Here is a 57671-nt window from a genome sequence, read left to right as displayed (position 1 = left end):
TGATAGACCGTAAAAGGCGATCGCTTTAGCGCCGCTTTCGTTCGTTCCAGATCCGGCATACTTACCGCCGGGTTCGTCGCCGCAATCCAAAGAAACTCTACCTCTCCCGTCTCTAGTCCGGTGATAATTTCCCAAGCGCTGCGACCGGGAACCGACGAAATCTTTCCGGCGGGAAGCTTCCAAAACTGCTCGACTTCAGTTCGCTGCTGGTCATTCTTCACCAAACGATATCCGGGCAACAAATGAGCCAAACCCCCGACTTCCCGCCCCCCCATCGCGTTTGGTTGACCTGTCAGGGAAAAAGGGCCGCTTCCGGGTTTGCCAATTTGACCCGTGATCAGGTGCAAGTTGATCAAGCTGGAGACTTTGGCAGTCCCTTCGGAAGATTGGTTCAAACCCATCGTCCACATGGAGAGGACTCGCTTAGAATCAGCCCACATTTTGGCCACAGTTATCAAGTCATCCACAGAAATGCCGCAGCGTTCGGCGACCACTTCCGGTGGATAGTGTTGAATCACCTCAGCGTAGGTAGAAAAGCCTGCGGTGCAATCCTCAATGAAATCCACATTCATCTTGCCCCATCGTAGAAGCAAATGAGCGATGCCATTGAGTAAATCGATATCCGTACCGGGTCGAATGGCTAGATGCAAATCGGCGGCTTCGGCGGTGGTGGTGCGACGCGGATCGACCACAATCATTTTGACGTGATGGTTCTGTTTATGGTGTTTCCGCAGCCGATTGAAGATAATTGGGTGACACTCTGCGGTGTTGCTACCGATGATAAACGCACAGTCGGTGAGTTCTAAATCTTCGTAGCAACAAGGCGGACCATCCGAACCCAGGCTGTAAAAATACGCCGCCGTGGCGGAAGACATACACAGGCGCGAGTTAGTATCAAAGTTATTCGTGCCTAAGATTCCTTTAAAAAGCTTTTGGGCAAGGTAGTAGTCTTCCGTGAGGAACTGACCCGAACCATAGAGACATAGGGCATCTGGGCCAGTGGAGTTCAGGATGGAACCCATGCGACTGACAATTGCATCTAAGGCTTCTTCCCAGGAAGCGCGACGGAAGGGTTCATCCAGAGAGTCGCGCATCATCGGGTAGAGGAGACGGTTTTGATCGATCGATTCTGTAACCGTCGCTCCTTTGACACATACCATACCTTGACTGGAGGGATGAGAGCGATCGCCCCGCACTTTCCAGATCGGATTTCCTTGACTATCTCGATTGGTCTCCCGATTTGCAGCCGCAGGCGGCGAAACTTCTAAGCCACAGCCAACGCCACAGTAGGGGCACAGTGTTTTTGTTGAGTCACTCATGGCATTTGTCATGGGTCATGGGTCATGGGTCATGGTCTTAGTCATTCGTAATTAGCAAATGACTAAGGACTAACGGCAACTTTCTCTGCGTCAAGCTTTTCTTGTGGCTGCTTGGGGATTGCCCCAAAGTGTTCGATCAGCAAGTCTCGCACCACTGACTTGAGATCCTCACAAGGAACCTTTTTCATAATCTCTTTGCCTAGGTGTGCATCTTTCCCGACCTTGCCACCCATCCAAATATCGACCGCTTCTACGGTTTGACCATCTTTGCGTGTCTTCGTACCGATGAAGCCAATATCTGCAACTTGCGGTTGACCGCAGGAATTTGGGCAACCTGTCCAATGAATGCGAACCGGATGCGGTTGAATTAACTCTTCCTTCAGTTCCTGAATCAAGGCAAGCGCCCGGTTTTTCGTTTCAATCAGCGCAAAGCCGCAGAACTCGCTACCCGTACAAGAAACCAGCCCCCGGTTCAAGATTTCTGGATCGATAGACAACCGTTCTTGAAGTAGTGGTTCTTCTAAGAAGGGGCTTAAGCGCGTGTCGGGGATATTGGGGATAATCAAATTTTGTTCAACAGTCAGCCGAATCTCCCCGCTGCCATAAACTTCCGCCATTCGGGCAAGTTCAAACATTTCATGGGCATACAAGCGACCCACAGGGACGTGCAAACCGACGTAGTTGAGTCCCGGTTGCTTTTGGGGATAAACGCCAATATGGTCGCGCTTGTCCCAGTCAATTTCATCTTTTTGGGCTGCCGATTCCAGCGAATGCCCCAGTTGTTTTTCGACTTCCGCCCGAAACTTTTCAACGCCCCAACCCTCAATCAGGTACATAATCCGGGATTTTAGGCGATTCTCACGGGGGCCGTTATCCCGGAAAACCTCCAGCATTGCCTTACTCAAAGGCACAGCTTCTTCAGGAGGAATCCAAACATCAAGGGGAATGGCTTCGACATACTGATTCGGCGCAAAGTAGCCGCCGACGATGACATTAAAACCAATGGTGTGATTTTTGTAAGCTGGGATAAAAGCCAGGTCGTTGATTTCGGCATGAACAGAGTTGTCTCGACCTCCAGCAACGGCAATGTTAAATTTTCGAGGTAAGTTGCTGAGTTCGAGATTGCCTTCACCGTTATTGGTAATCATGTCCTGAAGGTTGCGGACAATCCCCCGTGTATCAATCAATTCAGCCGCATCAATACCTGCAACTGGCGAACCCGTGATATTGCGAACGTTGTCCATTCCCGATTGAATGCAAGTCAGGCCGACTTTTAACAAACGGTTGAATATCTCTGGAATATCCTCAATCCGAATTCCCCGCAATTGGAAATTTTGCCGGGTGGTAATGTCGGCGTTTCCCTGGCTTTGAAATCCCGAACCCGTGCAGTAGCGTTGCACGATTTCAGCCAATACTCGCATCTGAGTGCTGGTCAAAATGCCGTTGGGAATCCGCATTCGCATCATAAACTTGCCGGGTGTCACCGTGCGATGGAAAAAACCCAACCACTTCAGCCCTTGGTTCCGTTCAAACTCGTCCATCGCCTCCCAGCCAATTTGGGCAAAATGCTCCAGTTCTTGCTTCAGCAAGAGGGGATGTTTTGCAGCTTTGGCTTTTTCAATCTTGTTTAGTTTGTCTGTAGGCTTGGTTGCCTTGATTGCTTCTGTAGGGGTGGTTACGTTAGTCACGGCTTTTCCTCCTTGCGTACCTGTATCTGGCGCAATTGCACGTGTAACTGCACAGCTATTGCTCTGGCTGTTAAATACTGCTTTTTCTGCTAAGTTAGGCGCTTTTTAAAATTGAAACGGTAGATTTTGTTACAGAAGTTGCTTATAGCTAATGAAACCTTTCTTTTGAAATATTTTTAAGTTTAAAGGTCTATCTTTATGGTTACTTGCCAAACCGGGTTTTAGGAAAGCGCTGACGATTAACTTATTAACTGGGACTTGCTTATAACTTATATTTTCCAGGCAGTCGTTTTCTTGATCAATATTTTTAGGAATCGCTGTAAACTTTAGTAGGTAAGACTTATAAAGGGATTAATCTGAAAATAAATCCGTTGAAATGCTGATTATTTGGAATTTTGTCCCCAGCGTCTCTCCACCTGTTCCAAAAGGGTGCTTGAGACAGGTAAAGTTTTCCTAGATACTAGGTAATTAAGCAGGATTTATATGAGTAGATTATCCACAGCTTTGTTTAAAAAACTGGTGTATTTGATACAATTTAAAAATTTTTAATCAGTAGTGCTGCCTTATCAGGTCAAAATTCTCAGAATTGTCGATATAGGGCAGGTATTAAGAATTTTTAGTCGTTCCTGGGGATATTGAGTGGTTCTCTTTAATTTGGAAGAAAGCGAACCGCCAAGGACGCAGAGAGCGCAGAGAGAAAGAAGAGGGTATTTTAGGGGAGAAGAGAGTGAGATAGAGCTACACTGCATCAAGTTCGTAAATCGCTACTAGCTCTTCCTTGCCTTTTACCCGAACAAACTTATCGACTAGGCGCAGGGGGAAAGTGTCGGGGTGGCGCAGTGCCTCAACGATTGGCTTGGTGACGAGGATGGTGCTGTCGTAGTTTTTGGTGAGGCTTTCGACACGAGCGGCTACGTTTACGGCATCCCCAACGACGGTAGACTCGATACGGGAGCTAAATCCAACGGTACCCATGACGACTTCGCCTCGATGAATGCCAATACCGATATCGATGATTGGCAAACCTTGGCGCGATCGCTCTTCATTCAATAGTTTAAGTCGCTGTCGCATTGCTAACGCTGCGTGCAGAGCGTTGTCTGTGGCTTCATCATCGAAGAGCGCCATAATCGCGTCACCGATATACTTGTCAATGAAGCCGCCGGACTTGTCAATCACTTGTCCCATACAGGCGAGGTAGTCATTTAAAAATGAAAAGGTTTCTAAAGGCGTCATTTGTTCTGACATTGCCGTGTAGCCCCGAATATCAGCAAACAGGATCGTAATCGTGCGCGTCGAGGCAAAGCCGACTTGGATGTTCTCGATGCCGTCGGGTGCAATTACAAGGAGAAATTTCTCCGGGACGAATCGATGAAAGGACTCGATAGTTTTTTGTAGTCGGCTAAATAAACCTTGTAGCGCCGCCGACATGTCATTGAAAGCGATCGCTAAAGCGCCGATTTCATCTTTGCGGTAAATTTCAGCCCGATGATGTAAATCGCCAGCAGCAATTTTGGCAGCACTCACTTGCAACCGCCGCACCGGACTACTGAGTTCTGTTGCCAACAGGTAGGCACCGAAAAGACCCAAGGAGAGGGCAAAAACACCCACAAACAGCGCTTTTTCGACAGCGTTTGCGACGGCTTGATTCACCTGCCGCAGTGACATTCCAATCCGCAACGTCCCGATTTTTTGCCCCGAAGAGTTGCGAATCCCGGCGGCAACTTCGATGGCAGTTTCACCCTGACGTGCCCGCACCTCGCGGTTAAAGGTAATGTCGCGGAGGAGGAATGTCTCAACAACGCGGGTATCGTCATATACTGCCAGCGCCGAGTCCGTCACCGTTACAGGCACAATATCGGGAACATACTGTTCCTGAAGCTCGCTTTCGCTGGCGGCGACGATTTGATTTGACAAGCGCACATCGGAGATTAGAATATAAACAAAATCAGGGTTGCGCTTCAGTAGCAGATTGAAACCAAGCCGAATCTGACCCCAATTTTGATCTTCAAGTTCGTTCGTCCAAGTATTGGATAAAGCGATCGCTAGCTGCTGGACTTCACGCCGCTTCTGTTCGCGGTAAAGTTGTCTCTCGTTCTTCGCCCACAGCCACACTACAGAACCAACAATCGCCACAATCAAGAGTGTTGTGGCGGTCATGATTCGTGTGTGAATTGAGCGGAACGGGGCAACTTTCATAAGGGCTAATTGGTAATGGTTACTTGTAATTGCCAAAAAGTTTTAAATTATAAGTTTTGAATGAAAGAATTTTCTGGTAGCTCAAAACTCAAAACTCAAAATTTCAAACTCTCATTAGCCATTCGCCATTATTTGCTAACCTCAAGTTGTTCCACAAAAGTAAGCCAGCGTTGATTCTCGGATCTCGCTTGACAATTGCTGGGGAAAGCAAGCGTCACCGGACCACCCATTTTGGCAGGAATCGGATTGCGTTCGTTCCCCCAGTGTGTGGCAAACAAAATATCGCAGTCTCGCACCTCGTTGGCTGCCAAACGAATTGGGTTCAGGGCATTGCGAGAGACGGGCGCTTTCCCCCGAACGATCGCCGTCGCATTTTCAGGCAGGGTGACACCGGCAGCTGCCAGAACGTCCCGCACGCGCACGCCCGTGAGCTTGACTTTGCCAATCGGCCACCCAATTGGGTAGCCCACAGCTTCTTCGATGGTGACTTGTGGCAGTTGGCTGATGGTTTTGGCATCAAGCGGGATTTCGTCAACGCGCAGTTGCACTGGCTCTGTACCGACAATCAGGTTGGTCACGTAAAATGCCCAAAAACGGTCGGGATACTTTTGCTCAAGCTGCGGGTACTCGGTGTAAGGAAATACCAGGGAAAGCGGGCCGCCTTCGCTGCGGGAAATGGGCATTCCATCGCGCTCTAAAGCAATGATAATCGGGTACGCACGCAAGTCTGCAATGCTGACGGTAGCACGGTAGGAATCGAAAGCGACAAGCGTCACTTCTTTACTATTAGTGATGCCAAACTTGTCGAGCAGTTTAGAGATAGCAACACCCCGGAAGTCAAAAATCCGATCGGGGTTGTTGCTTGTATTATGGGGCGATCGCGTCCGTATATGGGTGGTTGCGATCGCATCTAGTTCTTGCATGGTCAACCGCACGGATTTTCCCGCCGTCGTTTTCCCCTGAATTTCTAGATTCCACTGTTGCCGCTGTCGATTGTTCTTATGAGCGGCAACCATTGCGGCGTTTTTTTGCATCGCCTCATTTCTCCACGCCTCCATCTGAGCTTTCGTTGGTTTCTGATTTTGACATCCGCTCATGAAGGCAAGCAGGAAGAGGCAGCCGGAAAGAGGGAGCAGAGGAACGGGGAAGCCGGGGAAGCGGCAAGATTTCATTTCTATCTTTAATAACCTTCAAGCTTGATTCTGCACCCTTCCACAACTCCCTGTTGCTGCGATTAATGAGGAAAATACGTCGGTTCATTCCCCGGCTTCCACTTAATGTTGCAGCCGATGCTAGGCTTCTGGTCAGACGGGATTGATTGACCGGCTAACACTGCATCAATCGCGGCTCGTAAATCCTTGCCGTTGACGGGTCGATCGTTACCAGGGCGACTGTCATCTAATTGACCGCGATAAACCAAATTTTGGTTGGCATCAAAGAGGAAAAAGTCTGGCGTACAAGCAGCAGTATAAGCTTTGGCAGTTTCTTGAGTTTCGTCGTAGCACAAAGGAAAGGTGAATCCCAGCTCATTCGCCATTGCTTTGAGTGAGTCGGGGGCATCATCGGGATAATTGCTGGCATCGTTGGAGCTAATTGCCACAATTCCAATTTCTTCTCCGACGTAATCTTTGCCAAGCTGCGCCAGTTCTCCCTGGATGTGTTTTACAAAGGGGCAATGCTTGCAGATGAACATGACCAGCAATGCCTGCTTATCGGCAAAGGTGGCAAGGGAAACGGTTTGACCAGATACCACATCCGGCAATTGGAAATCTGGGGCTGTAGTGCCCAGCGCCAACATGGTTGAGGCGGTTCGCACCATTGTATGCACTCCTTAGGTTTTAGTAGACTGCGCTCCCACTTATATTGCTCTACCACTGAAAAAAAAACCAGAGTAAGTAGCGATCGCCCTCTATATAGTACAATTGTACTAATTGCGTTCCGCATCCCAGTCGTTAGGTAGCCATCCAGCCATCGACATGACAAAACTGCAAGCCAGCCTCAAAGTAGTCCAGACAAAACGTGGCGAAGACCGCCAACCCGTAAAAGGTGATGCGAAACACCAGCGCGTTCCATCGCCAGCGATCGCGAATACTGATTTGCGACCTCGAAAGACAACCAATTCCGGAAGGTTAATTCCGTCACTACGGGTGAAAACCTACCAGGAACTGTTACAGGAACATCTGAATGAAAAATTAAAACACCTAGAGGCGCAAGCAACCCAAGTTAATCGGCTTTCAGCGGAGCTAGAGGCAGCAATACAGGAACTCAAGGCAATCTCAGCTCAAGTCAATACAGACTTGAAATCCCTTCGGGGTAAGGCTGACATTTGCGAGTATAAAGCAACCAGTCTCCCCTATGTGGGACAAAAGCTTGATGGATCGTTAGTGCTGACGGCTCGCTCCATCGACCTCTACAAAGCCGAACGGGAAGCCTCGTCGCTGGCACAGAAACTGCGGCGAAGAACCCGAAAAAAACCCCGTTGAGAGCTTCAGTAGTCTACCAAAGCAAATATACGCCCCAGGCTCTCATCCTGGGGCTACTATCAACGGCTTATTGCATTTGCTTGCGATCGCTAACTTTTCCCAAAAGACGGACGAGCGATTGCGTGAGTTGATGGTGATCGCTCGTAACTGAAATTTAGGAATAAAATTGAGGTTACTACAAATTATCAGGCTTGGTGCTATTATCTAAGTAATCAAAATATGGTTCAAATACATATTTAATGATAGTTCTTCTTTGTCGAATTCATATTATCATAAAAACTTGAGTAAAGTATAGGTTTTAAAATAAAAAGTTTCTTCTTATCCTTAAAGAAAGAACTTCGTTTATATTCTACTAATAAGCACTTAAGTAAAAATCAACAAAGGCACAAGTAGAAGAGCAGTCGTCGGCAATGGGTAATAGTAACTCAAAAGACACGCCGTTACACGCAATGAATCCACTAAGCCGATTTTCCAATCGAGCAAAGGATTACGCCAAGTACCGACCGAACTATCCAGACGCCGCTATTGATATTATTCTGAAGGGATTGGGAAATCCGTCGCAACTGGTCGCCGCAGATATCGGTGCAGGGACGGGAATTTCCTCGCGTTTGTTAGCTCAACGGGGAGTGAATGCGATCGCTATCGAGCCAAACGCCGCAATGAGAGAAGCTGCATCACCCCATTCGTTGGTAGAGTTTCGTGACGGAACAGCAGAAGCAACGAATTTACCTAACGCATCTGTTGATTTAGTGACTTGCTTCCAATCTTTTCATTGGTTTAATCCCGAACCAACATTGCTAGAATTTCGTCGCATTCTCAAGCCCAGCGGACGACTAGCGGTAGTGTGGAACGATCGTAATCAAAATGATGAATTCACAGCAAATTACAGCCGCTTAGTTGAGATTGCATCAAATAATCATCCCGCAGAGAAGCGGATGGTTTCAGTCGATCCTCTGCTAACGAGTCCCCATTTTCCAGATGTCCGGTGCCATACATTTGAGTACCAGCAGCAGCTAGATTTAGCGGGACTAATTGGCAGGGTAAATAGTGTATCTTACATCCCCAAAGAAGGAGAGGCATACCAGCAACTTGTGGCAGATTTGCAAGAACTGTATGCCAGCGCTTGTAATGAGCGCGGCTATGTGTATTTAGCCTATCGCACGAATGTTTACCTTGCAGATAATGGGTAATCGGAAAGAGTGACTGTAGAGATGCGAAATTTCATATCTTTACAAGAAATACCCATTACCCATTACCCATTACCCATTACCCATTATTATCCTTTTGCCCAAGGTCCCCAAATAGCAAAGGTAATGCCAGGAGTTTGAATATTCACAAACATGGTATTACCATCGGGTGAAAAACAGGCACCAGCGAACTCCCTATCATTGATAGCATTCCGAGCAAACTGGTAGAGTTCACCCTTTTGAGTCACCCCGACTACAAATTGCTCGTCGTCGCCATCTTCACAGATGATTAAATCGCCAAAAGGAGCCACAACAATGTTATCAGGGCTATCTAATACATTTACATTGTTGGGTTCAACAAATAGTTCGAGAGTGCCGCCTTCTTGTGCATTTGTACCAGGAACGTAGCGCCAAACTTGACCCAATCCTTTTTCTCCACCATCCGTGCAGCAAAAGTAAAATTCACCATTGCCATACCAGATTCCTTCCCCGCGTGTAAATTGGGCTGCCCCCTTACTAAAGCCTTCGACGCGGACAGTATCCGTATCCGGGTCGGGATTGTCGATGCGAACCCATTCAACCTGCATCGGTTGACGCACCGGGAAATTGGTTTTAGTAATTGCTTGGGGCATTCCTTTAATTTTCAGAGCTTCCAAAACACCGCCTTCCACAAGCCTGCCTGGTTGATTTGGAATGAAACGATAGAAGAGACCATTTCCTCTATCTTCAGTTTCATAAACAATTCCAGTTTTTGGATCGATTGCAACCGCTTCGTGGTTAAAACGCCCCATTGCTTTCAAAGGCACAGGAGTCACGGTTCTTTTTGCATTTGCCGGAACTTCAAAGTTATAACCGTGACGTTGCTCGACATTGCCCGTTGTATTAATTGGATCGTTTGTAGCGGGAGTTGAGGTGTTTTCCTCAGAACTAATCCACGAACCCCAAGGAGTCGTGCCCCCTGCACAGTTGCGGTAGGTTCCTGCTAGGGAAGCAAAATGACTTTGCAGTTGGCGATTCGCCCCTACGATCAGGGTTGTTGTGCCACCTTTACAGAGATTATCGTATTTGAGTCCGGCAACTTGCGTAGTGGAATTCGGGCTTAATTCGTGATTGCGAACTAAGATAGTTGTGTTATTAGGGCCGGGAAAAGCACCCATCCCATCGTGACCACCTGGCACTGGATTGCCATCGTTCATCATGTCTCCAGTCCGAGAGATAGCGCGATATTGAAATCCCCGTGGTAAATCTAATAAACCGTTGGGATCTGGAATCAGCGGGCCATAACCTCCCCCACTCACAAATTGACCTTTGGCTGCTCTGGTATAGAGAGCTTCTAGAGGGGACATTAATACAGCACCCGCAGCACTTGCGCCTGCCAGGGTGAAGAATTGCCGCCGTGATAAAGACATGGTGTTCTCCGCGTTTATGCGTAGAACAGCTTAATTGGCGTTCATCAACCTTCGGCAAAGCTTTGATTAACGCTTGATTAATTTTTCATTCAGGAAATATTATTAGTTGCCCAGTTTATTAAAGTTTCTCCAAAAAAACGATTAACGTAAGACCACGCCAATAATTCTTTGCGTACCTTTGCGCTCACCTTCGCGTACCTTTGCGTTAAAATACTCATTCATCTTCCGGATTAATTGCAGAAAATAGCGCCGAATAATCCTCATCTGCTAAGCCCATATCCTGTGACATTTCTAAAATTTGGCGGATGCCTTCCAGACTGCTGACATTCAAGCCATTTAACTTAGCTTCATTGAGAAACAAGTTAGTATCCTTAAGCAAATGTTTAGTTGGGAAATTGGGATTTTCATAGTTTCTATCTAACATTCGCTGCAATTTCTTATCAAAGGTGGGAGCAAAAAGAGCGCTTTGTCGTAAGATTTGCATGAACATCTCAACGTCAGCACCTTGGCGTTGAACAAAACCTAAACTAAGGGCAAAAGCACTCGTGAGGGAAGCGATTAATTGATTTAAGGCTAATTTGACAGCAGCGGCAGCCCCGACTGAGCCAATATGTAGAGGTTCAGCGCTAAAATGTTTTAAAAAATCTGACCACTTTTGAAATTGCTCGTCGGAAGCCCCCACCATGACGATTAGTTTACCGGCTTCTGCTTCCGGAATACTGCCCAACACGGGTGCTTCAATATACTCTGCACCCGCCGCAACAACTTGAGACGCGATCGCTTGACTTTCTCTAGGCGAAATCGTCCCCATTTGAATGACTGTGCGACCTTTTAACTCTTGTCGGGAAGCCTCAGATAGCAAAATCTCATCAATTGCTGTAGCGTTTGTCAGCATCAAAATCACGCACTCAGATTCGCGAATTGCCTCTTGTGGAGAGTCGGCAATTTTAGCGCCAGCATCCTGCAAAGGTGCTAATTTCGACTGAGTACGATTGTATGCAACCACTGGAATTTCAGCGTCTAACAGCCTTTTAGCCATCGGCTGTCCCATCAACCCAGTTCCAAAAAATCCTACTTTCACGATTGCTTTGACCTCTTCTAATTCTTGTTGCTCAAGAACCTCACCCCGCCTGCAACACCGCTCTGAGCAAAGAGCGGAAGGGAATGAGGTTCAGGAAGGATGACGGCTATTCAGGCGGATTTAAGCGGGATCAACCCATGCTCGTTCGGCACTCCAATGGCGATCGCTCGATCGCTCAACTGTAACACCCTCTAAACCAGCTTGTTGCACTAAGTCTTGCACTTCATCCAAGGTAAACGCAGCGTGGAGAGAGTCGCGGAATAACCTCTTTTGGTGTTTGTCGTACTCTTTACCGATACTTTCCACCAGAGAATTCATAATTTCCTCGCTAGGAGGACGAATTAAATCGCGGATGAAAATAGCACCCTGTGGCTTTAACACTCGTTTCAGTTCTTGCAAGAATGGCAATGGATTTGGTAGATGGTGAAACAGGCTATTAGAAATTACCATATCAAATTGTCCATCTTGATAAGGTAAATTCTTGGCATCAACAAATTCCAAAGTTATTTGTTTTTCTAAACCACCTTCTTCCACATTTTCCCTGCCAATTTGCAGCATTGATTCTGCCATATCGATACCAATGATTTGCCATTGAGGGCATTTCCGACCAATTAAAATGGGAATTCGAGCGGTTCCAGTTCCAGCATCCAGCACAGTTGCATTTGTTGTTCCTAACTCAATTGCCCGCTGAGCAAACGCTGCGTTTATCTCTGTAAAGTCCATTGCGTCATATTCAACAGCTTCTTCCCAACTGTCCATGACTTCGGGTTCTAATACTCTTTGCATGGCTAATCGCTAAGTAGATGGATCTGATTATTATTGGATGGGTAGAGCCTCAGTGAAATCCATTAAACTTTTGTCAATCTTGGTTTTTTTCCTCAATTAAATCTATATCCGATGTTTAGTTTAATGATGTCTACCCGTTTAATTACTAATCGCGATCGCGCTTTCGTTTGCGTTCTTTTTCTTTCTTCTTCGCCTCGTCTAGAATTTTCTTCACTTTTGCCTTAATTTCGTTGTGTCGTGCTACTCCTTCATAGGCATAGCGGTTGTAGCCGTTACTCTGAATTAAACTTTCTAAATACCGAGTCCGCTCATCAGTGATCGGGTGCGTGGAAAGCCAAGTGAAGATCGGGCGATCGCGATCTTGCTTGCTTAGCGTCACCATCAGATTCCGCATCCCATCCGCCGCATAGCCGGTAGCACTGAGAATGCGAGTTCCGAGAATATCCGCCTGACGTTCCATGTCGCGGCTGTAGTCAAAAACAATCAGATTGGTGACGGTATTCCCAGCATAAGGAATAAATCCGGTCACGCTAGCCGTAAGATTTCCCTGCGTTACTAATTGAAACCCATGAGAGAGAACGGCATGAGATAATTCATGAGCTAATAAACCGGCTAATTCTGCCTCAGAATGGGTGCGAGCGATCGCCCCCGCATTCACAAAAACCTTGCCTCCTGGTAGCGCAAAAGCGTTGAGATCGTCATCTAAAACCACAAAAAATTCATACTCAAAATCTTGGCGTCCGGCTACCGTTGCTAATTTATTTCCAATTTCTCGAACGTAATTCAACACCTCTTCATCTTCAACCAGTGGCAGTTCGCGTTTTGCTTGTTTTGCCACCGATCGACCAATCGCGGATTCTCCCCGCAGCATCAGTGCAGCGCTTTCAACGGCAGTTAGAGGGCCAAACAAACTGCCCGTGAAGGCATAGCTTAAAGCCCCCGTAATCGCATTAGCGATCGCATTCCCTCTCAACTCGGCGCGTAAATGCGATTGATAACGTTTCAGATTCTCTTCCGCTAACGTTGCAAACTCTGCCGCCTCTGGATGATTCGGGTTAAGCAACGCAAATTGACGTGCTGATAGCGAAGCTTCTAACCATTTTTTATTTTGACCGTATGCTGCAATTTTTGCTTTGAGCAACATCGGTTCGGCAGGATAAACAGTGCTTGCCCGTTCCAAAACCTGTAAAGATTTTTCTACCTGATTGTAATCCCGCAGCGCTTTTGCATACTCTACCTGACCGGGAATAAATTCAGGATACTGCTCTACTAAAAATTGCAGCGGAACAAAAATTTTGCTCTCCAGTTTTTGTTGTATACCCGCTTGAGCCTCGCGCCAATATACCCTCCCCGCTGGTGCTAACTTATCCGTGTCAGTAATGGCTTCTTTTCGCTCAGTTTTCTCAGTTGCATTAGCAAAAGTTCCTTTTGCCTCCCGATAAAGCTTTTCAGCCGCAGCAAATTGTCCCCCCAGATAAAGCTTATCCGCCTCAATTATTTTCTCTTGTTGAGCAATTTCTTCTGGAGTCGGTTTCTCCTCCTCCTCAGCTTTTTCGTCTGTATCGGATTCTGGTTTGGTATCCGGCTTTTCACTTGCTTCCGAACTGGGTTCTGGTTTTGTTTCCTCAGCAGAGGGTTGGACTTCGGGGGTGCTGGTTTCTTCCGCTTTCGGGGTTGTCGGAACTGGAGTGACGATTACCGTCGGAGGTGAATCCTTTTGCGTGCTGGTATCCTCTGGTTGAGAGGTTGGGGTTTCAGTTTTCTTGGGAACTGGAGTCACGATCACCGTAGGAGGCGATGTCGGTTCCGCTAGCACTGCTACGGGGGAAGCGGACAATAGCACAAGCGCAAAAGCCCAGGAATTCCAGACAGGTTTCATGGCAGAAGAAAATGGAAACTCTAGTTTTCTATATTATGTTTAGAGTTTACCTGACCTATCTCGCTGGGACTACACGAACGCAGAGGCGGGGTTGTGCCAATTGACGCAGACTTATTTTAGAGACGCGATCGCTCTTATCTAATCACCACAAAAAAGACGCGATTATTCTACACAAACATAAAGAGATCGCATTCTCTGGAGCAAATTTGCGTCTCAAATGCGAGCGCGTCTTTATTGTTGCTTTTATCGGTGAGTCGAATCACGCTCAGCAGAGCTGAGTATAACCTACTCAGTTAAGGCTTCGGCATTTCTTTATTTTTAATAATCATCTCCTCGAAGTTTAATACCTAGGCGTTTTCTCTGCTCTTGCGCTACTTTCTGCGCTGCTGCTTCACGTATTGATTGAGAGTCTATTTCTGAGGGTTTCACAGTGCTTTCATTTTCATTCTTTAACATTCCTATCTGACGTGTAAGAAATTGCTTGTTACGGATTTGTGCTTCATTTCCACCCGTTTGGAGAAACTGTTGATACGTTAAGCTGATTTCGTCCTGAGCGTACTTGTTTTCGTATTCTCCCAAACCGAGCGCGTCTGTTAATAAGAGGTCTTCCCCTTTACCTCCTAATTCAACTCTAGCTGGCGTGTTTTTTGCATGACCCGCTTCGTCCTTGCTATCATCGATTAACTTCGCACCTAACCCTCCCTCTTCCTTTGAAGTGGCGAGGTCTTTGACAAATTCATAGGTATCTTCCGCCTCTGGCTTATAGTGACCGCTACGGTCCGAAATCGCGGTTATTCGTCCATCATGTGCCGTTTCAACCTCACCAGCTCCTTGGACATTTTGCCCTTCTACCAATCCCGCGTGAGGAACTCTACCTGCGTCTGGTTTTCGATATTCTTTTCCTTCATCCGCTGCATACATTTTTTTTGTTCCGTGTTCCCGTGCAAAAATGTATCGCTTTTCCTTGCTACCTGGGAAAGCGATTTCTCTCTCTTCTGCTGCTTGGGTATTTAGAGGAACTTGTTCGCCTGCTTCATTGGTAGTAGTCAATAAGCCTTGTTCGTTAATTTTTACCTCATGACTGGCTTTTTCTTCGTCATGGAAGTATTTTTCGTTGCCAGCTTCTTCCTCTCCTACCCATTCTTCTCCCAGCGCCCTTCCGTGTTGCTGTTTATCCTCTATTTCAGCTTGTGGTTTAGCTTTCAAAATACTTAGGTATTTCTGGTTCTCTTCGTCTTGAAAAATTTCGCTTTTGCTGTTGAGTAGTGCTAGATTTATAACGCGCTTAGCGGTGTCTTTAGGATTCTTATTCTCCTCATCCTCCTTATAACCACCTCCCATGCTTGCTAATTCGGCTTCGCGTTCGGCTTTTTGTTTGTCTAAAAATTTGCCGGTCATTATTTCTTCCTTGGAGGGAGCTATCGATTCCGGCACTAATGCTTGCTCTTGGAAATCTGAAGGTATCGGTTCATCGAGTAGAGATTCTTCACGCCGCTGGATTAGCGATTTTGTCTCAACTTGACTGCTAGCCTGCGCTGGGGTATTTTCTGAGAGACTCCGCATCAAGGGATGATTGGCAATCCCGTCTGCTGGTAGTGGCGTGTAGCTTGGCATCTCCTGCTCTTCTTGAGGCGACCCAGAAACTGATTTAGTTTGGATAGCCATTGGCAGTGCAGCCAAAAAAGCGTTTTTCTTCTGAATTTCAGGGTTCCAAGAGGAGGATTTGTGTAGTTTTGTATACGTCATAGATTGCCTTTAGAGTGCTAGGAGTAAAATTTTTCGCGCACTTAAACACTAAAAATTACATTTTTTTACAATGATTCCCGGAAAATTACTGAGGAGCGGGAAGAAATAAAGATAGCAAATTTACTGTTGCGCTGTGACCAGATAAGCGAATATTGGGAGAACGCGATCGCTCTTCTAGGATGCCTCTAGAACCCACTTTTCTTTTATCCCAAGTCAATCTTACTCACCATAAGATTTTGCTTTTCACCCCAGTAATAACTTAATGATTTTTTAACTAAAAGCCGTGATTTACCTATTGTAATTTGTCACTAAATATATTTAAGTAACAAGAAAAAAACTTAAAAATGTTTTAATACCAGAAAAATAAATCCGTAATTTCCTCATGGCGGTTTGAAGCAGGAAAACTAATGAACATTACAACCACTGACGGCTGGTATCAAGCCAATTCTCACTACCTGATGACCGCAGTGGCAACGGTGCATCGGGCATTAGAGCATTATATTGCCCGTAAAAAGGATCGAGCGATCGCACCAGTCCCCAACGACCAATCAATAGAAGCGATCGCCTCCTCAATGCCAACCCCTCCAGCATTAGAGCAGCTCTGCACCACCTTCAACCTGTCCTCCTTCGAGCGCGATATCCTACTGTTGTGCGCTGGTATGGCAATCTTTCCTGACTTCCCCGCACTCTGCGCTAACGCCCAAGAAAACCGGGAAATCACTTATCCCACCTTCGGCTTAGCTTTAGAAGTTTTCCCGAAAGCGCATTGGAGCGCCTTCACTCCCCAAGCACCCTTGCGTCACTGGAAATTATTGCAAATTGGAACGGGTCAAGTCCTTACCTCGTGTCCCTTGCAGATTGACGAAAGCGTTCTGCACTATCTTTTTGGGGAGCCGTATCAAGACCAGCAGCTATTGAGCGTAATTAAGCCGATGCCAGTAGAAGCATCCGGTATTCCGCTACAACCCTCGCACCAGCAGATAGTAGAACGGCTAGCAGCCTTGTTGCATAGAGGAGAAGAGACGGAGAGCAGAGGACAAATCCCCATTGTGCAATTGTGCGGTATGGATGCAACCGACAAGCGGGCGATCGCATCTGCTGCTGGCGCTATTGCACAGCGTCCCTTAAAAATTATGTCCGTTTATCGCTTACCAACTGATTTGGAAGATAGCGATCGCTTACTGCGGCGGTGGGAAAGGGAAGTCGCATTGACAGGTAGCGTTCTATTATTGGATTGCGATCGCTTAAATACAGGCGATACAGTACGAGAAAATGCTATTTTGCAGCTGATCGAAGAAACTAGCATCCCCCTCATCATTACTACGGAAGAACGACTGCATTCCCCGCAACGTTCTATCATCACCTTCGACATTCCTAAACTTACCCGCAGCGAACAGCTAGCGATTTGGCAGTCTAACTTAGGCGCGATCGCTGCTGAACTGAACGGACACGTAGAAACGCTAGTCTCTCAATTCAACCTCAACACTCCTGCCATTCAAGCCGCGTGTAGCCAATTAAAAATTAAACATGAACAATTAAATATAAAAGTGGAAGATTCTTCCAGCCCAAATCAATTATGGGACTTCTGCCGCGTACAAGCACGTCCGCGCCTAGACGATCTAGCTCAACGCATCGATTCAACTGCTACTTGGGATGACTTGGTTTTACCAGAAACACAACGCCAAATCTTGCGCGATATTGCGGCTCATCTTTGCCAACGAGCTAAAGTTTACCAAAAATGGGGATTTGCTGGCAAAAGCAGTCGTGGTTTAGGGATTAGCGCTCTCTTTTCTGGAGCTTCTGGTACTGGTAAGACAATGGCAGCAGAAGTGCTAGCAAAAGAATTGCGACTTGACCTATATCGGATTGATTTAAGTGCAGTAGTTAGTAAATATATTGGCGAAACAGAAAAGAATCTGCGGAGAATCTTTGATGCGGCAGAAGCGGGAGGTGTGGTTTTATTATTTGATGAAGCCGATGCTTTGTTTGGTAAGCGTACCGAAGTGAAAGACAGCCACGATCGCCATGCCAATGTTGAAGTTAGCTATTTATTACAACGAATGGAAGCGTATCAAGGTTTGGCAGTTTTGACGACTAATTTAAAAGGTTCGTTAGACCAAGCTTTTCTGCGTCGCATTCGCTTTGTTGTTCAGTTTCCGTTTCCAGATGCCACCCAACGTGCGGAAATTTGGCAGCGTATCTTTCCCACAACCACGCCAACTGAAGAGTTGGATGTGCAGAAACTAGCAAAATTAAATGTAGCTGGGGGAAATATTCGCAGTATTGCGATGAATGCTGCTTTTTTGGCAGCGGATACTGGAGAATCTGTGATGATGAAACATATTTTGCAAGCGACTAGAAGCGAATATGTGAAATTAGAGCGATCGCTCACGGATGTAGAAATTAAAGGTTGGATTTAAACTGTTTAATTTTCGGGGTTCATTCCTTGCATTATGCAATGCGAAAAAACACTTGAGCCTGTTAATGACTCAACCAAGCGATCGCGCCTCGAATCCAATCTTCCGCATTCGTGCTTTTCGCCAACAGAGAATCCTGTTTGACGACAGCGATCGCCTGCAATACTTCACTATTGCTATATCCCAAGGCAAGTAGCGTCATCTCCACATCTTCTAAAATGGCGGCGGAAGGGCCAGTCGCGGTGCTAGTGACCCCTGCCGAGTGTCGCCATTCTGCCAGTTTAGTTTTGAGTTCCAGCGCCAGACGTTCGGCGGTTTTGCTACCAATGCCAGGAGTTTTCGCTAAGGTGCGAGTGTTGCCAGTAACGATTGCCTGGACTAAATCTGATAGCCCTAAGGTGTCTAGAAGGGCGATTGCGCCTCTGGCACCAATGCCGCTGACACTAACGAGGGCACGAAATAAATCCCGCTCAGCGGCGGAGCCAAAGCCATACAGGAGGACTTGATCTTCTCGAACTTGTTGGTGTGTAAAAACTTGCACCATTTCTCCCGCCGCCGGTAGCTCAGTCTCCAGCCGTGGCGGGATATGCAGTTCGTAACCAATCTGATTGACTTCCAGAATCAGGATGACGCGATTGGCGGTGCTTTTCTGGATGCCAGCTACCGTCCCTTTGAGATAGCTGATCATGCAAAAATGTTGAGGATGGAGGACAAGTTCATTCTAAAAAGCCGAAATGCTTCAAACCTTCTAGGATACCTCCAGCGCAATCAGCTTTTGCCAAATAGCGATTAATAGAAGGATTGGCGTAATGCCACTTTAGCAGTTCTGGCTGGGCATTCCCGACAATAATTCCTCGCTCCTCGCCGGACTGAAAGAATGCCACATCGTTGCCAGAGTCACCGCAAACAACGGTTTGTTCTGGAGGCATCTGAAATTGCTGTCGCAGAAATGCAGTTGCAGTTCCTTTATTGCCGCCGCGAGGTAGGATGTCCAAGTCTTTGCCACTGCTATATACCAACTTGACATCTAGCTGGCGTTCTTCCAACAAATCTTCTAGCTGAGGGAGAACTTCGACTGCGGCTTCCCCGGAGAGGAAGTAGCTAACTTTAAAAGGGCGTTGTTCTGAGGGCGGTTGGGGAACGAGGTCAGAAAAATGAGCGGTTGTAGCGACGATCAACTCGCGATCCCACTTGTGAGAAAGTTGTTCTACCCAAGCCGGATCTGGAGTCTGGCTGCCATCTCGGTAAATTTCCGTCCCAACAGACACCACTAGGACATCTGGCTCTAATAGATGTTGTTCGGTCTTCAGTTCTTGGTAGAGGATGGGGGAACGACCTGTCACATAAACAATCTTTGTCCCGTATTGTTCCCGATGCTGGCTCAGGTGGCGATTGAGTTCTTCTAGAGCCTCGTCATCGCCTACTAAGGTATTGTCTAAATCGGTCAAGAAGAGAAATGGCTTCACGTTGCTCATTGCTGGGGATTTGGCTACTGGATTATTTTCCTATATGGAAGTTCATTCGTCGTAAAGGAGAGCGATCGCTCTCCTTTACCACTTAACGGCATTTGAAAATAAAAAAACCTGGGAGCGTTTTGATAACTCCCAGGCGGATTACTTGAGGTGACATGATGCCGAAAATGCGAGGGAATTAATTCTAGATCAGACCCCAGAAGTGCAGGAAGCCTTGACCTGAGAAGATTTCAATCAGCGCCGCAGCTAAAAAGCCAATCATCGCTAGACGCCCGTTCCAAATTTCAGCTTGAGGAGTGAAGCCGTATCTCCAAGCGTTACGATCGTCCATGACGGGAGGGGTTACTTTCTGTGTCTCTTGCATGGTGGGAACTCCGGGTTTATCGCTACGTTTGTTAAGCAATGTTTAGCTTATGTAACTAAATGTAACGATAAGAAGCTGGGGTGTTCTCTATCTGAGGTTAGAGCTATGAGCGATCGCACCTAAAGCTTGAACCTAAAGCTTGAGAAGAATAGGGCGATGGTGTCCTGAACCTTTGGTATCTTTAGCACTTGAGAGAAACCGATTTTGCTCAATGTAAGCAATTCCCCTATTTAAGTGGATACGTGACCAGTCCGTTCGCTAGCAGAATTGCTTTGATAGCACACCACTAATTTCCATCTCTCCCGCATGACTTTCCGCAAACCCACGCTTTCCTGGTTGCCTCAGCTCAATTCTCAAGTTTGGATTCTGGCCGCTGGTCGATTTTTATCCGGGATTGGTACTGGCTTTACTTTGTTTTACGCCCCGATCTTTTTTGTGAATCAAGTGGGACTATCCGCCACTCAAGTTGGGATTGGCTTAGGCAGCGCCTCTATTTCTGGGGTAATTGGGCGCATTTTGGGCGGTTCGTTTGCAGATTCAAAGTTTTGGGGACGCAGGCGCACGCTGTTGCTCTCAGCCGCGGTTTCGGCAGTTGCTTCCCTGGTATTGGCAATGAGCAACAATTTTCACATTTTTGTGGTTGGTAACTTGCTCATGGGCATGGGCATCGGTTTATACTGGCCTGCCACAGAAGCAGTGGTAGCAGATTTGACGCAGGGAGAGCAGCGAAATGAAGCCTATGCGATAACGCGACTGGCAGACAATTTGGGGATGGGCATCGGAATTGTATTGGGAGGCGTATTAATTGGGGCGACGGGGGCTTATCGAGAGCTGTTTGTGTTGGATGCGATTTCGTTTGTGGTGTTCTTTGGGGTTGTGTATGTAGCGATCGCAGAAACGTACAAACCAGGAGAACGCGAACAACAAGCCTTCAGCAGTTGGGCAACGGCATTGCGCGATCGCAGTTTGTTGATTTTCTGCTTAGTGAACATTATCTTCACCACCTATATCTCGCAAACCCAAAGTACAATGCCGCTGTACTTTAGCAATTTCTTGCGTGTAGAAGCATCAGGAAAAGGATTCTCACCGACAACAATTAGCGCCTTATTTACCTGGCACCTTGTCTTAGCCATTCTCTTGCAGATGCCAGTTGTGAAAATATTTAAACGCTTGAGCCATCCCTATGCTTTGTGCATTTCCGCCTTATTTTGGGGGTTAGGATTTAGCTTGATTTGGTTTACAGGAGTCGCGGCATCAAGTCAGCTAGTATGGGCAATTTTAGCAATGGGAGTCTTTGCGATCGCCCTCGTCTCCTACACTCCCTCAGCATCTTCTCTGATTACAGTCTTAGCCCCCGAATCTCAGCGTGGCGTCTATTTTTCAATCAATTCTCTTTGCTGGGCAATCGGCTATTTCATTGGCCCTACGGTGGGTGGCTGGGCATTAGATCAACCGCCCGTCGTGGCGCATGGTTTGTGGCTGGGTTTCGCGTTAAGCGTAGCCATCACCATAGGGATTCTGCAATATCTCAACCAGATTTTAAACGCAAAGAACGCAGAGGGGAACGCAAAGTAACACCAAGACTCTGCGTACCGAGAGCGTTTAAAATGCTTTATCGCCGTCTTTCTTGCAACTTGCGATAAACGTCTCTGACATCGACGTGATGGTGAGCTAAAGCAACCAGGGTGTGATAAAACAAGTCAGCAACCTCACCCGCGATCGCGTCCTTGTCGTCATCCTTACAAGCCATCACTACTTCAGCAGATTCTTCGCCAACTTTTTTCAAAATCTTGTTATCCCCACCGGCAAATAGCTTGCTGGTGTAAGAAATTTCGCTGGGGTTGTCACGGCGATCGCAAATTGTCGCAAACAAATCCGACAAAGTATCTGCTGGAGGTGGCACTTTTTCCCCATCGACTTGATGAAAACAGCTGCGTTCTCCGGTGTGACAGGCAATCTCTCCCACCTGTTCCACCGTAACCAGCAGCGCATCGCTATCGCAGTCATAGCGAAGACTTCGCACATTTTGTAAATGCCCCGAAGTCGCACCTTTATGCCATAACTCTCCACGAGAACGGCTCCAATACCAAGCTTGTCCCGTTTCCAGAGTTTTTTGTAGCGACTCCCGATTCATCCAAGCCATCATCAAGACTGTGCCATCCAGATAATCTTGCGCGATCGCTGGCACCAGTCCCTGCTCGTTGTAGCGGATTCGATCGATGGGGATGGATTGGCTTAAAGCAGAGGGTTCAGCAGCTGGCATTTTCGGTACAAATGACTCACTTGTACAAGATATCACTCCTCTACCGCCAACGGCTTAGCACCCCTTCAGATGCCTTAGATATTCTTCCGGGTTGTTCGCTAAAGTGAATTAAGAGGTCGCAAGAAGCGGTTCCAGGCATTTGCCAAAGATACTATTCAGGCTGGCTGATTGACTTCTGACGGCGCGGAGGGCAACCTCGTGAGCCTTAGATTCCTCTGGGTACCATTGAACCGCAGAGTTGAATGCTGCCCGGTATAATTCCTGTGCTGCCTCCGAGAGGCGATCGCGAACACTCACAGGTAAATCCTGATTCGTCTGGTAGGGCATGATTGGCATTGCCCTCAGTAAGATAATTGAACAGCGTAATCTCTGCGATCGCAGCTTTCGCCTATCTTGAGGCAGAGATTTTATCATCAAAACGAGGAGATAACATTGATTACTTCTACAAATTTGAAAACCACCAAGTCAGAAGAAATATTTGCCGCTGCTCAAAATTTGATGCCAGGAGGCGTCAGTTCCCCAGTCCGGGCGTTTAAATCGGTGGGAGGACAACCCATCGTCTTTGACCACGTCAAAGGTGCCTATATCTGGGATGTCGATGGCAACCAATATATCGACTATGTTGGCACCTGGGGACCCGCGATTTGCGGTCATGCCCATCCAGAAGTGATTAGTGCCCTGCACGAAGCCCTGGAAAAAGGCACCAGCTTTGGTGCCCCCTCCGTGCTAGAAAATGTGCTGGCAGAGATGGTGATTGACGCTGTACCCAGCATTGAAATGGTGCGCTTCGTTAACTCTGGAACCGAGGCGTGCATGGCAGTTCTGCGCCTGATGCGAGCTTTCACTGGACGCGACAAGTTAATTAAATTTGAAGGCTGCTATCACGGTCACGCCGATATGTTCCTGGTGAAAGCCGGTTCCGGCGTTGCTACCCTCGGCTTGCCGGATTCTCCAGGCGTTCCCAAGACGACAACCAGCAACACGCTCACTGCTCCCTACAATGACCTGGAAGCCGTCAAAGCTTTATTTGACGCAAATCCCGACCAAATTGCTGGGGTGATTTTAGAGCCAGTGGTGGGCAATGCTGGCTTTATTACGCCTGACGCGGGTTTCCTGGAAGGCTTGCGAATGATTACGCAAGAAAATGGCGCGTTACTCGTATTTGACGAAGTAATGACTGGCTTCCGGATTGCCTACGGTGGGGCACAGGAGAGATTTGGCATTACGCCTGACTTGACAACGCTGGGCAAAGTCATTGGTGGTGGCTTGCCGGTGGGTGCTTACGGTGGACGTCGCGATATTATGTCGATGATTGCTCCCGCGGGGCCAGTGTATCAAGCCGGGACGCTTTCGGGGAATCCTCTAGCGATGACTGCCGGAATCAAAACGCTGGAATTGCTGCAAAAACCAGGCAGCTACGAACAGTTAGACAAGATGACCAAAAAGCTCAGTGATGGGTTGCTGCAAATTGCCAAGGAAACAGGTCATGCGGCTTGTGGCGGTAGCATCAGCGCGATGTTTGGCTTGTTCTTCACTCAAGGGCCAGTCCATAACTACGAAGATGCTAAAAAGTCTGACTCGAACAAGTTTAGCCGCTTCCATCGCGGAATGTTAGAGCGGGGCGTATATCTGGCACCTTCTCAGTTTGAGGCTGGATTTACTTCTCTGGCGCACACAGATGAAGATATTGACCGCACTTTGGCAGCAGCGAGAGAAGTAATGTCTGGGCTGTAAGTTAGTCTCGCTCGCTTTTATCCCGCCAGGAACTTAAGTTCCTGGCTAATCACTCCAGTCCGTTAAAACGGACTGGAAAAACTGAATTTGAGTCGGATTAATCGGAATTAGGCTATTAGTCAGCAAGGAAATTTTCTGGCGGGTTGGATTAGGGTGGAGTTATCTATAGCAGTCCTATTTGATTCAAGAGATTTTTTTAACAAACCGCAGAGGACGCCTTAGCGGAGCCATGCGCGTTAGCGCTATAGGAAGCAGAGGAAAGAGAAGAAGAGAGAAGATGCATTCGCAAATCACATAGGATTGCTATTGGTTAGCGAGAACGAGAAATTACTGATTACCAAGTTCTAGTTGATCTAAATTTAGATAAAATACGAGATTTCCGTCAGGTGCGTGGATAATTTTTTCAATAGCGGCGGGTAAAGCTTCGTGTTGATAGAAAGCTGGAATTTTATCAAATTTGTCTTCTAATACTTCTAAGATTTTAGGCATTTCAGAGACGGGAATCCCTAATTTTTCTTTTTGGTTGAGGGTGCAAACAATTAGATAGTGGTAGTCTGTTTCATGGGATTTTAGAAATAGCGCTGATAAATCAATGAGAGCGATCGCTTCCTGTTCATACTCCATTAACCGGCGACCATTGGTTAGGGCAGTGTGGGGTGTAAATGCTTTGAGAACGCGCTGAACTCGGTCAATCGCGATCGCGTACTGTTCGCTTCCCATCTGAAACGAAACCAGTTTTCGCTTGGCAATCCGAGTTGAGATGAGAGGTTTAGCCCGAAATCGGCGATTCATAATTTCTTTAATGTTTAATTAATTTAGCGATCGCTTCTAATAACTGAACCTCGTTGTAAGGTTTAGTAAAGTATTGAATCGCTCCTAACTCTAATGCCATCTGGCGATGTTTGAACCCACTCCGGGAAGTCAACATAGCAACGGGAATCGAGGAAAATTGCGGCTGAGATTTCAGATTTCGCAGCAGTTCAAATCCGTCCATCCGGGGCATTTCAATATCGGCAATGATTAAATCGCAGTTTAACCCTTCCTCTAATTTAGATAAAGCGTCTTGACCATCTTTGGCTTGTGCGACTCGGTAACGGGCACGAATTAGTGTCAGCGACAGTAACTGCCGGATAGTGTAAGAATCATCAACGACCAAAATTTGCGGTTGAGAAATTCCTTTCGGGGCAAGGAGTGGCGTGCTATTTCGCATCCCCAATTCTGATTTATTATCCACTGAAATTGTGGTGCCGCTTTGAGTATAAAATTGCCCGATGAGATCGTCTACATCTAAAATTGTTACCACCTGACCATCTCCCATAATCGTGCAGCCAACAATCCCGCGAGGCTTTGAGAGAGGCAGGGGTAGGGCTTTTACCACCACTTCTTGTTGACCGATGAGACGTTCCACGACTACAGCGAGAACACCTTCACTGGCAGCTAAAACCATTACCGGGATATAGTCCTGGGCAATTGGGTCGGGCGAGGGGCCGTCGGGATGGGGAACACTATAGTGGAGTAATTCTTGCAAACGCACCAGGCGGATAAATTCTTCTCGCCACCACAACATGGTCTGCGTCCCAGCCATTTGAATCTGATGCGCTTGAATGTGGAGAATCTCCTCTACAGCGTCTAGAGGGATTGCCACAGTATTGCGATCTGCCTTGACCATTAAGGCGTCGCTGATCGATAACATGAGTGGTAGCTTCAGGATAAAGCTAGTGCCTTTGCCCGGTCGTGAATCAACTTTGACAGTCCCCCGTACCTGCCGCAGATTGGTGCGAACCACATCCAGACCGACGCCTCGACCAGAGAGTTCTGTGACCTCTCTAGTGGTGCTGAAACCAGGCCAGAAGAGGAATTCGTAGAGGTCGGCAATGGATAGTTCGTCAGCTTGTTCGGCTGCCACAAAGCCGCCTGCCACGACTTTTGCGCGGATGGCTTCTGGGTCAATTCCCCGTCCATCATCAGTAATGGTAATAATGGTTTGTCCGCCTTGGTGAAAGGCTTCAATTTCGATTTGACCGCTGGGGGGTTTGCCAAGGGCTAGGCGGGCTTGGGGCGCTTCGATGCCGTGATCGAAGGCATTTCGCACCAGATGCACTAGGGGGTCGCGCAAGGCGTCTAGCAGGCTTTCATCAATGGTGGTGTCTCGTCCGAGGAGGAGGAGATTGACTTCTTTATTGTGGAGGCGACACAGATCCCGCAAAGCGCGGGGTAGGTGATCGACTGCCCGACTGAAGGGGACGACCCGTAGTTGCATGACACGCGATCGCAACTGGTCGGTGATGCGGCGGAGTTGATCGGTGCTGCGTTCAAATTTCACCGCGATTTCGTCAATCTTCGTTCCCGATAGCGCGATCGCTTCGGTCGTTTCAATCACAGATTGAGCGGTGGAGTGAAATTCTGTATATTGATCTAATTCCAATAAGTCGAAAGTCGAAGGCAAAGATTTAGTAAAAGCATTTGTGGTTTTTACGCGATCGCTTTTACTATTTTCAGTGCTAAGGCGGTCATACTCTTCTCGGAGCTGAGTTCCAAATTGATTTAAAGCTACAATACTCTTCCGAATGCGCTTCGCTTCAGTGCGTAGTTGAGCTTCTTGTACTTCCAAATTTGTCCGGTTAATCACTAATTCGCCTACCAAATTCACCAATTCACTGAGGCGTTCTAGGTCTACGCGAATTGTCGGGCGTTGCCAACCTGTAGGGGGAGAAACAGGTGAGGATTGAGGACTAAGTGAGGGCTGAGGGCTGAGGGCTGAAGACTCAGTGAGGGCTGAAGACTCAGTGAGGGCTGAAGACTCAGTGAGGGCTGAGGATTGAGGGCTGAGGACTGAGTGAGGACTGAGGGCTGAGGCTGGTGTAGAGGAATCCTCAACTGCTAATTCTGGAGTGGAGAGTGCTACTGCTGGTTCCTCAGTCCTGAGTCCTTTCACCTCAGTCCTATTATTGAAGGGTGTAGAGGAATCCTCAACTGGGGCTTCTGGAGTGGAGAATACTGGTTCCTCAGTCGTGAGTCCTTTCACCTCAATCCCATTCAAGGGCTGTATAGTAATGGCTTCTCCCTGCAATAGCTGAGTGCGGGCAGATTGCAAGTTTTGAGCAATTTCCCATCCCTGTTTTTGAAGAAGTTCGACACTCAGATGGGGGGTATCAATCAAAGTTCTCAAATCCTCAGCAATTTGCCCAAATTCTGCCAGTTGCAGCATCCCGGCTACCCCTGAAAGTTGGTAATATATTTGGTTGAGAGTTGCAATTGTTTGATCTAGAGTTTCTAATTTAACTTGAGAAAGTTCCGCTTCCAAATGGTTAAAGACCGGAAGTAAATCTTGCTCAAAAATCTTTTTAATGGTTTGCAGGTTTGCCCGACTGTTAAGGCTAGAGCCATTACTGGGAGCAGCGGGCTGGGTATACTGAGCTTCTAATTGGGCGAGAATTTGGGCGATCGCTTCCACTTCAGCTACAGAGGTTGCCTGCATTGTTGCTCCATTATCTTTGCCTTCCGGCTGACAGACTTGGTTGGCAATGGTTCTCAGGAGATCGACCCCTTGCAGCAAAGCGGTAATCGTCGTTGGATTGATTTGGGATAAATCAGCGCGATCGCGCAGAATTGCAAAGCCATCTTCTAAGCAATGAGCCGCTGTCGATAAGGTTTCAAACCCAAACATCAAAGCCGAGCCTTTTATCGAGTGAGCAGCTCGAAATAGGTTTTGAACCGCTTGCGAGCGGGCTTCAACTTCACCACTGCTTTCTATTGCTAAGAGATTTGTCTCTAAGACTTGGAGAAAATCTTGAGTTTCGGTTATAAAAATACCGATTAGTTCATTAAAGTCATCTGAGTTCATATTTTTATTTTTGAAAACAACCAGTCTATAAAACCAACTCCCAGGATTTATTCAATATAAAGGCTGTATCTAATCAAAAAACTAGCTATTAACTTCAATCATTTTTTTGATTGAACTGACATTTTCCTCTTCCCCTTCGGCACGCCTAACCATTTTTCAGTGAGACGTGCAGAAATGAGATACTAAAGCCTTAAATACTCATTGCGAGCGGAAGTTTGTCACTGAACTTTGGAGCTTATTCACAACAACCGCTAACCCGCCAAGCGAATTCGTTACATCTTCCGCTTTTTGGGCAGTGTTTGTAGAAATTACATTCACCTGCTTCACACTTCCTGCAATTTCTTCTGCTGAAATTGTCTGCTTTTGAGCAGCACGAGTAATATTTTGCACCAAAGCATTAATTTCGCGGCTGACTTCAATAATCGCAATCAGATTCGTCTTGGCGTCTGCGGCAATGTGCGTTCCTTCAACAACTTGTTGAGTACCCGATTCCATTGCCCTCATCACCCGACTAATCTCATCTTGAATTGTTTTCACAATCTCTGATATTTCTTCGGTTGCTGAGGCAGAACGTTCTGCTAGCTTGCGAACTTCTTCCGCTACAACTGCGAATCCTTGCCCTTGTTCTCCAGCGCGTGCTGCTTCAATTGTGGCATTTAATGCCAGCAAGTTTGTTTGAGAAGCAATTTGAGAAATAGATGTTACAATTTTGCCAATTTGTTGCGACCCTTCGCCTAAACGTTTCATCATTTTTGAAGTTTCGGCAATGGTTTGGCGGAGTTCGTTAATTCCATCAACCGTGCGGTCTACCGCTTGTCCTCCCAGTTCCGCTGTGGTAGCGGCTTGCTGTGCCACTTGTTCGGCTCGTTTTGCAGCATCGGAGACATCTTTAATCGAGTTGAGCATCCGCTCAATTTGTTTTAAGGTGGACTCAATTTGCAAGGCTTGGGTACGAGCTTGCTGTGCGAGTTCGTTAGTATTACCAATCGATGCAGTTGTGGCTTGATTGGCTTGTGCCGCTGCATCTTGGATATTAACGACCACTTTCCGCAAAGAGGTGACAAGGTAATTGAAAGAGTCGGCTAATGCTCCTAAGATGTCGTTGGTAACTTGAGCTTTAACCGTTAAATCTCCCTTGGCTGCACCCTTAATTTCACCCAAAAGCTTGACGACTTGTTGAGTTAGAGAATCTGCCTCGATTTTTCGCTCTTCTGCTAATTTGATAAGTCGATCAGCCGCTTCTTTTTGCTGGGTAATGTCGAAGCGAATCCCGATATATTTGACAATGTTGCCGGTGGTGTCAAAAATGGGTGAAACTGTAGTGTCAACCCAATAGAAAGAACCATCTTTGCGCTTATTTTTGATTTCTCCTTTCCACACACCGCCCCGATAAACCGTAGCCCAGAAGTCTTGGAAAAAGGATTTGGGGTGGTAGCCAGAGTTAACGATGCGATGGTTTTGTCCGATTAGTTCTTCCTGGGTGTATCCAGAGATTTGGCAAAACCGCTCGTTAGCATAGATGATGGTTCCTTTTAAATCGGTTTCGCTGACAATCGCCGATTCATCAAGGGCATTTTGCCGGTTTTTCAGTTCTTGCAGCAGGCGTTCCTGCTCCTTCGCGAGTTGTTGTAGACGTTCTTGGGCTTGCTTGTCGCTGGTGATGTTGCGACAAACAATCGCCCCGCCTTTGAGGACGCCGTTGTCGTCTTTCAGGGGTCTACCGTTAATTTTTGCCCACAAACCTTCTGGTATACCAGCATGACGGGTAAACATCTCTACGTCGTCAACGGCTTCGCCTCGGATCGCTTTTGTCATCGGTAAATCTGCGGTTGGGTAAACGGTCACGGTATCGGGCAAAAACAAGCCATACTGCGTTGACCATCGATCGGGGGGGGCATCTGCTGAACCCAATCCGAACATTTTCTCCGCAGCGGGGTTGAACAGTAAAAACTTTCCGGTTTCATCGGCGACGATGACCGCCTCACCCATGCTGTTGAGGACTAATTGCAAGATACTGGTTTGCTGCCGAAGTTCAGCTGAGGAACGCGCCAAATCTGCTGCGGTTCGCTGTAATTCTGCTTCTGCTTGTTTGCGATCGCTAATGTCGGTGCAGACGCCAATCCACTCGCGGATGCTGCCATCTTCTGCCAAGACGGGAATCCCGCGAACCCAGAAGTATCCATAGCTGCCATCTGCGGCTCGAATACGATACTCAACCTGGTAGAGACTTTTCGTTTCAAGGGCTTTAGACCAAATCTGGGCAGTGCGATCGCGATCGTCTGGATGCACCGCGTCTAACCATCCCCAGCCTTTCACTTGTTCCTGGCTTTGACCTGTAAAAGCTCTCCAAGCGGGCATATCAACAACTTGTCCTTGGGTGTCTGTCGCCCAGACTATCTGGGAGGTGGCGAGAATCAATGAGCGATACCTTTCCTCACTCTGAAGGATGGCTTCCTCAGTAGCTTTGCGCTCAGTAATGTTATTGTTGATTTCTAGGATCGCTTTAGGCTGACCTGATTCCTCCCGTTGCAATGTCCAGCGACTCGCGACAACGATCTGTGTCCCATCGCGCTTAGTGTGGATGAGTTCTCCTTCCCAACGTCCATCACGCAGGCACGTGGCTTTGATTTCCTCGACGGGTTGGGGAAAGATGGTTTTTAAAAATGTGTGGATGTATTGTCCTACGGTTTCTTCCTTTGTCCAGCCGTACAGTCTTTCTGCACCTTGATTCCAATAGGAGATTCGATCGTCGAGATCCCGAAGCATAATGGTGTCATTGGCTAAATCCAGCATCTCCACCTGTTGCTGCAATGCTTCTTCTGTCTGCTTGCGATCGCTAATGTCTGTAGAAATCCCGCAGAGGGCGTAGGCCGCGCCAGTAGAATTCTTTAAGAGAAACTTCGTGGAAAGGTAGGCGTGGAGTCCATCGTCTTGACCCACAATCTCTTCCATTTCTAAAGAGATTCCGGTTTCAATTACCTTGCGATCGTTAGCACGGAAGGCATCAGCCATCTCTTTCGGGAAGAAATCATAGTCAGTCTTGCCGACAACCTGCTCTTTAGTTTTGTGGAACAGGATTTCATACTGGCGGTTGACCAGAATGTAACGACCTTCCAAATCTTTGAGATAGATGACAGCAGTGTAATTGTCGATGATTGCCTCTAGGCGTTCTTGACTTTCCCTAAGTTCGGCTTCCGCCTGCTTGCTGGAGGTGATGTCACGGGCAATGCAGTACATGACTTGATTATCAGTCGCCGCGTTCGCAGTCCATGCCAACCATCGGTAGGAGCCATCCTTACACCTATAGCGATTTTCAAAATACAGTACCTGCGAACCAATAGTCAGTTTTTCGGCTTCAGCTAAGCTCTTTTCTCGGTCATCTGGATGGATAAACTCAATAAACGGTTGAGCCAAAAGTTCTTCGACCGCGAAGCCCAGGATTTTTGTCCATGAAGGGTTGAGGCGCTTGAAAGTGCCATCAAATCCGATGAGACACAGCAGGTCAAGAGAGATAGTAAAGAAGCGATCGCGTTCTTGATTCGCTTCTGTTAATTCTGCCGTGCGCTCATCAATGCGTTGTTCGAGTTCTTGATTCAGGGTGCGAAGTTCTACTTCTGCCCGCTGGCGTTTGATATCAATGCCATTCAGGTTGCGAGAATTCCACCAAATCAGAACGGCAAACACAATCACATTCAACATACCCAGAATCGAGATGGCGATCTCAGTCTCCAAAGACTTCGCCCGATACCCGGCTAAGATTAACCAACCTAAAAGTGGCGGAATCCCAAGTACAGCCGGTGACATCTGCCGAGCCATCATCCCCCCCGCATTCGGGCTGGTAACAACTGCCATCACCCCTCGATCTGGACGAGCAAACAGAATGCCGGTGCTAAGAAGCGCAAATCCTACTGCTGCGTGCAATGCCATTTGGGTGTAGGAGCTAATCCCGTAAAGGGATTTCACACCATAAATGTAGCCCAGCACCCCCAGCAAGGCGACTGAGAATGCCGCTAAGCTAAGAATTTGAGCGGCTTGGTAGTGAATAGAAGAGCCGAGAAACAACAGGAGCGCCACACCCAGCATCAAAAAATTTAAGGCGGTATTGGGAGCCATTCGACCTGGAGAGGAGGTGCCAAAGGTGTCCGACGCCTTGAACAGAAGTTGGTCAATGCCAAAATCCCACCCCAACACATACTGCATCAGTGTGAGCAACCCGACGATCGCAACGATCCCGGCAAACCATTGTCCCCAGCGGCGCTTTGACTCGTCAGCGGGATAACGGTGCCACAGCCACAACGATGTACCGCTGAGGATAAAACACACTGCTGCGTTCGCTTTCATCGTCACCAGTCCCGGCAAGACAGTTTTCAGGATGGGAATGTTGAACATCCAACCCAGTAGCACTGCACAGCCGATTGCAATGACTCCTATAGTGGCTTTTTTAGAAAAGGATTGAAGTGTCCCGATGAGGTTGGAAGACTGAGGCACCTCTATCGGCTGATATGAAGTTTCCATTTATATGGCTCCGGCAATCTATGATTTACCAGCGATCCGAATGCGCGATCGCTTCTACATCCACAATCATCAGTAAGCGTCCCTGACAGTCATATAAGCCTCGCAAAAAAGGAGCCAGTTCCTCACTCACCTCTGCTGCTGAGACAATTTGATCGGGATCGAGAGATAGCACACCTTCGACATGAGAAACTGCTAATCCCATCCGCATCGACGGGAGATTGATATCGCGAGGGTCGGGCGCTTCTACGACTAAAATCCGACTCCGAGCTTCGTGACTTTCCACCGGGTCGGCACCCATGAACCGACCAAAATCTGCCACTGCCAGAATTTCCCCTCGCAGATTGGTTAAACCCAATAAAAAGGGAAGCGTATTCGGAACGGCGGTAATGGTTTGATCGCCCAAAACCAGCACTTCTCTGACTGCCGTTAGTTCGACTGCAAATAGGCTCTTGTCTTGACCAAAGAGAACGAATTGGCGAGTCATAATCAATTAAAAATTAAAAATGTAAAATTATAATTGATTAATTTTTAAGTTTTAATTTTTAGAGGAGGCGGCGCACTAGGTTAATAAACTGTTTCGCCTCAAGTGGCTTGCTTACATAAGCATCGGCTCCCAGCTCGATTCCCCAAGCTTTGTCAATCTCTGTATTTTTTTGAGTACAAAACACGACAGGTAAGTGTTTGGTTTCTTCGTTCTCTCGTAACTCCCGGACCACTTCAAATCCGTTCATCCGTGGCATGACCACATCTAATATCACGAGATCGGGTGGCTTCTCCTGGATGCGAGCGATCGCTTCCTCTCCATCACTCGCTCTTACTACTTCCATCCCCGCCTCTTGTAAAATTCGGCAAATCATCTCTAGTTCAGTCGGCACATCATCAACGACTAATACTCTCGACATCGCAATCCTCACAAGTATTTATTATCAACTCGATTCTATCTGAGTTCATTCCTGCTCAAAAAGCCTCAGTATTTTTACTGAAACATCTTCTATGATTCCTCTCATAGGCTGGAAAATATACCTTAACAAAGTTCATTTCCGCCCCCAAGAATTTAGCTTTCTTGTTAATAATTTGTTGCTTTAACTCACCTGTTGTACCAGAGCCAGAGTGGATAGAATTGGCGGCGATGCCAACCAAGTCCACTTAGGTGGAATCAGGTCAAATCAAGAGTTTTCAACCCGCGCATTATCTGGTTTTCCTGTACTTAGGCACAGTTTCACCCGGCGACTTAAGAATGGTACAAATATGAGTTAAATATCCAATTATATTTAGTTAATGCTTATAATATAAGTTATAAGCACGATTATTATGAAAGTCATAAAAATTAAATGAAATTATAGGATTTCATCAACCAATATTTTTAACTTTCTTAATTTAAAGTAACTTTTTTTAAGCTTTTGAAAACAAATCTTACCATTCCCAAACAATTCCAATTCACTTTTTTGATGCAACCAAAGAGAAAAGCGCTAGAGGAAAGCGCTTTCTCTGAAAATTTTGATGCTTTTTTTGATGGTTTACAGTTTGTGCGCGAGAGGCGGCAGGCTGCTTAAGCTGGCGATAAACTTTACCGCTTTTGCTAGAAGAGGGAGTCTGAGGAACGGGTATCTGTCGCCAGAGAAGGACAGGAATACTGAGGACGCCTAGAATCATCACGAGTCCAGCAATTATCCAGACATACAGACGATTTGCCTGATAATCGCTGCGCTCAATTTGCCAAAAAACCTGGTTGTAACGCCATGCCGCAAAGGCAATTAGGACAATGCCAGCAATCACTAGACTGATGCCAAGGCTCTGGGAACTGATGAACGAGTGAGAAGTGGTATTCTGACCTGTGACGGCGGCTTGCAGTTGCTGTAGGAATAAACCAAAACGAGCTAAAGCAAACCCAAATCCAATCAGTGAAATCGAGGTACGCAACCAAGCTAGAAATGTCCGCTCATTGGCTTGATGCTCTCGCTGGCGGTCGATTTTTGGTTGTTTATCCATTACTCCTGTTGCTCAGACGTTAGCAGGTTCTAGGCTTAATTTCAGCAGCTTTCCCAATTTTAGAGACTCCAGTATTTTTCTAAAAAAAGCAACATCCTATTGGACACGGGTAATCTTGATACCCCAATCAGTAACCGCCTCATTTAATTGCTGCAATAAAGTCTGAGCAATTTCGCTTCTAGAATGAACCGCTTGCTCTAGCTTGATTCGACCAATTTCAGAGCGCAGGATAGAGATAACTAAGTTTTTTAAAGTTGTCTCAATATTTTCAATGGTGTAATAAGTGCGTTCTAAATTTAGGATGCGCCAATACACAATTGCATCGACTTCCAGCACCACACTATCTTTTGTGATTGCTGGCTGGCGCTCGATTTCCAAAATCTGTTCGCGGGTTGTATTCTGGTAGACAATCGTATCCAACCAAGGCAAGATAAAGTGGATACCTGGTTTCAGCGTTCGATGGTATCGACCCAAACGCTCTACTAAGGCTTCATTACTTTGACGAATAATTTTTACAGAATATCCCAGCACGAAACTAATGATGACCGCGCCGAGGGCAGCAAGGAATAACTTCATCTTGTTCTCCTGCTGGGATATTTCTCACAAAGCAATTGAGCGTTTTCTTTTTAGAATGATGTTCGCTCAAGGGCGCTATTTACCTTAACTTTTAATCGCGCCAAAATCCAGAGAATCGCCAAGATTTGGCGTACTTTTGCGTAAACCTCTGTGTTCTTTGCGTTAAAAAAACGTCTAGCGATAGTTATTAAATTGCAAGGAAACCGGAAAATCTTCCTGCTTCAAGCGTTGAATTACCAGCTGCAAGTCATCTTTAGATTTAGCAGAAACTCGCACAGCATCACCTTGAATTGAGGCCTGCACTTTTTTAATTTCGTCCCGAATTATTTTGGTGATTTGTTTAGCGATTTCCTGGCTAATGCCTTTACGCAGTTTGATTTCCTGACGAATGCGATTACCGCCAGCTGATTCAGGCTTGCCATAATCAAAAATTTTCAAGCTAAGGTTGCGCTTAGCGGATTTAATTTGCAGGACGGTATGAACAGCATCTAAGGTAAATTCGCTATCCGTGCTAATTGTAATAGCCTCATCACCTAATTCGAGGGTAGTTTTAGTGTCTTTGAGGTCAAAGCGGCTTTTTATTTCCCGCTCGGTTTGGTCTACGGCATTGACCAATTCTTGCCGGTCAAAATCGCTGACAATATCAAAAGAGTATGTAGAAGCCATAAAGAATCGTTAGGGGTTGGCTAATTGATATTAGAAGAATCGCTAATTGCTATTGGCAGAGAGGAGGCTGAGGGCAAATAAGGTGCCGTTGCTCAGGGTACCGATGCCGAACATCAGCGATCGCGCGATTGGGACATTGAGAATATAAAAAACGGAGTATAATGACCGGGCAACAACGAAGGCGATCGCTGCGATCGCTGCCAAGGGCGAATCTACACCTGTCACATAAGCCATCAGGGCTGCCGCCGCAAATATCATAAATGCTTCAAACGAGTTTTGGTGCGCCCAAGTGGCTCGTTGTCCGTAGGGAGGCAGCTTCTCAAACATGGCACGGGGAGCCGCCGCGTCATACCCCACAGTCCCACGGGCGTAACCCACTACCAAAAAGGGGATATAAATCAGAACAGCGGCTGCGGCAATGCAGTCAAGCAGAATAGCAGGTACTGGAATCATAGCTTCATTGTAGAGACGCCAGCGGTAGCGCGTCGCGTCTTTTTAATCAAAGTAGAACAGAGTCACCACTTTGCGTTGTTCTTCCGCATCCTGACAAGTTTTGAGCAGGGTGTGGCTGTCGTGAAACGCAAAACAGATTAGCTGCTGACACCGAGAGACTATCTCCTGGTTGCAGAGAGCGCTGGCCTCAGCCAACGATAAATTGTCGTTTTCGGGATTTTCTACCAAATGCATCACCTGTTCTAGCTGCTCCCGCGATTCCCGTGGCTGACGCTCTAAGCTTTGGGGCAAAATCACAGTCAGCAGGCTAGAATCGGCTCGCATCGCCCCTCGGATGGCGGCTAAATTGGTTCCGGTGGCACCAGAGGTGATGAGCCGGTTCCCGGTTAAAACCAAGGCATAGCTCATCATCTCAATGAGATTTTGATGGGTGATGGGAACGTGACGCGACCCCAGCAGGGCAATCCGTTTGGAACCTGTTTGCTGGATAGTCGCCAGTTCTTGCGCTAAGGCATCAAGCTTAGGAATGTCAATGGATTGGCTCAATGACGATTTCTGTCTGAACAACCTCGCTATTTTATCAGACCCCGATGACAACAGCGATGGAGTTTCTGCATCTTAGTTACCCAGTTCTCAGTTCCATCCGTTAGCGAGAATTATTTGCACTTTTATAAAAAGCTATGCTATATTTATGAATCGTCGGACGGACGCATAGCTCAGTTGGTTAGAGCACCACGTTGACATCGTGGGGGTCACTGGTTCGAGTCCAGTTGTGTCCATTTTTTTCAGTGCTATATAACCCTCTTCTTTAAAGTTTGATTTTGCCGCTCCGGCAAAATCAAACTTTAAATGACAATTACTCACGCAGCGCTTACCTGGAATAACGCTCTACCATTCCCAAAACGGGCGTTACTTCCGACTCAGCAACCTTCGGAACTAAAAATCCTCCTGCATAAATCTGGGGATTCACGGCTGCGATTTGGGTATAAGATTGGCGAACCTGAGCATTCACTGCAACAGTTTTGACATCGTACATTTGCATACCCATATTTGGGTATACGCCAAGACCGATAATCAGCACCAGAAAGCAAGCCGCAATAAACACTTCACGAGGTCTGGCATCGATAAATGCTGCATCTATCGGCAAGCTACAGTTTGTACCAAAACAAACCGGCTCCTGATTTCCCTGATTCTGCAAATCTGCATCCGTAATGTCGCAGGTAGGTGCAATGTCGCAGGTAGGGACTTCACCAGAGTTGTAAAATACCTGTCGCAGCATCGAAAGCAGATAAATCGGGGTCAGAATGACACCCACGGCGGCTAGAAAGACGGTCACGGTGCGGAAAGTTGAGCTGTAGATATCACTTGTCGTTACACCGATGAAAACCGACAGTTCGCTAGCAAAGCCGCTCATTCCCGGCAGCGCCACTGATGCCATGACACCCATTGTAAACAGGGCAAACACAGTAGGCATTGCCTGAGCAATTCCGCCCATTTCTTTCATGGACATCGTGTGAGTGCGGTCGTAAGTCACTCCAGCTAAAAAGAATAGTAATGAGGCAATCAAACCGTGAGAAATCATTTGCAGCATTGCGCCGTTGATTCCCAAGTCGGTGAAGGACGCAATCCCCAATAGAACAAATCCCATATGAGAAACCGACGAATAAGCGAGGCGACGCTTCATATTCGTCTGGGCAAAGGAGTTAAACGCACCGTAGATAATATTGACAACGCCCAAAATCGCTAGAACGGGTGCAAAGTAGACGTGTGCATCCGAAAGAAGCCCTAAGTTGAGGCGAATCAAACCATATCCGCCCATCTTCAGCAGTACACCCGCCAATACCATTGATACGGGAGAGGATGCCTCACCGTGTGCATCTGGTAGCCAGGTGTGCAAGGGGAAAACCGCTAGTTTGACACCAAAGGCAACGAGCAATCCTGCATAAAGCAGCAGTTCTAAAGCAAGCGGGTAATCCTTCAAGCCGAGTTCGACTATATCGAAGGTTAGATTGTCGCCGTAGAATGCCATCGCCAGACCAGCCACCAAAATAAAGATAGAAGCGGCGGCGGTATAGAGTAAGAACTTCATCGCGGCGTACTGACGCTTCTGTCCACCCCAAATCGAGACGAGTAGGTAGACGGGAATAAGTTCTACTTCCCACATAATGAACAGCAGCAGCACGTCTTGGGCGACAAATACCCCTACCTGTGCGGAGTACAGCACCAGCATCAGGAAATAAAATAGGTGGGGTTTGAGATTAACTTGCCACGCTGCAAATATTGAGAGTGTCGTTACTAAGCCTGCCAGAAGCACCAGCGGGGCTGAAACTCCATCGACGGAAACTGACCAGTTCAAGCCTAACTGAGGCACCCAGGCATATTTCTCGACGAGTTGAAAAGTAGCGCTGCTGGGATCGTAATGCTTCCAAAAGACATAGCACATCAATGCAAAGTCTGCGATCGCTACTCCGAGTGCATACCAGCGCACTCGCTTGCCGTCTTTATGAGGCAGAAAAGGGATCAGCAGTGCAGCAATGAGTGGGAACAGGACAATCGCGCTAAGCCAAGGAAATTGATCCTCAATCATGGCAGTAGGAAAAAATACTTATTTCTGTATGTGATTATCTTATTAAACTTTGTAAACATTTAGTCATAAATCTTTCTTGTAGATCACTATAGACGGATCTATAGGTATAGGCTGAGCGACCTGAGCGTATGGTACGAGGCGCAGGCGATCGCTTGTGCTGGAGGATAGAGGCGATCGCGAAGCGCCGACCTGTCGGTTCGCTCTTTTGTCGTGGAGTCTAACTGGGAAGATGCGATCGCCTTCGTCCCATTTCAGACACACAAACTACTGATTTTGTCAAGTGAGTTGGCGCGATCGCGTTTTGGCAGCATGAAAGAGTGCAATGGTGCTAGAGGCTCAGCATGAAAGTTGGGGAAGTGATTAAGCTAATAGAAGAAGATGGTTGGTATCTGGCAAGAACTAGGGGCAGTCATCGTCAGTTCAAGCATCAACTAAGTCCGGTTTAGTCACAATTGCAGGGAAACCCTACGACGATTTAGCACCTGGCACGTTAAACAGCATAATGACGCAAGCTCAACTCAAGGAAGAGAAGGAAACAGGAGAAGAAGAGTAATGCGCTATGCGATTGTGATTGAAAAGCTAGAGAGCAACTATTCAGTTTATGTTCCAGATTTACCGGGATGTGTGGCGACAGGTGCAACTCTTGAAGAGATGGAACAGCAGATAAAAGAAGCGATCGCGTTTCATTTGGATGGTTTGCGAGAAGAGGGTTTACCTATTCCCGAACCAACTCCTCTATGTGAGTATGTTGTTTGCGAAGCATGGTGAGTGAAGCGAGGCGAAGCTTGGTCTTGAGGATGGATTAAATACTATGCAGCCAAGACTTGATGATGCATTGAGAGAAAGTGAGGTACGTTTAACCTTATGCCTTAATAATTACACTAAATTTACAAGGAGTTTGAACCGCCGTGATTTAGAGAATTTTGTGCAAGAAGATTATTGCAGGTGAGCAATGCAGAAGTGGATGCTGCTTATAGAAGATTGAGAATAAGAACAGATTATTACGTGCAAATCGATTAAACATTACATCGGAACGGACGGACGAAAGCTCCTAGTGATGAGTTCAAGGTTGCTTGCCGCCGATTAATTCAACCGTTAGGTGTAAGAAAAACTTAGAGCACTGCCAAATACAGATAACAATGGGTATCAACGACCTATATTCAAAGCGTAAGAAGCTTGCTGAGCGTGGCAACCAACCAGAGGTATATCAGTATACAGACTTGCCCCTCAAATTTCGACGACAGGTAATACATATCTGGTTGAGTGCTATTGGACCTTATTCCGAACCGGCACGCGTCATACGATTCGTGCCATTAGTAAGTCGTTTATGGCACGCAATTCATGACTCGTTTGCTAGGGAACTAGGTTTGTTCAATCTTGGAAGCGAGTTCCAAAATCCTTTCGAGCAATGTAAGTCTTTTTTGCTTGATCAAGACACTCCTGTTGATCATCTCCTCGATCTAATTGAATTTACGTTTCACTACATAGATGAAGATATTCGCGAAATATTGCAAGACTATCAACGCCAAGGTGAGTTAGAGGTGTCCCAACTTCCTGAGGATGCTATTAGCGAGTTAAATCATCGCTTTCGTGAGCATGCAATAGGCTATCAGTACAATAACAGTCAGATCGTTCGTGTTGATTCAGGTTTCATCCACGCAGAGGTTGTTGTACCGGCGCTCATCCTACTCTCTAGTCAGCATTTCAAAGGAGCTGAGCAAGAATTCCGAAGTGCCCATGACCACTATAGAAAGAAGGAATACAAAGATGCAATCGTTGATGCGCTGAATGCTTTTGAGAGTACTATGAAAACAATCTGTGATGAGTGTGAATGGTCTTACTCCAAGGGTGCTACTGCTAAAGACCTTATTACTGTCGTGCTTGAAGAAGAGCTTGTCCCAAAGTATCTTCAAAGCCATTTATCAGCCTTACGGTCTGTTCTTGAAGCTGGTGTCCCCACTGTTCGCAATAAAACATCTGGTCATGGTCAAGGATCACAACCTATAAGCGTCCCTGAATACTTAGCCGCATACGTGTTGCACCTTACCGCTTCAAATATAGTTTTGCTTGTAGAAGCATATAAGGCTATACAAGGCGACTCGGCATAAGAAGTAATCGCTCATTCCCTCCCAACTTTGACTGCATCGCTTGCCACGCCTCAATCTGCTGCTGTAATTGCTGGATGCGATGGACAAGCCAGTAGATAGGGCTTAGCCATTAACAAAAGATTGATGTTAAGATTTAGCCCAAATTTTCAAAAAAGGTATTTCAGAATAAATGGTCTTGCTACCTGATAGAGTAGAGCCAGAATGAATGGGATAATAATCGGGAGAGCCACGATGAGTCCCCATTTGCCAAACCGAAGCTCTTGATTCTCGGATTTGAGGAGTGCAATCACAGCAACGGCTCCCATTAATATCCAGATACAAGCAAAGACAATGAAGATAATATATGCTGAGTCTTGCATTTTTTTCCCTACTAGCGAGAGTAGTCTCTTTTTAGGTTAGCTTGACCTATTTGTGCAGTTGACTTCCTTTAGTTGGGTTATTCTGATTGACTAAGGTTGATTATCATCATTTAGCCGACAGCGCCCCTGCGTCTCGCACTCGATGCGCTTTTGGCGATCGCTAACAATCGTGGCTAAATCGGGTCGTCCAGTGAGGGCAAGTCGCCAATCAGCCCAAATTTCATACAGCGTATCCACGATAGAACCGATAATCGGCAATTTGGTAGCTGCATAGATCCACCCCATCCCCAAGATTTCATAGACGCGGCGGAAGACTTCTACATTCTTGACGACAGTCCCATCGGGAAGCACCGCATGAATTCGCCCCATCGCCGTTTCAAAGTCAACACCGCCATGCACTTCCGGGGTATAGCGATCGCCTGCGATGTCCACAAACGCCACCAAACCTCGACCGGCATCCCGTTTCTTCAAAAAATTGACTTCTCGCACACATAAAGGACATTCACCGTCATACAGCAGCTCAATTTGCCATGATGGTGAAGAAGACTGAGGCGGGGTAGAAGCTTCAAGCGATTCGGGGAACGGAGTCTTAGAAGAGGACATAGGTGGTTCTCAATTAACGGATTCCTCACATGAGGAGAACAAGCACACCTTAATATTGTAAAGAAACTTAAAGATATGAGCTTTCTTCTGGGATGTGCAGTTTGGGGTTATAAAGGCTGGATAGGCGACCTTTTTCCATCTGGAAGCCGTTCCAAAGATTTTCTGCGCCTATACAGTCAGCGTTTCACAACCGTTGAAGGCAATACGACTTTCTACGCCGTACCAGACGCAGATACCGTAGCGCGTTGGGCACAAGAAACACCAGCAGGTTTTAAATTTTGCCTCAAGTTGCCTCGGAATGTGACACACAATGGCTTGCTACAACCGTCGATTCCAGAGGCATTAAAGTTTTTAGAACAGATGCAAGGTTTAGGCGTTAGCGCAGCATCTCCAGAGGAGAGTCGTCTTGGCCCCATTTTTGCCCAATTGCCTCCCAACTATCCCCCGGCATATTTGGATGACTTAACCGCTTTTTTGGAGGCATGGCCTCGCCATGAAGCACCTTTAGCGCTGGAAGTTCGTCATCCCGACTGGTTCAAAGAACCCCACAGCAACCATCTGACGGCGCTTTTGCAGCAGTTGGGTGTGGGACGGGTACTGTTGGATACTCGCCCTGTTTACACGGCATCGGCAAAGCCTCAAGAGTATCCAGAATCGCGAAAACCCAACGTGCCTGTGCAACCAATTGTCACGGCTTCCTTTAGCTTAATCCGGTTTATCAGCCATCCAGAGCAGTCGGTGAATCAGCCTTTTATGGAAGAGTGGGTGAGTTTGCTAGATGGGTGGTTGCGTCAGGGGACAAAGATTTACTTCTTCGTCCATTGTCCTTTAGAAGAGCGATCGCCTGGAAATGCCCGTCATTTTCAGCAGTTGCTAGAACAACATAACGCACCCGTTCCACCCCTTCCCTGGAATGCGATTGAGTTGCCACCTACCCAGCTAAGTCTGTTTTGAAAGTGTTGTTTTGCAAGAATTATCTCTAGCGATTTCTGGGTCTAACCCCCTGAAATTGTCTTGGAGGATTGACAATCGTTACATCTGTCGAACGAACCCTAGAAGCAGTGAGTTTTTGGTAAAATAACCCTGCTGATTGCGGAGTTGGAAATGGGCCAATTTGGAAGCCATTAACTGTAGTATTCGTGTCTCTCCAGTAACAAGAGCGAACTTCTATAGTTGGGTATTCTCTAGTTATGCGTTGAAGAACAGTTCGCTCGGCGTTTTTAACCCGAACTAACCATTTCCCTGCAAAAAAAGGACAATTTGTTGCATTTGCTTGAGCGCTTGCAACGCGGTGTTGGTCTAAGGACAGTGTTTGGATGCCAGAAAACGAAAAACCCAGGACGATGGCTAGAGTGAATTTGACGCGATTGTTCATAAAAGATGAGTTTACCCTCTAGAAGTTAAAGAACGGCGGAATATATCTTTGGCAATCAAATACATACTGGAAGCGGTTAGTAGAATTTGACCAAACTGTAAAATTGGAGCGAGTCGCCATCCCTGAAAAAACAGAATCAAACCGCACAGTAAATAAACTGAAGCCAGAACACTATCTTGAATTAGATTTTCAACTTGAAAAGGTCTGCGAAGCAATAATCCTAAAGATATAAGTAATATGCCAAACAGTATCAGTACAATCCCAAGAATACTGGCTGAGTTGATACCGAAGTTAATCATACTGAATTTTTAAACAATAAATTTTCATGACTATTGTTGTTATAACTCACAAAATTTCCACCGTTCCCTGCTGACCATCAATTCGTACCTGTTGACCATCTTGCAATAATTGCGTGGCGTTGTGGATATCCATCACCGCTGGAATGCCATACTCGCGGGCAACAATCGCACCGTGAGAAAGACGTCCTCCCACTTCTGCAATTAACCCACCCACGCGAGACAGCAGTGCTGCCCAACCAGAATCAGTGTAAGGCACGACTAAAATAGTGTCGCGGTCAATATCTGGAATTGCTTGTAAACTGCGGAGAACTTTTACTTTCCCTTCTACTTGCCCCGGACTGGCACCAATGCCTTGCAATCGCTTTTGACTGACTTGCCGGTTGGCGGTGTTGAAATATGTAGAGGGCGGCGCATTACCATAGACTAAAGGCGATACACTCGCCATCTGACTATCTTGTTCCAGTTGCGATCGCCTTTGTTTCACCAACTGCGGAACTTGGTCAATGAATGACTGGTCAGATTGTTGAATGATTTGCCTAATTTCATGGAATTTCAAGAAGAATATATCTCCTGATTGAGAGAGCAAACCTGACTGCAACCAGATATTTTCTAAGGCTACAAAATTCCAACGCACTTCCGCCAACAAACGACTATAGATATCTGTAACCTTGCCCTTCAAATTGAGCCGTCGCTGCACGGAATCAACCTTCCATCCCTGCTTTTCTTTGGGTTCTCTGTACCTATGTTCAGTTTCCCCGAAAAACTGCGTCAGCAATTCCCGAACCGCATGAGGATCTTCCTTCCAAGTAGGAACAGCGATATCGGTTCCCACATCGCTCAAGTATCCATAACGGTCAAGCCATCGATCGAACTGTTCTAGAATACTTTGCCCATCTGGCATTTCAGCCAGCAGGGTGAAGAAAGAGGATGAATTTTCAGGTGATGATGGCGAATGAGGGAGCAAATTACGGGCATCCAGTGCGATATCTTCGAGCGATCGCAATGAAGCCACTTCCGGAGTTTGGCTGTTATCTAATTGTGAATCCTTGACCTTGAATAACGCTTGCCGCAACGCAAAACTCAAGGGAGCGAGAATACTGTAATACGTTGCCCGTTTCAGCACTTCTAGCAAAGTATCTATCCGTTCCAGCAGCGCCGCAGGTTGGCTTGTAGAGACAAGAGCGATCGCGCCTGATTCTTGAGAAGAATCCAGTCCCGCTTTTAAATAAGCAGATTCCTGTTCCAAAATAGGGGTAAATAAGCGCCGTTCATCTCGCGCAAAATCCTTTTCTAAACTCAACTCACGCCCCAATAACCGCAGTAACCCCGGCACATTTCGCAGCGTAGAAACCAGAGGGGGTTTTGAGAACTTAGCACCTCTGGTTAAAAACTCTAAACTTTCTGCCGGTAAACCCATACGACGGAAAGTTTGCCCTAACAAGGTTGCATTAAAGTAGGCGCGAGAGGCTTGCAACGTCGCCATTTCATTAAAATCTAAACCAGCCGCTTCTTTGCCCAAAACTAAAGTAAAAATCTCTCCCCAAACACCGCAAGTCAAAGGACGATTAATCGACCACGTCAGCGGACGAATTAATCCCGGAATCACCTCAGCGGCAATCTTGCGCGTCCAGATGGGTTGCAGAGTAGTAATTGTCCGCGATTGCAATAACCACAGGGTTTGCCCATCGTAACTCCATTCAACATCTTGGGGAATGCCGTGATACTGACTTTCCAACTGCCGCGCTAAGTAAGCGACTTGCTGAATCAATGCCGGGGGGACATCGCCGCTACCTTCCACGGGTAAAGACTCGACATCCTGCGCCTGAAGATCGTCTACAAACACCCGATATTGCTCCGGCGTCACTTGCCCGGATACAATCCGCGCCGCATCTCCCGGCAATGCCTCAATCACGACTGCATTACCTTGCTGGGCAATCGGATCTCGGCTAAAAGCAACACCTGAAAAGACGCCCCGGACTTGTGTTTGAATCAACACCGACATCGAAGCTTCTGGGAGATTGCGATCGCGCCGATAAGTCTTTGCTGCTGGGTTATCGTAAGAAGCCAGAACGCGAGTAATCGCCTCCTCCAACGCTTCTGCACTCGTAACATTCAAAATCGTCTCGTATTGTCCCGCCGCCGAAGCCTGTTCCGAGTCTTCCCCAACCGCAGAAGAACGCACCGCGAGGGGTTGTTGTTCGGAAACTTGGAGAAACTCCATCATCACCCCCGGATCGTCCCCAGGCGTCAGCACCCAGCCCATCGGCACCGGATAACCCCAGCGTTTCAGCTGAGATAACGTTGCCGCTTTTTGTCCCACCTTGCTGGCTTCTAGCGGTTGATCGAGAGAAACAATCGCTTTATCACCTCGGAAAAAACGAAACACAGCTTTATTCCCAGTTTGTGCTTGTTCGGATGGAAGGTCTAAATCATCGGGGATTTTCTGATAAATCCAGGCGATGATACTACTGAGAGCGATCGCGGCGACAACTTGCGCGGTTGAGTGATTCGGCAATAGCGCCATGAATACGGGCAACAAAATTAAAACCAAAATGCGCCCCTGTTTCCTCTCCCGCACCAGTGTAAAACTAACTCCCCCAATTACAAATACTAAGACTGCTACTAGCGGAGCATGAACCGCAATCCCCCACACAACATTCGTTGTGCCAGCGCCCCGCCCCATCCAATAACGCCCCAGCACCAGCGCAATCAGCGCAATTAACTCCCATTCCGGGTTCGCAGGAAAGAAACTCCGCGCCAATAAAACCGCAGCAATCCCCTTAGAAGCTTCCGACAGCACTGCCAAAATCCCCGCAAGCCGTCCCCCGTGGTAAAAAGCAGCAGAGACGGACACATTGCCCGTGCCCAGTCTTGCCAGTCGCCGCCCAGTCAGGGCGCGAACAATCCAAGCAATGAGAGGCAATCCGCCCAAGAGAGGACAGACAATAAAAATGAGGAGAGCGCCCCAAACTTGAGTCAGAGTCATGGCTGGGAGTAGCAGTACCAACACATGAATTGTAGTAATGTTTCTCAACGCAAAGAACAACAGAGGTTCGCAAAGTTGTCGAAATGCCCAGCGATCGCGTCTCTCCTTTGCACCCCTTTGCGCTTCCCTTTGCTACCTAAAGCGTTAAAAATCTAAACGATGTCATCCTCCCGCATTGTCACCTACAGCCCCGCCTACACCGTTGTCCCCACCTACGAGTGTTTTAATCGCTGTAGTTACTGCAACTTCCGCACCGATCCCGGTAAAAGTCCTTGGCTCACCCTCTCAGATGCCCAGAGAATCTTGCGATCGCTTGCCTCTCAAAACGTCTGTGAAATCCTCATCCTCAGCGGCGAAGTGCATCCCCATTCCTCACGCCGTCAGGCATGGTTCCAGCACATTTATGACCTTTGCGAACTAGCCCTATCAATGGGATTTCTGCCTCACACGAATGCAGGGCCATTGAGTTTTGAGGAAATGCAAAAGCTGAAGGATGTTAATGTTTCGATGGGATTAATGTTAGAACAGCTAACACCGCAGCTCTTGCAAACCGTTCACAAACACGCTCCGAGTAAAGTCCCAGAGTTCCGTTTGCAACAGTTAGAGTGGGCAGGAGAATTGCAGATTCCCTTTACAACCGGATTGCTCTTAGGAATTGGAGAAAGCGAGTCAGATTGGTGGGAAACCCTGGAAGCGATCGCGCATCTCCACCAACGCTATCATCACATTCAAGAAGTCATTCTCCAACCCCACAGCCCCGGCGCTCAACAAACCTTCGACGCCCCACCGTTTGACCCCCATCAATTACCCGAAGTCATCGCCAAAGCCCGTCAAATTCTCCCCCCAGATATTACTATCCAAATCCCCCCCAATTTAGTTACAGATTCGGATTGGCTACTCGCCTGTGTAGAAGCTGGTGCCAGAGATTTAGGCGGAATTGGCCCGAAAGATGAAGTGAATCCTGATTATCCTCATATTCAGCATCAGCAATTAAAAGAAATTTTAGAACCTGTGGGCTGGGAGTTAGTACCTCGATTGCCTCTTTATCCTCAGTACGATGATTGGTTATCAGATAGGTTGCAAAGTGCCGTCAATCAATGGCGCAGTGCTACGTTATTAGAAGAGAGCGTTAAATAGAAGCGATCGCATCAACTCTCATCTGACCAATTTAGAAAAGATTGAGTAAAAATATACCCAAATGAGAACAGACCTTTTAGAACGCCCCCTAGAAGTGGTCACTAAACTTGAAAAACTTCTAGACATCAAGCCCGACAAAGACGAAACTCAGTATAACCAGGGCAATGCGCTGTTTAAACAAGATCGTTTTGAAGAAGCGATTGCTAGCTACCAAAAAGCTCTAGAAATTAAACGTGATGCTTACGACGCCTGGTACAACCGGGGCATTGTGCTAGTAAAGTTAGGACGCATTGACGAAGCAATTGCCAGTTGGGACAATGCTCTGGAAATTCAACCGGACTTCTATGAAGCTTGGTACAACCGGGGAATTGCGCTAAGTGAGTTAGGACGCATTGACGAAGCAATTGCCAGTTGGGACAATGCTCTGAAAATTCAGCCAGACTTTAGCGAAGCCTGGTATCACAGAGGTATTCTTTTATTCGACTTAGGACGTTTGGAAGATGCTTTTGCCAGTTTCAAAAAAGCCATCCAGTTAAACCCTAATGATTACTGGAGTTGGTATAATCAGGGCGTTACTTTAACTAACTTAGGTAGCTATGAGGAAGCAATTGCTAGCTTTAACAAAGCCCTAGAAATTCAACCTGGCAATGACTGGATTTGGTATAGCCTAGGTGTGGTATTGAGTAAAATAGACAGCTATGAGGAAGCAATTGCCAGCTTCAACAAAGCTCTAGAAATCCAGCCCGACAGGTTTGATGCTTTGTACAACTTGGCTAGTATTTTATATCGCTTAGGTCGATATGAAGAGGGAATTGTTAGTTACGACAAAGCTATACAAATAAAATCTGATGCTCAAGAAGTCTGGTACAACCGGGGTAATGCATTACTGAAATTAGAACGCTTAGACGAAGCGCTTTCTAGCTATGACCAAGCCTTGAATATTCAACCCAACTTTTACCTGGCTTGGCAATATCGAGGCATTATACTGTTAAAGTTGCGACGCTTAGACGAAGCGATCTCTAGCTTTGATAAAGTCCTAGAATTCAAAACTGACTATCCCGACGCTTATTATAACAAGGCTTGCTGTTATGCCTTACAGAATAATGTTGAGCAAGCAATTGAAAACTTGCAACAAGCCATTAACTTGAGTCCTGACAAATACCCGGAGATCGCAAGAAATGACTCAGATTTAGACGGCATTCGTCATGATGAGCATTTTAAGGCTTTGATTCAGAAAGAAAATAATAGGGAAAAAGAGGTACTGCAAGCTGCTTTACTTAAAAAAGCAGAACTGGAAGAATATGAATGGCTGAAAGCAGCCGTCAGAAATCCAGCTTTTGATTTTTTGAAAGACCCAGAAGAAGACATCTATACTTTAGCTGACGGCGAACCATTCCATGACCCAGAATGGGCGAAAACTATAGCCAGTGACCCAAATTATGGTTTTATAACAGACCCAGAAGAAGACATCTACACTTTAGCTGACGGCGAACCATTCTATGACGAAAGGTAAAATTTTTCTAGCGCCTTTTCCTTATGATGATTTATCGAGTAATAAGGTGCGTCCAGCCGTTTGCTTAACTAACCCAGTAGGAGCTAAAAGGCACATCATCTTGGCTTATATTACCAGTCGTATTCCATCTAGCTTACTGGAAACAGATATCCTGTTAGATAGCGCCCATCCCGATTTTGGCGCTTCAGGATTGCGCGTACCATCGACTATCAGATTGCATCAAATGGTAACAGTTTCTACAACCGTAATCCAGCGAAAATTGGGTGAATTGTCATCTGATACGCAGGTAAAAATTTCTGAAAAGCTGTGCAAGCTGCTGAGTGACTGATTGCGCGATCGCATCCCTACTCACCGCAAAGCGCGATCGCATTTCTACCGATGACCTCTTCCGACATTTTTGTAGAATAGATACACCCCTTTTGAAGCCAGGGTTCCTGGTGTATAAATATCTATGCGTAGATTAGGGCACTACGAGCAAGCGATCGCGAGTATCGATCAAGCCTTGGGCGTTGACTCCAGCGACCCCAAAATCTGGTACAACCGAGGCGAAGCGCTAGCGAACTTAGGTCGCTATCAAGAAGCACTCATCTGCTTCGAGCGAACGGTAGAGATTGCACCCTCAGACGCTGATGCTTGGGTATTTCGAGGCGTTGTGCTAATTCACTTAAAACGCTATGAAGAAGCCCTCTCTAGCTGCGACAAGGCGCTAAAAATTGCCCCAGAAGATAAAGAAGCTTGGACATTCCGAGGCGCGGCGCTGCATCGTCTAGGGCGCTACAAACAAGCCTACGCGAGCTATGACAAAGCCTTGGGAAACCAGAAAACACCACGATGGCGAAAACTCCTTCAGAAATGGGTAATGGGTAATTGGGAATAGGTAACGTTCGTAATTCTCGCCCTCCAAAGTCCCCTGCACCTTTGCCCCTCTCCTTTTCATCAGCGATGAAGTCGGTAAAATAGAGTTATCGAATTCAGGAGCCAGTTTACTGGCATAAAACCCCTATCGAGACTATCTACGGCAATCTTCAAGGTCTTAAGTCCAGCCATCTGAAGCAGCTACAGCGACTGTATCATCAGCGGCTACCGGGCGATTGTCTGACTACGCCAGAATTTGCCCAGAGGCTGGCAGCAATCAGCACGGAAATTAATCAGCCAATGTGCGCCTACATCAATCGCCGGGGACAGGTGATTCGGGTAGGAGTGGGAACCCCCAGGCAAACGCAGATTCCCCCTCTAGAATTGCCTCGCTACGGTGCAGAACGACTTAGCGGCATTCGCTGCATCGCCACCCAGTTGAAACCAGAAGCGCCCAATGAAGCTGCCTTAACTGCAATGGCAATGCAACGTCTGGATGCGCTAGTGGTGATATCCCTGACTGGAACTGGGTTTGAGCGTCGTGGCGGCGGAGCCACAGGTTATATTAAAGAAACTTATCTTGCTCACCTAGTTCCTCACCCGGAAGCTACTTGGAGTCTGTCGCCGCCGATGAGCCTAGATGTGCTGGCGGATCAGGATTTCCTGGAACTGGTCGATGGACTAGAAGCCGAATTCCAGCGGGAATTTGTTGCCCAACAAGTAGATATCGACCACGACCGAGTGCTGCTGGTCGGGTTGATGACGGGTGACAGAACGCCCCAGCAATTCCAAGACGGACTGCAAGAATTAGCGCGGTTGGTGGATACTGCTGGGGGACAAGTCTTGGAGACGATGCAGCAGAAGCGCCCCCGTCCCCATCCTCAGACAGTCGTGGGTGAAGGAAAAGTACAGGAAATTGCCCTCACTGCCCAGACTCTTGGCGTGAACCTGATTGTATTTGACCGCGACCTCTCACCTGCACAGGTTCGCAACTTGGAAGTCCAAACTGGCATTCGGGTGGTAGACCGCACTGAGGTGATTTTGGATATCTTTGCCCAACGCGCCCAGTCCGGTGCTGGGAAGTTGCAGGTAGAACTGGCTCAACTGGAATATATGCTGCCCCGCCTGACAGGTCGAGGTCAAGCGATGTCCCGACTAGGCGGCGGTATCGGCACTAGAGGACCTGGGGAAACAAAATTAGAAACCGAACGCCGTGCGATTCAGCGCCGCATTGCCCGACTGCAACAGGAAGTGAACCAGCTGCAAGCACACCGTTCGCGACTGCGACTTTCGCGCCAACATCAGGAAGTTCCTTCCCTCGCTTTAGTTGGTTACACCAATGCTGGGAAGTCTACCCTATTGAATGTACTGACGAATTCCGAAGTTTACACGGCTGACCAGCTATTTGCGACTCTCGACCCCACCACACGACGCTTAACGATTTCTGACGCCCTGATGGCTCAACCCCTCCAGATTGTGCTGACAGACACAGTGGGATTTATTCACGAGTTGCCGCCTTCTTTAATGGATGCTTTTCGCGCCACCTTGGAGGAAGTGACGGAAGCTGACGCGCTGCTTCATGTGGTGGATTTATCCCATCCGGCGTGGCAAAGTCAGATTCGTTCTGTAATGGCTATCTTGTCGGAAATGCCCATAACACCCGGCCCAGTAATGGTTGTGTTTAATAAAATCGACGAAGTTGATGGCGATACGTTGGTTCTGGCACAGGAAGAATTTCCGCAAGCAGTGTTTATTTCCGCTAGTCAGCGCCTTGGCTTAGAAACTTTGCGTCAGCGCATGAGCCAACTGGTTCAGTATGCGATCGCGCAAGAGTAAAGCCTCAAAAATAACTTCTCCGAAAGGTGAGAACCTAGGTGATTGTCCGTTAGCTCTCTTTGTCTAGCGTACAATCACGTAGGTTCTTTGTGAAGTTCTAGTAAAGCAAGCCCCGTTATTCTTAAAGATTCAGTAAAAATCCTTACTTCACCCTAGACACTGTCTATTGGAATCATCTACATCTAGATTAACTCTGCGTAAAAATACTTACCCTAGTTGGATAAACCGGGCAAAAATACAGGAACTCAATGATAATGGTACAAGCCCTCTCAAAACTAAATATCGGATTACCTGTTTTATCTGCCATCGGTAGCCGTTCCGTTTCGATTTTTGCATCTGTTGTAGTTGCCGCAGGAATAGCCACTGCATCTTCTGCATTCTCCCCTGCCAAGGCTTTCACAATCACCACAAAAACAGGAGCTAATAGTACAGCGGGAAATCCAGGCGGTCAACAACTGTACGATGTTGGTATTACTAAGGATGACATTGGTAATTCCTTTTTAGTTGATTGGTTTCTCGCCAGCGGTACTCAAAACACAGATGGTGAAAGCACCCCTGTAGATTTAAGTGCCACAAGTATCTTTAAGGTGCTTGACTTCACTCAAAATCTCCTATCTTTGGAAGTCAACATTACAAATACAACTTCTGCTAATTTCCAGGCAGCGATACTCAGTACCGGCTTAAGCGTAACTCCCAATGGAAGTGGCTCGTTTGCCACAATGGGCACAGGAAAAGTATTTGATAAGGTTAGGGCAGGTAACGGCCCTCAGCAAAATTATCCGGGTGGCTTCAAAGGTATTGATGTTTGTATCTATGCAGCCAATAATTGCAGTGGTGGTAACGTTAAGCAGGGCTTGCAATCGGGCGATACATCAGACACCTTTAAGCTTAACATTACAGGCAATTTTGGGGTGGATTCCGCTGCTAGTTTAGGGTCTTTTCCCATCAAGTTTCAAACTGAAAATGGTAGTTACGAGCTGGCTGGCAAGCCTCTATCCAACTTACCAAAACCAGTACCTGAGCCTGCTACAGCATTAGCTTTAGGCTTCGTTGCTGCTGGTGCTGCTAGAGCGTTAAAGCGAAAGAATGTAGTGTAACCTTAATTAGCTTTTTGTTAAAAGTTGCCGAGCTTTTAATCTTTCCTTTCATCCGCTAAACCCTGGTTGCCGTTACAAGAAATGTGACGGCAACTAGGGTTTAAATACAGCCGAGAAATCGCTTCCTTAGCGAATTGCCAAGGAAGCTAAAATGAAAATTAAGAAGGTGGGCAAGGACAAAGCTTATATAGCGTTTCTTGCTTGCGTGCAAGATAAAATTGGAACCTCACCCCTAACCCCTCTCCGTTCACGGAGAGGGGAAATATTGAACCGGTTTGCACGAATGGGGAGGAGCCTAGGCGGGGTTAAACCGTACTAGAGAACTGCTATAAATTGAAATTTAAGCCCCACTCCTGCAAGCTATTTATCCCTGCGGCATAGGTAAGGTTGTATTGCAAAGGTGTCACAGTGATGTAATTTTTGCGAATCGCCTGAACATCCGTTTCTATATGGCTGGGTAATAGGGGATTTTCTGGTTGTTCTACTTCCTCCAAAGCCTCACCCGCTAACCAATAATAAGTTTTGCCACGAGGATCTACTCGCTTTTGAAAGATATCAAAATAGCGACGAATTCCTTGGCGAGTCAGAGCAACACCAGCAATTTCTTCCCACTTCACAGGCGGTACATTGACATTGAGTAACATTGCCTCTGGTAGCGGCTGCTTCGATAAGTGAGAAAGCAGAATTGTGGCAAACCGGGCAGCGGGTTGAAATTCCCTTAAAGTGTAACTGGTCAGGCTAAAAGCAATGCTGGGAATTCCTTCAATTACGCCTTCCATTGCTGCTGAAACTGTACCAGAGTAAAGAATGTCGGTGCCGAGATTGGAGCCGTGGTTAATACCAGAAAGGACAAAATCCGGGGGGGCGTCGAGCAACGCACCTAGTGCCAGTTTCACGCAGTCGGAGGGGGTTCCCGAACAAGACCAAGCTTTAACTGTGGGATGAAAAATCGAGTCAACGACTTCGGCGCGAATGGGGTCGTGGAGGGTAAGACCGTGACCAGTGGCGGACCGTTCTCGGTCGGGACAAACTACGGTGACATCGTGACCGGCTTCTGCAAGAGCATTCGCGAGGGCGCGAATGCCCAGAGCGAAGATGCCATCATCGTTGCTGATTAGCAATTTCATCAATTCAATCAAGGGGGTGTATCAAGGAGTTCACTCTATTGTGGATGAATTTGCATCGCAGCCTGTAGCAGCTTGTAGCAGATGAATGAGTCAAAATCGCGCTAAACTCAAGCTTACTGCCACTAGAAATGACCCTCTCTAAAATGACCACGATGCTCAACGAGCTTGAGGCTCAATTAGCCGCGCTCAAACAGGAAGCAACTCAAGCGATCGCTGCCGCCGATACCCTGGAACGCCTAGAGGAACTCAGAGTCGGCTATCTGGGCAAGAAAGGGCAGCTCTCGAAGGTACTAGGGGGTTTGGGCAAATTAGACGCAAGCGATCGCCCCCGCATTGGCGCTTTAGCAAACGAAGTCAAAGAAGCGCTACAACAAGACTTGGATCGCAAGCGGACAAACTTACAGGAAGCACAAATCCAGGCAAAGCTGGAGTCAGAAACCCTGGATGTCACGATGCCGGGAGTTTACCGTCCCCTCGGTCGCAAGCACCCCCTCAACAGCACGATCGACCGGGTTGTAGATATCTTCGTCGGACTCGGCTACACGGTCGCCAACGGTCCGGAAATGGAGACTGACTACTACAACTTTGAGGCGCTGAACACTCCCGCCGACCACCCCGCCCGCGATATGCAGGATACTTTCTACCTGCCGGATGGTAATCTCCTGCGGACTCATACTTCTTCGGTGCAGATTCGTTACATGGAAGAAAATGAGCCACCGATTCGGATTGTCGCACCCGGACGCTGTTACCGTCGGGATACCGTCGATGCGACCCATTCGGCAGTCTTCCATCAGATCGAAATTTTGGCAATAGATGAAGGACTGACTTTCACCGACCTCAAGGGCACCATTAAAGTGTTTTTGGAGGAAATGTTTGGCGCAGAGTTGCCAATTCGCTTTCGGACAAGTTATTTTCCCTTCACTGAGCCTTCTGCGGAAGTGGATGTGCAGTGGCAAGGGCGCTGGCTAGAAGTGATGGGCTGCGGAATGGTCGATCCCAATGTTCTCAAGAAAGTCGGTTACGACCCAGAAGTTTATAGTGGCTTTGCCGCTGGCTTTGGTGCTGAGCGCTTTGCGATGGTACTGCATCAAATTGATGATGTGCGCCGGATGTACAGCAGCGATTTGCGCTTTTTGCGGCAGTTTTAAGTAGGGAATAGGAACCTCACCCCCTACCCCCTCTCCGCCTGCGGAGAGGGGGCTATTTTCTTGGCTTGTTGGGTAGATATATGGTGCTATTGCCTCGCCTTCCTAAAGAGCAAGCAGGGGTTGGAAGTGATGCTTCCGGTCATACCGCATCCCAAGGTTCAATACTCTCTCCCGTCAATATTCTCCCCTCTCCGTTCACGGAGAGGGGCTGGGGGTGAGGTTCCAAGTGTATATATTTCACTAAGAGTGAGAACCCCCGTATAAGTTTTAGATATTTTCCCGGCCTAATATTTTCCCGGATGAAGGGATCTAACTGTGTTAAAAAGAATTAAGTCGTTGCATTTATAAGAGCGATCGCTAATCAGCCAACCACCGAAAGAAGTATTCTTTTAAATGCGGTTGAATCCAATCCTAGGAAAAAATTTGGCTTTAGTGCCGCTAGCGATCGCGAGTATCTTTTGTGGAGCTTGTACAGATCAGCCAACAAACAAGCAATTGGACACATGGCGAACGGAAGCGATCGCTCTCAACGCGCAGAAGGTAAAAGCCAATTCTCAAGAGCCACAGGAAACTGAATGGAATCTAGCGATTGGGGGGCAAATTGCTCAGAGGGAATCTGTGCAATTGAATTGGCAACAGCTACAAGCATTGGCAACCGAGCGTGTAAAAACCACAGATCCGAATTTCGTACTCAATCCAGAAGAGATTTTTGACTTTCACGGCATTCGTGTCTCTACCCTCTTAAAACAGTTAGCGATCGCCCCCGATGTCAGGAATGTTACTTTTGTCTGCTTTGACGGCTACCAAGTGACAGTTGCCGTCAAGGATTTGCTTACCTACCCGATTACATTAGCGATCGCCAGAAATGGCAAACCAATTCCTCGCGCTCAAGGCGGCCCAATTTATTTAATATTTCCGTATAGACGATACCCAGAATTGAAACAGAAGTATAACGAATTATCTTGGGCATTTTACGTTAGCCACATGATAATTGGTACTGAACCCGTAAGATTACGTGTAGGAAAGCGCGAACTAGATTTAGCGACTCTTGACAAACTGCCCCAAGTCACAATTTCGGACAATGTTGGGTATAGAATGGGCTGGCCTACTGGCAAAGTCAAACTTCACGGAGTGCGCGTGCGCGATGTTTTAGCCTTCGCGGGTGTTCAGTTGCCCGTTAATGGCGAAATTGTGGTGCAAGGGAAGGCACCCATTTATCGTGACGCCTCTAATCCAGTCCGCTTGGCAGCCGCCGACCTGCGCGACTGCGACATTTTGCTGGCAACTAGATGGGGCAATAACCAAGAATCCATCCCGGCAAAAATGGGTGGTCCATTGACACTAGCTTTTGGTTCTAAATGTCAAGATAGGGAAGGGCAACCTTTCTCTTTGAGCAAACAGCGATGGGTGACGTTCGTAGTTGAAATTCTGTCCAATCTTTGATAGAAATTAATACACAACTATCACAAACTCATTCCCTCAAAATATTAAACAATTTTCAGGATTTTAGATGAATAAACCATTAGATGAAGCTCTTTCAACAGAACTGTCTCAACGCATTAAAAGTAAAGCGAAAAATCCCTTTGACAATGCCTACAAAGCAGCCTTGTTAACTGAAGGTTGTATGTATGTTCAAGGCTTTTTAGTTTGGGATGACCAGCCATACAAACCGATTGAGCATGGTTGGCTAGAGCTGGATACTTGTATTGTCGATCCAACCCTGCCACATTTCAATAAAAACCCCCAAGAACTTTACTATTTTCCAGCGCAACGTTTAACCATAAAAAAACTGATTGCAGCAGTAGAAGAAGCTCAGGAAGATTATCCAGAAGATGACGCACTACCTGTTTATGATGCTCTACCGCATGAGTATTACGGCAATGTGATGATGGGCGGGAAAAACTATTCGGAAGCATATAACGAGGCTCAAGCTAAATGCAAAGAGTTGAATAAACCCAAAAAGAAGACTAACTTAGAGAGCGAACCTACTTAAGCCTAGAAAGTATGAATGATTAACAGTTACAGGGAGATACCAAGACTATTAAGGTCTCATCCTAACCTAAAAATTTCAAAACTTAAACCGGGTGCTAGATGACGCTAGTTGGATTTAATCAAAATGAGAATCGCAATCGCTAAAGCATCATGAAAGTGTTTGCTTTCCACTCAATCCGCACCCAGATTATGACTGCGACAACGCTGTTGATCGTCACGCTAGTTGGCTCAATCGTCTGGGTTTGGGCAGATACCGAGAGTAACCTCTACCGCCAGCAGCAGCAGAGTCAAGCAAAGTCGTTAGTCAAGTTATCAGCTTATGCCTTAGCGAACGAACTCTCTGAAGAGAACTGGAGCCAAATTCGCGTGGATCTGGATTTACTGATGAAAGAAAATCAGGATTTTCTATATATTCTCGTCTCTGACGTTCGGAAAAAAAATCAGATCCTTGCAGCGTCTCCCAGCGATTTCCAAAACCAGTACATTCCAGATATTGTGCCAGTAAAAGTGACGAATGCCGCCCTAGATTTATCGCAAAAGTCTACTGCTGTAGAAACATTTGCTTTACGGGATATCAAGTTT

Annotated in this window: 49 protein-coding genes, 1 tRNA gene and 1 pseudogene (2 of these 51 cut by a window edge); 21 read left to right on the top strand and 30 right to left on the bottom strand. The window is 47.0% G+C overall.

Annotated elements, in window-relative coordinates:
* The 5 genes from H6H02_RS13005 to H6H02_RS12985 all read right to left on the bottom strand — a co-directional run.
* Positions 1–1319 carry the 5' portion of a nitrate reductase gene (locus H6H02_RS13005; RefSeq protein WP_190818204.1) on the bottom strand. It extends 940 nt beyond the left edge of the window, so the window shows 1319 of its 2259 coding nt (coding positions 1–1319); the start codon lies at positions 1317–1319; its stop codon lies beyond the left edge, outside the window.
* Between the two features lie 62 nt (positions 1320–1381).
* The gene (locus H6H02_RS13000; RefSeq protein WP_347342608.1) at positions 1382–3007 is read right to left on the bottom strand and encodes a ferredoxin--nitrite reductase; all 1626 of its coding nucleotides are present in this window, start codon (positions 3005–3007) and stop codon (positions 1382–1384) included.
* Positions 3008–3745: 738 nt separating this feature from the next.
* A complete protein-coding gene (locus H6H02_RS12995) occupies positions 3746–5203 on the bottom strand; it encodes an adenylate/guanylate cyclase domain-containing protein (RefSeq protein ID WP_190818202.1) in 1458 nt (485 codons plus the stop codon).
* Positions 5204–5331: 128 nt separating this feature from the next.
* Positions 5332–6300: a molybdopterin-dependent oxidoreductase gene (locus H6H02_RS12990; protein WP_242040692.1), complete on the bottom strand. Its 969-nt coding sequence runs from the start codon at positions 6298–6300 to the stop codon at positions 5332–5334.
* 137 nt (positions 6301–6437) lie between these two features.
* On the bottom strand, positions 6438–7022 hold the full coding sequence (locus H6H02_RS12985) for a thioredoxin family protein (protein WP_190818198.1): 585 nt from the start codon (positions 7020–7022) through the stop codon (positions 6438–6440).
* 157 nt (positions 7023–7179) lie between these two features.
* On the opposite strand from H6H02_RS12985, the gene H6H02_RS12980 reads away from it, so the two are divergent.
* Together H6H02_RS12980 and H6H02_RS12975 are read left to right on the top strand one after the other, a co-directional pair.
* Positions 7180–7686, top strand: a complete 507-nt coding sequence (locus H6H02_RS12980; RefSeq protein WP_206757276.1) for a hypothetical protein — start codon at positions 7180–7182, stop codon at positions 7684–7686.
* A 449-nt stretch (positions 7687–8135) separates the two neighbouring features.
* Positions 8136–8876 (top strand): class I SAM-dependent methyltransferase, encoded by a 741-nt coding sequence (locus H6H02_RS12975; RefSeq protein WP_242040691.1) that lies wholly within the window; start codon positions 8136–8138, stop codon positions 8874–8876.
* 86 nt (positions 8877–8962) lie between these two features.
* Here the strand turns inward: H6H02_RS12975 and H6H02_RS12970 are convergent, their stop codons facing one another.
* From H6H02_RS12970 to H6H02_RS12950, 5 genes are all read right to left on the bottom strand, one after another.
* The gene (locus H6H02_RS12970; protein ID WP_190818192.1) at positions 8963–10282 is read right to left on the bottom strand and encodes an alkaline phosphatase PhoX; all 1320 of its coding nucleotides are present in this window, start codon (positions 10280–10282) and stop codon (positions 8963–8965) included.
* 214 nt (positions 10283–10496) lie between these two features.
* Positions 10497–11363, bottom strand: coding sequence for an NAD(P)-binding domain-containing protein (locus H6H02_RS12965; RefSeq protein ID WP_190818190.1), 867 nt, complete (start codon positions 11361–11363; stop codon positions 10497–10499).
* A gap of 120 nt (positions 11364–11483) precedes the next feature.
* Positions 11484–12149, bottom strand: a complete 666-nt coding sequence (locus H6H02_RS12960; protein WP_190818188.1) for a class I SAM-dependent methyltransferase — start codon at positions 12147–12149, stop codon at positions 11484–11486.
* A gap of 145 nt (positions 12150–12294) precedes the next feature.
* Positions 12295–14028 carry a M48 family metallopeptidase gene (locus H6H02_RS12955; RefSeq protein WP_190818187.1) on the bottom strand — a complete coding sequence of 578 codons (1734 nt, stop codon included), beginning with the start codon at positions 14026–14028 and terminating at the stop codon, positions 12295–12297.
* Between the two features lie 318 nt (positions 14029–14346).
* A complete protein-coding gene (locus H6H02_RS12950; RefSeq protein ID WP_190818186.1) occupies positions 14347–15774 on the bottom strand; it encodes a hypothetical protein in 1428 nt (475 codons plus the stop codon).
* A gap of 407 nt (positions 15775–16181) precedes the next feature.
* Between H6H02_RS12950 and H6H02_RS12945 the strand changes: the two genes are divergently transcribed.
* Positions 16182–18194: an AAA family ATPase gene (locus tag H6H02_RS12945; protein WP_190818185.1), complete on the top strand. Its 2013-nt coding sequence runs from the start codon at positions 16182–16184 to the stop codon at positions 18192–18194.
* A gap of 61 nt (positions 18195–18255) precedes the next feature.
* On the opposite strand, the gene ruvA is transcribed toward H6H02_RS12945, so the two are convergent.
* The 3 genes from ruvA to H6H02_RS12930 form a co-directional block, all read right to left on the bottom strand.
* Positions 18256–18879: a Holliday junction branch migration protein RuvA gene (ruvA, locus tag H6H02_RS12940; protein ID WP_190818184.1), complete on the bottom strand. Its 624-nt coding sequence runs from the start codon at positions 18877–18879 to the stop codon at positions 18256–18258.
* A gap of 28 nt (positions 18880–18907) precedes the next feature.
* Positions 18908–19657: a sucrose-phosphate phosphatase gene (locus tag H6H02_RS12935; protein ID WP_190818343.1), complete on the bottom strand. Its 750-nt coding sequence runs from the start codon at positions 19655–19657 to the stop codon at positions 18908–18910.
* A gap of 190 nt (positions 19658–19847) precedes the next feature.
* Positions 19848–20027 (bottom strand): chlorophyll a/b-binding protein, encoded by a 180-nt coding sequence (locus H6H02_RS12930; protein WP_190818341.1) that lies wholly within the window; start codon positions 20025–20027, stop codon positions 19848–19850.
* A gap of 306 nt (positions 20028–20333) precedes the next feature.
* Here H6H02_RS12930 and H6H02_RS12925 point away from each other — a divergent pair, with 306 nt between their 5' ends.
* On the top strand, positions 20334–21602 hold the full coding sequence (locus H6H02_RS12925) for an MFS transporter (RefSeq protein WP_190818182.1): 1269 nt from the start codon (positions 20334–20336) through the stop codon (positions 21600–21602).
* 37 nt (positions 21603–21639) lie between these two features.
* Here the strand turns inward: H6H02_RS12925 and hisIE are convergent, their stop codons facing one another.
* Together hisIE and H6H02_RS12915 are read right to left on the bottom strand one after the other, a co-directional pair.
* A complete protein-coding gene (gene hisIE / locus H6H02_RS12920; protein ID WP_190818180.1) occupies positions 21640–22290 on the bottom strand; it encodes a bifunctional phosphoribosyl-AMP cyclohydrolase/phosphoribosyl-ATP diphosphatase HisIE in 651 nt (216 codons plus the stop codon).
* Between the two features lie 108 nt (positions 22291–22398).
* Complete coding sequence (locus H6H02_RS12915) at positions 22399–22617, bottom strand: ChaB family protein (protein ID WP_190818339.1); 219 nt, start codon at positions 22615–22617, stop codon at positions 22399–22401.
* Positions 22618–22725: 108 nt separating this feature from the next.
* On the opposite strand from H6H02_RS12915, the gene hemL reads away from it, so the two are divergent.
* Positions 22726–24024 (top strand): glutamate-1-semialdehyde 2,1-aminomutase, encoded by a 1299-nt coding sequence (hemL, locus tag H6H02_RS12910; protein ID WP_190818337.1) that lies wholly within the window; start codon positions 22726–22728, stop codon positions 24022–24024.
* 327 nt (positions 24025–24351) lie between these two features.
* On the opposite strand, the gene H6H02_RS12905 is transcribed toward hemL, so the two are convergent.
* From H6H02_RS12905 to H6H02_RS12860, 10 genes are all read right to left on the bottom strand, one after another.
* Positions 24352–24816, bottom strand: a complete 465-nt coding sequence (locus tag H6H02_RS12905; RefSeq protein WP_190818178.1) for a chemotaxis protein CheW — start codon at positions 24814–24816, stop codon at positions 24352–24354.
* A gap of 7 nt (positions 24817–24823) precedes the next feature.
* Positions 24824–27868: a hybrid sensor histidine kinase/response regulator gene (locus H6H02_RS12900; protein WP_190818176.1), complete on the bottom strand. Its 3045-nt coding sequence runs from the start codon at positions 27866–27868 to the stop codon at positions 24824–24826.
* Positions 27869–28066: 198 nt separating this feature from the next.
* Positions 28067–32383: a PAS domain S-box protein gene (locus H6H02_RS12895; protein ID WP_190818174.1), complete on the bottom strand. Its 4317-nt coding sequence runs from the start codon at positions 32381–32383 to the stop codon at positions 28067–28069.
* Between the two features lie 25 nt (positions 32384–32408).
* A complete protein-coding gene (locus H6H02_RS12890) occupies positions 32409–32867 on the bottom strand; it encodes a chemotaxis protein CheW (RefSeq protein ID WP_190818172.1) in 459 nt (152 codons plus the stop codon).
* Between the two features lie 58 nt (positions 32868–32925).
* Positions 32926–33285 carry a response regulator gene (locus H6H02_RS12885; RefSeq protein ID WP_190415835.1) on the bottom strand — a complete coding sequence of 120 codons (360 nt, stop codon included), beginning with the start codon at positions 33283–33285 and terminating at the stop codon, positions 32926–32928.
* Between the two features lie 535 nt (positions 33286–33820).
* Complete coding sequence (locus H6H02_RS12880; protein ID WP_190818171.1) at positions 33821–34372, bottom strand: DUF202 domain-containing protein; 552 nt, start codon at positions 34370–34372, stop codon at positions 33821–33823.
* 96 nt (positions 34373–34468) lie between these two features.
* The gene (locus H6H02_RS12875; protein ID WP_190818169.1) at positions 34469–34948 is read right to left on the bottom strand and encodes a paraslipin; all 480 of its coding nucleotides are present in this window, start codon (positions 34946–34948) and stop codon (positions 34469–34471) included.
* 174 nt (positions 34949–35122) lie between these two features.
* The gene (locus H6H02_RS12870) at positions 35123–35614 is read right to left on the bottom strand and encodes a YajQ family cyclic di-GMP-binding protein (RefSeq protein ID WP_190818167.1); all 492 of its coding nucleotides are present in this window, start codon (positions 35612–35614) and stop codon (positions 35123–35125) included.
* A gap of 42 nt (positions 35615–35656) precedes the next feature.
* A complete protein-coding gene (locus tag H6H02_RS12865; RefSeq protein ID WP_190818166.1) occupies positions 35657–36067 on the bottom strand; it encodes an MAPEG family protein in 411 nt (136 codons plus the stop codon).
* A gap of 42 nt (positions 36068–36109) precedes the next feature.
* Positions 36110–36613, bottom strand: coding sequence for a DNA recombination-mediator protein A (locus H6H02_RS12860; RefSeq protein ID WP_190818165.1), 504 nt, complete (start codon positions 36611–36613; stop codon positions 36110–36112).
* Between the two features lie 159 nt (positions 36614–36772).
* Between H6H02_RS12860 and H6H02_RS12855 the strand changes: the two genes are divergently transcribed.
* Positions 36773–36846, top strand: a tRNA-Val gene (locus H6H02_RS12855).
* Positions 36847–36938: 92 nt separating this feature from the next.
* Here the strand turns inward: H6H02_RS12855 and H6H02_RS12850 are convergent.
* Complete coding sequence (locus H6H02_RS12850; protein ID WP_190818164.1) at positions 36939–38654, bottom strand: NAD(P)H-quinone oxidoreductase subunit 4; 1716 nt, start codon at positions 38652–38654, stop codon at positions 36939–36941.
* A gap of 210 nt (positions 38655–38864) precedes the next feature.
* On the opposite strand from H6H02_RS12850, the gene H6H02_RS27650 reads away from it, so the two are divergent.
* The 4 genes and pseudogenes from H6H02_RS27650 (at position 38865) to H6H02_RS12835 (ending at position 40762) form a co-directional block, all read left to right on the top strand.
* On the top strand, positions 38865–38999 hold the full coding sequence (locus tag H6H02_RS27650) for a hypothetical protein (RefSeq protein WP_277922553.1): 135 nt from the start codon (positions 38865–38867) through the stop codon (positions 38997–38999).
* Positions 38996–39207, top strand: a pseudogene (locus H6H02_RS27890) (type II toxin-antitoxin system HicA family toxin). The gene H6H02_RS27650 and the pseudogene H6H02_RS27890 overlap by 4 nt, the downstream one beginning before the upstream one ends.
* On the top strand, positions 39207–39422 hold the full coding sequence (locus H6H02_RS12840; RefSeq protein ID WP_190818163.1) for a type II toxin-antitoxin system HicB family antitoxin: 216 nt from the start codon (positions 39207–39209) through the stop codon (positions 39420–39422). The pseudogene H6H02_RS27890 and the gene H6H02_RS12840 overlap by 1 nt, the downstream one beginning before the upstream one ends.
* Positions 39423–39793: 371 nt before the next feature.
* Positions 39794–40762, top strand: coding sequence for a hypothetical protein (locus tag H6H02_RS12835; protein ID WP_190818162.1), 969 nt, complete (start codon positions 39794–39796; stop codon positions 40760–40762).
* 146 nt (positions 40763–40908) lie between these two features.
* On the opposite strand, the gene H6H02_RS12830 is transcribed toward H6H02_RS12835, so the two are convergent.
* Both H6H02_RS12830 and H6H02_RS12825 read right to left on the bottom strand, forming a co-directional pair.
* Positions 40909–41121 carry a hypothetical protein gene (locus H6H02_RS12830; RefSeq protein ID WP_190818161.1) on the bottom strand — a complete coding sequence of 71 codons (213 nt, stop codon included), beginning with the start codon at positions 41119–41121 and terminating at the stop codon, positions 40909–40911.
* Positions 41122–41211: 90 nt separating this feature from the next.
* The gene (locus H6H02_RS12825; protein ID WP_190818159.1) at positions 41212–41724 is read right to left on the bottom strand and encodes a DUF393 domain-containing protein; all 513 of its coding nucleotides are present in this window, start codon (positions 41722–41724) and stop codon (positions 41212–41214) included.
* Between the two features lie 75 nt (positions 41725–41799).
* Between H6H02_RS12825 and H6H02_RS12820 the strand changes: the two genes are divergently transcribed.
* Positions 41800–42678 (top strand): DUF72 domain-containing protein, encoded by an 879-nt coding sequence (locus H6H02_RS12820; protein ID WP_190818157.1) that lies wholly within the window; start codon positions 41800–41802, stop codon positions 42676–42678.
* Between the two features lie 766 nt (positions 42679–43444).
* Here the strand turns inward: H6H02_RS12820 and H6H02_RS12810 are convergent.
* Positions 43445–46384: a glycerol-3-phosphate acyltransferase gene (locus tag H6H02_RS12810; protein WP_190818153.1), complete on the bottom strand. Its 2940-nt coding sequence runs from the start codon at positions 46382–46384 to the stop codon at positions 43445–43447.
* A 159-nt stretch (positions 46385–46543) separates the two neighbouring features.
* Between H6H02_RS12810 and cofG the strand changes: the two genes are divergently transcribed.
* The 6 genes from cofG to H6H02_RS12780 all read left to right on the top strand — a co-directional run bounded on the left by cofG (position 46544) and on the right by H6H02_RS12780 (position 52822).
* On the top strand, positions 46544–47521 hold the full coding sequence (gene cofG / locus H6H02_RS12805; protein WP_190818151.1) for a 7,8-didemethyl-8-hydroxy-5-deazariboflavin synthase subunit CofG: 978 nt from the start codon (positions 46544–46546) through the stop codon (positions 47519–47521).
* A 61-nt stretch (positions 47522–47582) separates the two neighbouring features.
* Positions 47583–49034, top strand: a complete 1452-nt coding sequence (locus H6H02_RS12800) for a tetratricopeptide repeat protein (protein ID WP_190818149.1) — start codon at positions 47583–47585, stop codon at positions 49032–49034.
* Positions 49021–49362, top strand: a complete 342-nt coding sequence (locus H6H02_RS12795; RefSeq protein ID WP_190818148.1) for a type II toxin-antitoxin system PemK/MazF family toxin — start codon at positions 49021–49023, stop codon at positions 49360–49362. The genes H6H02_RS12800 and H6H02_RS12795 overlap by 14 nt, the downstream gene beginning before the upstream one ends.
* A gap of 123 nt (positions 49363–49485) precedes the next feature.
* Positions 49486–49911 carry a tetratricopeptide repeat protein gene (locus H6H02_RS12790; protein WP_190818147.1) on the top strand — a complete coding sequence of 142 codons (426 nt, stop codon included), beginning with the start codon at positions 49486–49488 and terminating at the stop codon, positions 49909–49911.
* A 125-nt stretch (positions 49912–50036) separates the two neighbouring features.
* The gene (gene hflX / locus H6H02_RS12785; RefSeq protein ID WP_190818335.1) at positions 50037–51725 is read left to right on the top strand and encodes a GTPase HflX; all 1689 of its coding nucleotides are present in this window, start codon (positions 50037–50039) and stop codon (positions 51723–51725) included.
* Between the two features lie 248 nt (positions 51726–51973).
* Positions 51974–52822 carry a cistern family PEP-CTERM protein gene (locus H6H02_RS12780; RefSeq protein ID WP_190818146.1) on the top strand — a complete coding sequence of 283 codons (849 nt, stop codon included), beginning with the start codon at positions 51974–51976 and terminating at the stop codon, positions 52820–52822.
* Positions 52823–53148: 326 nt separating this feature from the next.
* Here the strand turns inward: H6H02_RS12780 and surE are convergent, their stop codons facing one another.
* On the bottom strand, positions 53149–53949 hold the full coding sequence (gene surE / locus H6H02_RS12775) for a 5'/3'-nucleotidase SurE (protein WP_190818145.1): 801 nt from the start codon (positions 53947–53949) through the stop codon (positions 53149–53151).
* Between the two features lie 152 nt (positions 53950–54101).
* On the opposite strand from surE, the gene pheS reads away from it, so the two are divergent.
* From pheS to H6H02_RS12755, 4 genes are all read left to right on the top strand, one after another.
* On the top strand, positions 54102–55097 hold the full coding sequence (gene pheS / locus H6H02_RS12770; protein WP_190818333.1) for a phenylalanine--tRNA ligase subunit alpha: 996 nt from the start codon (positions 54102–54104) through the stop codon (positions 55095–55097).
* Between the two features lie 393 nt (positions 55098–55490).
* Positions 55491–56540: a molybdopterin-dependent oxidoreductase gene (locus H6H02_RS12765; protein WP_190818144.1), complete on the top strand. Its 1050-nt coding sequence runs from the start codon at positions 55491–55493 to the stop codon at positions 56538–56540.
* Positions 56541–56607: 67 nt separating this feature from the next.
* Positions 56608–57090 carry a hypothetical protein gene (locus H6H02_RS12760; RefSeq protein WP_190818143.1) on the top strand — a complete coding sequence of 161 codons (483 nt, stop codon included), beginning with the start codon at positions 56608–56610 and terminating at the stop codon, positions 57088–57090.
* 149 nt (positions 57091–57239) lie between these two features.
* Positions 57240–57671 carry the beginning of an adenylate/guanylate cyclase domain-containing protein gene (locus H6H02_RS12755; protein ID WP_190818142.1) on the top strand. 1023 nt of this gene lie beyond the right edge of the window, so the window shows 432 of its 1455 coding nt (coding positions 1–432); the start codon lies at positions 57240–57242; its stop codon lies beyond the right edge, outside the window.

The organism is Coleofasciculus sp. FACHB-1120, assembly GCF_014698845.1.
In the GTDB taxonomy this organism is placed as follows: Bacteria; Cyanobacteriota; Cyanobacteriia; order Cyanobacteriales; family FACHB-T130; genus FACHB-T130.
Note: the sequence above shows the minus strand (reverse complement) of the source record. Positions and strands in the feature narration are given on the sequence as shown.

Bases quoted from the DNA above. Each gene is read 5' to 3' on its own strand.
- cofG (WP_190818151.1), top strand. From the start codon at position 46,544: ATGTCATCCTCCCGCATTGTCACCTACAGCCCCGCCTACACCGTTGTC.
- H6H02_RS12820 (WP_190818157.1), top strand. From the start codon at position 41,800: ATGAGCTTTCTTCTGGGATGTGCAGTTTGGGGTTATAAAGGCTGGATA.
- H6H02_RS12930 (WP_190818341.1), bottom strand. From the start codon at position 20,027: ATGCAAGAGACACAGAAAGTAACCCCTCCCGTCATGGACGATCGTAAC.
- H6H02_RS12990 (WP_242040692.1), bottom strand. From the start codon at position 6,300: ATGAGCGGATGTCAAAATCAGAAACCAACGAAAGCTCAGATGGAGGCG.
- hisIE (WP_190818180.1), bottom strand. From the start codon at position 22,290: ATGCCAGCTGCTGAACCCTCTGCTTTAAGCCAATCCATCCCCATCGAT.
- H6H02_RS12810 (WP_190818153.1), bottom strand. From the start codon at position 46,384: ATGACTCTGACTCAAGTTTGGGGCGCTCTCCTCATTTTTATTGTCTGT.
- H6H02_RS12850 (WP_190818164.1), bottom strand. From the start codon at position 38,654: ATGATTGAGGATCAATTTCCTTGGCTTAGCGCGATTGTCCTGTTCCCA.
- H6H02_RS12985 (WP_190818198.1), bottom strand. From the start codon at position 7,022: ATGGTGCGAACCGCCTCAACCATGTTGGCGCTGGGCACTACAGCCCCA.
- H6H02_RS12875 (WP_190818169.1), bottom strand. From the start codon at position 34,948: ATGAAGTTATTCCTTGCTGCCCTCGGCGCGGTCATCATTAGTTTCGTG.
- H6H02_RS12790 (WP_190818147.1), top strand. From the start codon at position 49,486: ATGCGTAGATTAGGGCACTACGAGCAAGCGATCGCGAGTATCGATCAA.
- H6H02_RS12840 (WP_190818163.1), top strand. From the start codon at position 39,207: ATGCGCTATGCGATTGTGATTGAAAAGCTAGAGAGCAACTATTCAGTT.
- H6H02_RS12995 (WP_190818202.1), bottom strand. From the start codon at position 5,203: ATGAAAGTTGCCCCGTTCCGCTCAATTCACACACGAATCATGACCGCC.
- H6H02_RS12950 (WP_190818186.1), bottom strand. From the start codon at position 15,774: ATGACGTATACAAAACTACACAAATCCTCCTCTTGGAACCCTGAAATT.
- H6H02_RS12780 (WP_190818146.1), top strand. From the start codon at position 51,974: ATGATAATGGTACAAGCCCTCTCAAAACTAAATATCGGATTACCTGTT.
- H6H02_RS12890 (WP_190818172.1), bottom strand. From the start codon at position 32,867: ATGACTCGCCAATTCGTTCTCTTTGGTCAAGACAAGAGCCTATTTGCA.
- H6H02_RS12905 (WP_190818178.1), bottom strand. From the start codon at position 24,816: ATGAATCGCCGATTTCGGGCTAAACCTCTCATCTCAACTCGGATTGCC.
- H6H02_RS12945 (WP_190818185.1), top strand. From the start codon at position 16,182: ATGAACATTACAACCACTGACGGCTGGTATCAAGCCAATTCTCACTAC.
- H6H02_RS12955 (WP_190818187.1), bottom strand. From the start codon at position 14,028: ATGAAACCTGTCTGGAATTCCTGGGCTTTTGCGCTTGTGCTATTGTCC.
- H6H02_RS12915 (WP_190818339.1), bottom strand. From the start codon at position 22,617: ATGCCCTACCAGACGAATCAGGATTTACCTGTGAGTGTTCGCGATCGC.
- H6H02_RS12980 (WP_206757276.1), top strand. From the start codon at position 7,180: ATGACAAAACTGCAAGCCAGCCTCAAAGTAGTCCAGACAAAACGTGGC.
- H6H02_RS12885 (WP_190415835.1), bottom strand. From the start codon at position 33,285: ATGTCGAGAGTATTAGTCGTTGATGATGTGCCGACTGAACTAGAGATG.
- H6H02_RS12900 (WP_190818176.1), bottom strand. From the start codon at position 27,868: ATGAACTCAGATGACTTTAATGAACTAATCGGTATTTTTATAACCGAA.
- H6H02_RS12800 (WP_190818149.1), top strand. From the start codon at position 47,583: ATGAGAACAGACCTTTTAGAACGCCCCCTAGAAGTGGTCACTAAACTT.
- H6H02_RS12870 (WP_190818167.1), bottom strand. From the start codon at position 35,614: ATGGCTTCTACATACTCTTTTGATATTGTCAGCGATTTTGACCGGCAA.
- H6H02_RS12880 (WP_190818171.1), bottom strand. From the start codon at position 34,372: ATGGATAAACAACCAAAAATCGACCGCCAGCGAGAGCATCAAGCCAAT.
- H6H02_RS12835 (WP_190818162.1), top strand. From the start codon at position 39,794: ATGGGTATCAACGACCTATATTCAAAGCGTAAGAAGCTTGCTGAGCGT.
- H6H02_RS12830 (WP_190818161.1), bottom strand. From the start codon at position 41,121: ATGCAAGACTCAGCATATATTATCTTCATTGTCTTTGCTTGTATCTGG.
- H6H02_RS12960 (WP_190818188.1), bottom strand. From the start codon at position 12,149: ATGCAAAGAGTATTAGAACCCGAAGTCATGGACAGTTGGGAAGAAGCT.
- H6H02_RS12970 (WP_190818192.1), bottom strand. From the start codon at position 10,282: ATGTCTTTATCACGGCGGCAATTCTTCACCCTGGCAGGCGCAAGTGCT.
- H6H02_RS12975 (WP_242040691.1), top strand. From the start codon at position 8,136: ATGAATCCACTAAGCCGATTTTCCAATCGAGCAAAGGATTACGCCAAG.
- H6H02_RS12760 (WP_190818143.1), top strand. From the start codon at position 56,608: ATGAATAAACCATTAGATGAAGCTCTTTCAACAGAACTGTCTCAACGC.
- pheS (WP_190818333.1), top strand. From the start codon at position 54,102: ATGCTCAACGAGCTTGAGGCTCAATTAGCCGCGCTCAAACAGGAAGCA.
- H6H02_RS12795 (WP_190818148.1), top strand. From the start codon at position 49,021: ATGACGAAAGGTAAAATTTTTCTAGCGCCTTTTCCTTATGATGATTTA.
- ruvA (WP_190818184.1), bottom strand. From the start codon at position 18,879: ATGATCAGCTATCTCAAAGGGACGGTAGCTGGCATCCAGAAAAGCACC.
- H6H02_RS12865 (WP_190818166.1), bottom strand. From the start codon at position 36,067: ATGATTCCAGTACCTGCTATTCTGCTTGACTGCATTGCCGCAGCCGCT.
- H6H02_RS12765 (WP_190818144.1), top strand. From the start codon at position 55,491: ATGCGGTTGAATCCAATCCTAGGAAAAAATTTGGCTTTAGTGCCGCTA.
- surE (WP_190818145.1), bottom strand. From the start codon at position 53,949: ATGAAATTGCTAATCAGCAACGATGATGGCATCTTCGCTCTGGGCATT.
- H6H02_RS12825 (WP_190818159.1), bottom strand. From the start codon at position 41,724: ATGTCCTCTTCTAAGACTCCGTTCCCCGAATCGCTTGAAGCTTCTACC.
- H6H02_RS12925 (WP_190818182.1), top strand. From the start codon at position 20,334: ATGACTTTCCGCAAACCCACGCTTTCCTGGTTGCCTCAGCTCAATTCT.
- H6H02_RS12895 (WP_190818174.1), bottom strand. From the start codon at position 32,383: ATGGAAACTTCATATCAGCCGATAGAGGTGCCTCAGTCTTCCAACCTC.